The organism is Pseudonocardia alaniniphila (genome assembly GCF_022524485.1).
GTDB lineage: Bacteria > Actinomycetota > Actinomycetes > Mycobacteriales > Pseudonocardiaceae > Pseudonocardia > Pseudonocardia alaniniphila.
Genome location: NZ_JAKXMK010000026.1, coordinates 1 through 46,624, shown reverse-complemented (window position 1 = coordinate 46,624; position 46,624 = coordinate 1). Strand labels below are relative to the sequence as shown.

General features: G+C 72.3%; 43 protein-coding genes. 13 read left to right on the top strand and 30 right to left on the bottom strand.

Annotated elements, in window-relative coordinates:
• Positions 1–113 precede the first annotated feature (113 nt).
• The 5 genes from MMF94_RS28005 to mftF form a co-directional block, all read right to left on the bottom strand.
• A complete protein-coding gene (locus tag MMF94_RS28005) occupies positions 114–875 on the bottom strand; it encodes an SRPBCC family protein (RefSeq protein WP_241040207.1) in 762 nt (253 codons plus the stop codon).
• A gap of 104 nt (positions 876–979) precedes the next feature.
• On the bottom strand, positions 980–1,831 hold the full coding sequence (locus MMF94_RS28000) for an FAD binding domain-containing protein (protein WP_241040206.1): 852 nt from the start codon (positions 1,829–1,831) through the stop codon (positions 980–982).
• Positions 1,828–4,305 carry a xanthine dehydrogenase family protein molybdopterin-binding subunit gene (locus tag MMF94_RS27995; protein WP_241040205.1) on the bottom strand — a complete coding sequence of 826 codons (2,478 nt, stop codon included), beginning with the start codon at positions 4,303–4,305 and terminating at the stop codon, positions 1,828–1,830. The genes MMF94_RS28000 and MMF94_RS27995 overlap by 4 nt, the downstream gene beginning before the upstream one ends.
• A gap of 1 nt (position 4,306) precedes the next feature.
• Positions 4,307–4,825, bottom strand: coding sequence for a (2Fe-2S)-binding protein (locus MMF94_RS27990; RefSeq protein ID WP_241040204.1), 519 nt, complete (start codon positions 4,823–4,825; stop codon positions 4,307–4,309).
• Positions 4,826–5,098: 273 nt separating this feature from the next.
• The gene (gene mftF, locus MMF94_RS27985; RefSeq protein WP_241040203.1) at positions 5,099–6,622 is read right to left on the bottom strand and encodes a mycofactocin biosynthesis glycosyltransferase MftF; all 1,524 of its coding nucleotides are present in this window, start codon (positions 6,620–6,622) and stop codon (positions 5,099–5,101) included.
• 148 nt (positions 6,623–6,770) lie between these two features.
• On the opposite strand from mftF, the gene MMF94_RS27980 reads away from it, so the two are divergent.
• Complete coding sequence (locus tag MMF94_RS27980; RefSeq protein ID WP_241040202.1) at positions 6,771–7,916, top strand: alkaline phosphatase family protein; 1,146 nt, start codon at positions 6,771–6,773, stop codon at positions 7,914–7,916.
• A gap of 13 nt (positions 7,917–7,929) precedes the next feature.
• Here the strand turns inward: MMF94_RS27980 and mftE are convergent, their stop codons facing one another.
• Genes mftE through mftA form a run of 6 tightly spaced genes read right to left on the bottom strand, consistent with a single transcriptional unit; the run spans position 7,930 to position 14,203 of the window.
• Positions 7,930–8,631, bottom strand: coding sequence for a mycofactocin biosynthesis peptidyl-dipeptidase MftE (mftE, locus tag MMF94_RS27975; RefSeq protein WP_241040201.1), 702 nt, complete (start codon positions 8,629–8,631; stop codon positions 7,930–7,932).
• A complete protein-coding gene (locus tag MMF94_RS27970) occupies positions 8,628–10,559 on the bottom strand; it encodes a mycofactocin system FadH/OYE family oxidoreductase 2 (protein ID WP_241040200.1) in 1,932 nt (643 codons plus the stop codon). Before MMF94_RS27970 ends, mftE begins: the two co-directional genes overlap by 4 nt.
• Positions 10,559–12,541, bottom strand: a complete 1,983-nt coding sequence (locus tag MMF94_RS27965) for a mycofactocin system FadH/OYE family oxidoreductase 1 (protein ID WP_241040199.1) — start codon at positions 12,539–12,541, stop codon at positions 10,559–10,561. The genes MMF94_RS27970 and MMF94_RS27965 overlap by 1 nt, the downstream gene beginning before the upstream one ends.
• 16 nt (positions 12,542–12,557) lie before the next feature.
• On the bottom strand, positions 12,558–13,781 hold the full coding sequence (mftC, locus tag MMF94_RS27960; RefSeq protein ID WP_241040198.1) for a mycofactocin radical SAM maturase: 1,224 nt from the start codon (positions 13,779–13,781) through the stop codon (positions 12,558–12,560).
• A gap of 19 nt (positions 13,782–13,800) precedes the next feature.
• Positions 13,801–14,094 (bottom strand): mycofactocin biosynthesis chaperone MftB, encoded by a 294-nt coding sequence (mftB, locus tag MMF94_RS27955; protein ID WP_241040197.1) that lies wholly within the window; start codon positions 14,092–14,094, stop codon positions 13,801–13,803.
• Positions 14,095–14,101: 7 nt separating this feature from the next.
• Positions 14,102–14,203: a mycofactocin precursor MftA gene (gene mftA / locus MMF94_RS27950; RefSeq protein ID WP_241040196.1), complete on the bottom strand. Its 102-nt coding sequence runs from the start codon at positions 14,201–14,203 to the stop codon at positions 14,102–14,104.
• A 61-nt stretch (positions 14,204–14,264) separates the two neighbouring features.
• On the opposite strand from mftA, the gene MMF94_RS27945 reads away from it, so the two are divergent.
• Positions 14,265–15,440: a GNAT family N-acetyltransferase gene (locus MMF94_RS27945; RefSeq protein WP_241040195.1), complete on the top strand. Its 1,176-nt coding sequence runs from the start codon at positions 14,265–14,267 to the stop codon at positions 15,438–15,440.
• A gap of 12 nt (positions 15,441–15,452) precedes the next feature.
• On the opposite strand, the gene MMF94_RS27940 is transcribed toward MMF94_RS27945, so the two are convergent.
• Positions 15,453–16,958 carry a GMC family oxidoreductase gene (locus MMF94_RS27940; protein ID WP_241040194.1) on the bottom strand — a complete coding sequence of 502 codons (1,506 nt, stop codon included), beginning with the start codon at positions 16,956–16,958 and terminating at the stop codon, positions 15,453–15,455.
• Positions 16,959–17,088: 130 nt separating this feature from the next.
• A complete protein-coding gene (locus MMF94_RS27935) occupies positions 17,089–17,754 on the bottom strand; it encodes a helix-turn-helix domain-containing protein (protein WP_241040193.1) in 666 nt (221 codons plus the stop codon).
• Positions 17,755–17,932: 178 nt separating this feature from the next.
• Here MMF94_RS27935 and MMF94_RS27930 point away from each other — a divergent pair, with 178 nt between their 5' ends.
• Complete coding sequence (locus tag MMF94_RS27930; RefSeq protein WP_241040192.1) at positions 17,933–19,234, top strand: DUF4232 domain-containing protein; 1,302 nt, start codon at positions 17,933–17,935, stop codon at positions 19,232–19,234.
• A gap of 2 nt (positions 19,235–19,236) precedes the next feature.
• On the opposite strand, the gene MMF94_RS27925 is transcribed toward MMF94_RS27930, so the two are convergent.
• Both MMF94_RS27925 and MMF94_RS27920 read right to left on the bottom strand, forming a co-directional pair.
• Entirely contained in the window at positions 19,237–20,400 is a 1,164-nt protein-coding gene (locus tag MMF94_RS27925; protein ID WP_241040191.1) for a DUF418 domain-containing protein, read from the bottom strand.
• On the bottom strand, positions 20,387–20,986 hold the full coding sequence (locus tag MMF94_RS27920) for a hypothetical protein (protein WP_241040190.1): 600 nt from the start codon (positions 20,984–20,986) through the stop codon (positions 20,387–20,389). Before MMF94_RS27920 ends, MMF94_RS27925 begins: the two co-directional genes overlap by 14 nt.
• A gap of 121 nt (positions 20,987–21,107) precedes the next feature.
• Between MMF94_RS27920 and MMF94_RS27915 the strand changes: the two genes are divergently transcribed.
• Together MMF94_RS27915 and MMF94_RS27910 are read left to right on the top strand one after the other, a co-directional pair.
• Entirely contained in the window at positions 21,108–22,307 is a 1,200-nt protein-coding gene (locus tag MMF94_RS27915) for a sensor histidine kinase (RefSeq protein ID WP_241040189.1), read from the top strand.
• Positions 22,304–22,954 (top strand): response regulator transcription factor, encoded by a 651-nt coding sequence (locus MMF94_RS27910; protein ID WP_277398842.1) that lies wholly within the window; start codon positions 22,304–22,306, stop codon positions 22,952–22,954. Before MMF94_RS27915 ends, MMF94_RS27910 begins: the two co-directional genes overlap by 4 nt.
• Positions 22,955–22,958: 4 nt before the next feature.
• Here MMF94_RS27910 and MMF94_RS27905 read toward each other — a convergent pair whose 3' ends face one another.
• The 6 genes from MMF94_RS27905 to thiD all read right to left on the bottom strand — a co-directional run bounded on the left by MMF94_RS27905 (position 22,959) and on the right by thiD (position 30,573).
• Positions 22,959–24,008 carry a serine/threonine-protein kinase gene (locus MMF94_RS27905; protein WP_241040188.1) on the bottom strand — a complete coding sequence of 350 codons (1,050 nt, stop codon included), beginning with the start codon at positions 24,006–24,008 and terminating at the stop codon, positions 22,959–22,961.
• 63 nt (positions 24,009–24,071) lie between these two features.
• On the bottom strand, positions 24,072–24,887 hold the full coding sequence (locus MMF94_RS27900; protein ID WP_241040187.1) for an FAD binding domain-containing protein: 816 nt from the start codon (positions 24,885–24,887) through the stop codon (positions 24,072–24,074).
• On the bottom strand, positions 24,884–25,468 hold the full coding sequence (locus MMF94_RS27895; RefSeq protein ID WP_241040186.1) for a (2Fe-2S)-binding protein: 585 nt from the start codon (positions 25,466–25,468) through the stop codon (positions 24,884–24,886). Before MMF94_RS27895 ends, MMF94_RS27900 begins: the two co-directional genes overlap by 4 nt.
• The gene (locus MMF94_RS27890) at positions 25,465–27,756 is read right to left on the bottom strand and encodes a xanthine dehydrogenase family protein molybdopterin-binding subunit (protein WP_241040185.1); all 2,292 of its coding nucleotides are present in this window, start codon (positions 27,754–27,756) and stop codon (positions 25,465–25,467) included. The genes MMF94_RS27895 and MMF94_RS27890 overlap by 4 nt, the downstream gene beginning before the upstream one ends.
• 167 nt (positions 27,757–27,923) lie before the next feature.
• Positions 27,924–29,576, bottom strand: coding sequence for a phosphomethylpyrimidine synthase ThiC (thiC, locus tag MMF94_RS27885; RefSeq protein WP_241040184.1), 1,653 nt, complete (start codon positions 29,574–29,576; stop codon positions 27,924–27,926).
• A 139-nt stretch (positions 29,577–29,715) separates the two neighbouring features.
• A complete protein-coding gene (gene thiD, locus MMF94_RS27880) occupies positions 29,716–30,573 on the bottom strand; it encodes a bifunctional hydroxymethylpyrimidine kinase/phosphomethylpyrimidine kinase (RefSeq protein WP_241040183.1) in 858 nt (285 codons plus the stop codon).
• A gap of 172 nt (positions 30,574–30,745) precedes the next feature.
• Between thiD and MMF94_RS27875 the strand changes: the two genes are divergently transcribed.
• The 3 genes from MMF94_RS27875 (at position 30,746) to MMF94_RS27865 (ending at position 32,443) form a co-directional block, all read left to right on the top strand.
• Positions 30,746–31,186, top strand: coding sequence for a nitroreductase family deazaflavin-dependent oxidoreductase (locus MMF94_RS27875; protein ID WP_241040182.1), 441 nt, complete (start codon positions 30,746–30,748; stop codon positions 31,184–31,186).
• Between the two features lie 65 nt (positions 31,187–31,251).
• On the top strand, positions 31,252–31,851 hold the full coding sequence (locus MMF94_RS27870; RefSeq protein ID WP_241040181.1) for a class I SAM-dependent DNA methyltransferase: 600 nt from the start codon (positions 31,252–31,254) through the stop codon (positions 31,849–31,851).
• A gap of 22 nt (positions 31,852–31,873) precedes the next feature.
• Positions 31,874–32,443 (top strand): Uma2 family endonuclease, encoded by a 570-nt coding sequence (locus tag MMF94_RS27865; protein WP_241040180.1) that lies wholly within the window; start codon positions 31,874–31,876, stop codon positions 32,441–32,443.
• A 3-nt stretch (positions 32,444–32,446) separates the two neighbouring features.
• Here the strand turns inward: MMF94_RS27865 and MMF94_RS27860 are convergent, their stop codons facing one another.
• The 3 genes from MMF94_RS27860 to MMF94_RS43435 are packed head-to-tail and all read right to left on the bottom strand — an operon-like array spanning position 32,447 to position 35,543.
• Complete coding sequence (locus MMF94_RS27860; protein ID WP_241040179.1) at positions 32,447–34,627, bottom strand: FtsX-like permease family protein; 2,181 nt, start codon at positions 34,625–34,627, stop codon at positions 32,447–32,449.
• Complete coding sequence (locus MMF94_RS27855; RefSeq protein ID WP_241040210.1) at positions 34,627–35,409, bottom strand: ABC transporter ATP-binding protein; 783 nt, start codon at positions 35,407–35,409, stop codon at positions 34,627–34,629. The genes MMF94_RS27860 and MMF94_RS27855 overlap by 1 nt, the downstream gene beginning before the upstream one ends.
• Before the next feature lie 11 nt (positions 35,410–35,420).
• Entirely contained in the window at positions 35,421–35,543 is a 123-nt protein-coding gene (locus MMF94_RS43435; RefSeq protein WP_277398841.1) for a hypothetical protein, read from the bottom strand.
• A 118-nt stretch (positions 35,544–35,661) separates the two neighbouring features.
• On the opposite strand from MMF94_RS43435, the gene MMF94_RS27850 reads away from it, so the two are divergent.
• Entirely contained in the window at positions 35,662–36,840 is a 1,179-nt protein-coding gene (locus tag MMF94_RS27850; protein WP_241040178.1) for a sensor histidine kinase, read from the top strand.
• Positions 36,837–37,475, top strand: coding sequence for a response regulator (locus MMF94_RS27845; protein WP_241040177.1), 639 nt, complete (start codon positions 36,837–36,839; stop codon positions 37,473–37,475). The genes MMF94_RS27850 and MMF94_RS27845 overlap by 4 nt, the downstream gene beginning before the upstream one ends.
• 4 nt (positions 37,476–37,479) lie before the next feature.
• Here MMF94_RS27845 and MMF94_RS27840 read toward each other — a convergent pair whose 3' ends face one another.
• A complete protein-coding gene (locus MMF94_RS27840; RefSeq protein WP_241040176.1) occupies positions 37,480–38,391 on the bottom strand; it encodes a S1C family serine protease in 912 nt (303 codons plus the stop codon).
• Positions 38,392–38,453: 62 nt separating this feature from the next.
• A complete protein-coding gene (locus tag MMF94_RS27835) occupies positions 38,454–39,026 on the bottom strand; it encodes a peptide deformylase (RefSeq protein WP_241040175.1) in 573 nt (190 codons plus the stop codon).
• Between the two features lie 159 nt (positions 39,027–39,185).
• On the opposite strand from MMF94_RS27835, the gene MMF94_RS27830 reads away from it, so the two are divergent.
• Both MMF94_RS27830 and MMF94_RS27825 read left to right on the top strand, forming a co-directional pair.
• A complete protein-coding gene (locus tag MMF94_RS27830) occupies positions 39,186–39,491 on the top strand; it encodes a DUF3263 domain-containing protein (RefSeq protein WP_241040174.1) in 306 nt (101 codons plus the stop codon).
• Between the two features lie 54 nt (positions 39,492–39,545).
• On the top strand, positions 39,546–40,223 hold the full coding sequence (locus MMF94_RS27825) for a LytR C-terminal domain-containing protein (RefSeq protein WP_241040173.1): 678 nt from the start codon (positions 39,546–39,548) through the stop codon (positions 40,221–40,223).
• A 10-nt stretch (positions 40,224–40,233) separates the two neighbouring features.
• Here the strand turns inward: MMF94_RS27825 and MMF94_RS27820 are convergent, their stop codons facing one another.
• The 4 genes from MMF94_RS27820 to moeA all read right to left on the bottom strand — a co-directional run bounded on the left by MMF94_RS27820 (position 40,234) and on the right by moeA (position 46,024).
• A complete protein-coding gene (locus MMF94_RS27820; RefSeq protein ID WP_241040172.1) occupies positions 40,234–42,525 on the bottom strand; it encodes an AAA family ATPase in 2,292 nt (763 codons plus the stop codon).
• Between the two features lie 100 nt (positions 42,526–42,625).
• Complete coding sequence (locus MMF94_RS27815) at positions 42,626–43,615, bottom strand: CDP-alcohol phosphatidyltransferase family protein (RefSeq protein ID WP_241040171.1); 990 nt, start codon at positions 43,613–43,615, stop codon at positions 42,626–42,628.
• Positions 43,615–44,364 carry a phosphatidylserine decarboxylase gene (locus MMF94_RS27810; RefSeq protein WP_277398840.1) on the bottom strand — a complete coding sequence of 250 codons (750 nt, stop codon included), beginning with the start codon at positions 44,362–44,364 and terminating at the stop codon, positions 43,615–43,617. Before MMF94_RS27810 ends, MMF94_RS27815 begins: the two co-directional genes overlap by 1 nt.
• Before the next feature lie 397 nt (positions 44,365–44,761).
• The gene (gene moeA / locus MMF94_RS27805; protein ID WP_379660305.1) at positions 44,762–46,024 is read right to left on the bottom strand and encodes a molybdopterin molybdotransferase MoeA; all 1,263 of its coding nucleotides are present in this window, start codon (positions 46,022–46,024) and stop codon (positions 44,762–44,764) included.
• Between the two features lie 66 nt (positions 46,025–46,090).
• Between moeA and MMF94_RS27800 the strand changes: the two genes are divergently transcribed.
• Complete coding sequence (locus MMF94_RS27800) at positions 46,091–46,294, top strand: cold-shock protein (RefSeq protein WP_241040170.1); 204 nt, start codon at positions 46,091–46,093, stop codon at positions 46,292–46,294.
• Positions 46,295–46,624: the final 330 nt, after the last annotated feature.

Below are 46,624 nucleotides of genomic sequence, written 5' to 3'. Positions count from 1 at the left end.
TGGGACGACCGAGACGACGACGACCGGGGTGGCGACCGCTGACCGACCCCCGGCCTGACGCCCGAGGGCCACGTTCACGCCGTGGGGCGGAACGTGGCCCTCGGGCGGCTTCGTCAGCTGGAGCGGCTGCGCTTGATCAGGAAGATGATCAGCAGCAGCAGGAGGCCGCCCGCCACCGGTGCCAACCGCTTGAGCACCGGGGCACCCGCGGTGTCGAGCAGGTCGATCGCATCCACTTCGCTGCGCATCGACGGCGCCGCCACCCTCGGCACGCTCGCCGGCGCGGGAGTGCTGGGGGCGGACGCCAGAACCGGGCCCTTGGCGGCGGTGGCCGTGGCCGCGGCCGGCGCGCCGGACCCGTTGGTGCTGCCCCCGCCTGCGGCGGCCTCGGAGCCGGTGGACGACTGCGCTGCCGACCCCGTGGCCTGCTCGGGCGCGAGCTTGCTGGCGACGCAGGCCGAGAACTGGCCGATGATCTTGTCGGCGACGTCCGAGATGACACCCCGGCCGAACTGCGCGGGGCGACCCGTGATCGTCATGTCGGTGACCATCGTGACGGCCGTGCGGTCCGGTCCGTCGGCCGTCATCGTGCCGGTGACGGTGGCCTTCGCCGTGCCGTTGCCGCGCGAGTCACGACCGTTGGCCTCGATGACGACCTCGTGCTTGTCGTCGTCGCGCTTCACGTACGTGCCCTTGCCCTTGTACGTGAGCGAGATGGGCCCGAGCTTCACCTTCACGGTGCCGGTGAAGGAGTCACCCTCGTATTCCTGGAGAGTGGCGCCGGGGAAACACGGAGCCACGGTCTCCGGCGTGTTCAGCGCCTCCCATGCCTTCTCGATCGGCGCTTCGATCGTGAATTTGTTCTCCAACTGCATGAGCTATCTCCTCCTCGGACCCCTGGTCGATCGCCGAGGGGCGTAAAAGCCGTGGACGCCTGCCCCTGTGATCGGAGCAGGCGTCCACGGTTTAGCGACGAACGTCAGCCCGCGGCCGCCAGAACCGCGCGGCCGGTGAGCACCTTGGCCAGATGCTCACGGTAGTCCGCAGCCGCGTCCGCGTCACTCGGAGCGGCTGTGCCCTCCGTGACGTGCTCGGCTGCGGCGCGCACGGCGTCGGCGGTGGCCGGCTGCCCGACGAGCGCCTGCTCGACGCCCGTGGCACGGATCGGCGTGGTGCCCATGTTGGTCAGCCCGACTCGGGCCTCCGCAATGGATCCGCCGTCCACGCGAATGGCCGCCGCGATGGCGACCATCGACCAAGCCTGCGCGGTGCGGTTGAACTTCTCGTAGTGGCTTCCCCAGCCGGTGTACTTCGGGAAGCGGATCTCGGTGAGGATCTCGGTCTCACCGATCGCCGTGGTGAAGTAGTCGAGGAAGAACTCGCTCGCCGGCACGGTGCGCGTGCCCTCCGCTCCGGCGATCACCATCTCGGCGTCGAGCGCGAGCGCCACGGCACCCAGGTCACCTGCCGGGTCGGCGTGGGCCAGCGAGCCACCGATCGTGCCCCGGTGACGCACCTGGTTGTCCGCCACCGTCTCCGTGGCCTGGGCGAGCAGCGTGACGTGCTGCTTCACCAGGTCGTCCCGGATGACGTCGTAGTAGGACGTCATCGCACCGATCGCGATCCGGTCGCCGTCCTCGCGGACGCCTCGCAGCTCCGGGATGCCGCCCAGGTCGATGAGCACCGAGGGCGCGGCGAGCCGCAGCCGCAGCACCGGGATCAGGCTCTGGCCGCCCGCGAGGATCTTCGCGTCGTCCCCGCCGTCCCGCAGCGCCGTGATGGCGTCGGCTACCGACGACGGCTTGACGTAATCGAACTTGGACGGGATCACTGGACCTCTCCCTGCGGATTGTTCGGGTCGATCGAGCCCAGACCGGCACCCGGTGAGTGGGTGTCGACCGGGGTCTCCTGAGTGGAACGCCCCTTTGCGCCCTGGATGGCCCGCCACACGCGCTGCGACGTGCACGGCATCCCGATGTCGCTGACGCCGAGGGGGCGCAGCGCGTCGAGCACACCGTTGACGATCGCGGGCGTCGAGGCGATGGTGCCCGCCTCGCCGACGCCCTTGACGCCCAGCGGGTTCGACGTGGACGGCGTGCTCACCACGCGGGTGTCGAAGCTCGGCAGATCGGCCGCCGACGGAAGCGTGTAGTCGACGAACGTGCCGTTGACCAGCGTGCCCTCCTCGTCGTAGTTGGCCTCCTCGAACAGGGCCTGTGCGATGCCCTGGGCGAGACCGCCGTGCACCTGGCCTTCGACGATGAGCGGGTTGACCACGTTGCCGATGTCGTCCACGCAGACGTACTTGCGCAGGTTGACGTGCCCGGTCTCGGTGTCGACCTCGATGGCCGCCAGGTGCGTGCCGTGCGGGAACGAGAAGTTCTCCGGGTCGTACACGGCGTCGGAGTCGAGCGAGGGCTCCATGTCCTCCGGGTAGTCGTGCGCCGCGAACGCGGCGAACGCGATCTCCTGGATCGACTTGCCCTTGTCCGTGCCGCGCACGGTGAAGTTGCCGCTCGCGAACTCGATGTCGTCCTCGGACGCCTCGAGCAGATGCGCCGCGATCTTCTTGGCCTTCGCGATGACCTTGTCGGCGGCCTTCACGATCGCGATGCCACCGACCACCAGCGAGCGCGAGCCGTAGGTGTCGAGACCCTTGGGCGAGATCTGCGTGTCGCCGTGCAGGACCTCGACGTCCTCGAACGGCACGCCCAGCTGGTCGGCGACGATCTGGCTGAACGCCGTCTCGTGGCCCTGGCCGTGCGCCGAGGCGCCCGTGATCACCTCGACCTTGCCGGTGGCGAGCATCCGGATGCTGGCGGCCTCCCAACCGCCCGCGCCGTAGGACAGCGAACCCAGCACCCGCGAAGGGGCGAGACCACACATCTCGGTGAACGTCGAGATGCCGATCCCGAGCTGCACGGGGTCGCCCGAGCGCCGCCGCTCCTCCTGCTCACGACGCAGGCCTGCGTAGTCGAACAGCTCCATCGCCTGCTGCGTGGCCTGCTCGTAGTTGCCCGAGTCGTAGGTGAGCCCGCACACCGTGGTGAACGGGAACTCCTCGTGCTTGATCCAGTTCTGCTCGCGCAGCTCCAACGGGTCGCGGCCGAGCTCGACAGCGAGCTCGTCCATGATCCGCTCGATGGCGAACGTGGCCTCCGGCCGCCCGGCGCCCCGGTACGCGTCGGTCAGCGTCTTCGTGGTGAAGACGTTGGTGCACGTGAACTTGTAGGCCGGGATCTTGTAGATCGCGTTGAACATGAACGCGCCGAGGATCGGCACACCCGGGGTGACGAGCCCGAGGTAGGCACCCATGTCCGCCAGCAGCTTGACGTCCAGGCCGGTGACCGTGCCGTCCTTCTTGGCCGCGATCGTGATGTCCTGGATCTGGTCGCGGCCGTGGTGGGCGGCGAGCATCGACTCTGAGCGGCTCTCGGTCCACTTCACCGGCCGGTGGAGCTTCTGCGCGAGGACGACGACGAGCATCTCCTCGGGCAGCACGCCGATCTTGCCGCCGAAGCCGCCGCCCACATCGGGGGCGATGACCCGCAGCTTGCTCTCCGGCACACCCAGCGTGACCGTGGTCATCGTCCGGAGGATGTGCGGCACCTGCGTGGCGGCGTAGACGGTGAGCTGCTCGCCCGTCGGGTCGCACACGGCCGACCGCGGCTCCATGAACGCCGGGATCAGGCGCTGCTGGATGAACCGGCGGCGCACGACCACCTGGTCAGGGTCGGCCTCCGCGGCCGAGATCGCGTCGGCGACGCTCCCACCGGTGCCGGCCTCGCCCGAGTCGAACACCCAGGTGGCGTTCTCGTTCGTGCCCAGGCCGGGGTGGACGAGCGTGGCCCCCTCGGCGAGCGCGGCCTCCATGTCGAGCACGGGCTCGAGCGGCTCGTACTCGACATCGACGAGGTCGGCGGCGTCGCGGGCCTCTGCGGCACTGCGGGCGACGACGACGGCCACGCCCTCACCGGCAAAGTGCACGGTGCCGGTGGCGAGCACAGGTCGCTGAGGCGCCTTCATGTCCGGCGTGATCGGCCAGGCGCAGGGCAGGCCGACCTGCTCCACGCCCAGGTCCGCTGCCGTGTAGACACCCACGACACCCGGGGCCTGCTCGGCTGCGGTCTTGTCGACGCCCATGATCGTGGCGTGCGCCAGCGGCGAGCGGACGACTGAGATGTGCAGCGTGCCAGCCGGCGTGATCGCGTCGGTGTATCGGCTGCGGCCCGTGATGAGACGGGCGTCTTCCTTGCGGGTTCTGGCCTTTCCGAACTCGACGGTGGGTTCGGCGGTCGCGGTCATTTTAGTCGCCCCCTCCGGCCACGGACACCGGCGACTGCACGTCGGCCTGGACGCCCGGCTTCATCTTCTCGGCGGCGCTCTGCACCGCGCGGACGATGTTCTGGTATCCGGTGCAGCGGCAGAGGTTGCCCTCGATGCCCTCCCGGACCTCGCGCTCGTTGGGGTCGGGGTTGTCTCCGAGCAGGTCGATCGACTGCATGATCATGCCCGGAGTACAGAAGCCGCACTGCAGCGCGTGACACTCGTTGAAGGCCTCCTGCACGGGGTGCAGCTTGCCGTCACGCGCGATTCCTTCGATCGTCGTGACCTCGGCGCCGTCGGCCTGAACAGCCAGTACGGAGCAGGACTTCACGCTCTGCCCGTTCAGGTGGACGGTGCAGGCACCGCAGTTGCTGGTGTCGCAACCGACGAGCGTGCCGGTCTTGCCGAGGCGCTCCCTCAGGTAATGAACCAGTAATGTGCGGGGCTCGACGTCGTCGGCGTACTGGACGCCGTCGACGGTGACCCGGACCTGTGCCATGAGTCTTCTCCTCAACCGCGACCACGGTGTCGTATCGCGCCAGCATGTGTTCCGGAGGGCCGGCCGAGGTGGTCGCACCACCATCCGGGCCGCCACCCCGTTGTGGCGGCGAGCACATCACACCGCTGTTGATCCGACGGTGCAACCGATCCCCTTCGCACCGGTATACCTACCCCTGGGTGACCACGGGGCGAACTTCAGGGCACTCGTGCAACGCCACCGCGAAAGCGGAAAGAATCAGCACTCGGATCCGCAAGAGCGGATCCAAACAGGTCAGCCAATCACCCTTTCGGAGTAGCCCTGACGGACGGCCGCCTCCGGGGCACGTCGAATCGCCGACGCCCGGTCCGTTGCGATCCCGGTTCCGACCGGTCGCAGCGGTTCCACAGTGTGGTGGCGCAGTGCACCCCACCACAGACCCGAGCCGTAGGCGAGATCGTCGAGCCGGTGGGCAAGCAGGTGCCCGAGCAGACCCGGCCGGGCCTCGGGGTCGCGCTCGCGGTGGCGCCACCAGTCCACGACGCCCTCGGTCACCGCGACGGCCAGCACCGTGCGGCGCGCTCGGCGAGACAGCAGGCATGCCGCGAGCGACACCGGCCAGTAGTGGCGCGTCACGGCGTCGGCCGTCTGCGCGACAGCGCCCACCGCTCCCGCTGCCACGAGACGCGCCGCGGCCCGGCGGGGCCGGCGAACCGGCAGCTTCCGCGAGAGCCGCTCGGCAGCGACCGCGCTCACCACCACCGCTGCTGCCGCCGCCCGCGCGGTTCCGACCAGCGTCAACGCTCCGACAGCGGCCGACAACGGACTCAGCACCATCGGCGGCACCGAACCGCGGTGCCGCATCGCGAGGGGCGCGGCCCCGGTGCCGTAGTACGCCTTGCGCAGCCACCACGCGCCGAAGGTCGTCCGGTGATCGTGTGCGACGCGGGCGCTCGGCTCGTAGCGCAGCCGCCAGCCCGCCTCGTGCAGGCGCAGCACCAGGTCGACGTCCTCGGCCACCTGCATCCGCTCGTCGAATCCGGAGCCGACCGCGCTGCGACGCACGAGCATGGCTGCGCTCGGCACGTACGCCACCCGCGAGCGCGGCACGACCAGCGCAGGGTCGGGTCCGAGGTCCAACGAGGACCGCACGGCCTCGTACGCGGCCAGCAACCCGCCGATCGGCGGCAGCGGCTCGGCCGGGGGCAGCGCGACGATCCGCGGCGCAGCGAGGCCGACCGCGGGATCGGCGAAAGACGCGAGGAGCGGCTGCAGCCAGCCGGGCCGGGGCACCACATCCGAGTCGAGGAAGGCGACGAGCGGGGTCGTCGCGACCGCGAGGCCCGCGTTCCGCGCGGCAGCCGGGCCGCGGGCCGACGGATGCCGCAGGACGGTGGCGCCGCCCGCCTCGGCCACGGCCCGGACCGCGCCCTCGTCCGTCGATCCGTCGTCCACCACCACCAGGCCGCCCAGCCCGTCCGGAAGCGCGGCGAGCAGGCGCGCCAGTTCGGGCGCCCGGTCCCGCACGGGCACCACGACCGTCACCTCGGCCACGGCCGGCACGGCGGACGCCGGCTCGGCCACCGGGTGCGCGATCCCCGCGTCGAGCAGTCTGCGGACGAGAGCGCCCGACTCCTGGCCCGTCACCGTGCACCGCCCGTGCGCGAGCAGGCGCCTTCCGGCGTCGGAGAGGCGCAGCAGCCGGGGCGGTGCACCACCGATCAGCACCGCGCCGTCGTCGAGGGCGCGGACCCGGCGGTCGAGCGCCACCCCGAACCCGAGCGGTAGCGCACTCTCCGCCGGACCCGTGGCCGTCACGCAGGCCTCCGCCGGCCGGAAACTCCTGCCACGCCGACGTCGAGCACCCCGTCACCGTAGGGCTCTCCGGCCCGGAGCGACATCATCATCCGGAGAGCCATCTCACCGTTCGCGACACAGCGGCGGCCCTGGTGGCAGGCTGGCACCGATGAACGTCCCGGTCCTGCCCGACTACGGCCACCGTTCGCTCGCGGAGGTGCTTCCGGCCATCCTCTCGGCCCTCGGAGTGCCGGGTGGACCTCCGGCGCTGGCGTTCGAGCCGGTCCGAGCAGCGGCCCTGCTGCTCGTCGACGGCCTGGGCACCGAGTTGCTGCGCGAACACGCGGCCGACGCACCGTTCCTCGCGAGCCTGCCCGACTCGGGACCGCTCACCGTCGGTTTCCCGTCGAGCACGTCGATCAGCCTCACCTCGCTCGGCACGGGGCTGCCGCCGGGGGCCCACGGAATGGTCGGCATCTCCTTCCGCGCCGACGGCGGCGAACTGCTCGACACGCTCCGCTGGACGAGCCAAGGCGCGGACGGCGCGATCGACATGCGCGAACTGCTCCCACCGGAGCAGGTGCAGGCGGCTCCGACCGCGCTGGAGCGCGCGGCAGCCGCCGGCGTCGCCGTCACGGTCGTCTCGAAACAGGAGTTCGGCGGATCCGGACTCACCCGGGCAGCGTTGCGGGGCGGCGACTTCCGGGGCACCTACGCACTCGGCGACCTCGCCGCCGAGATCATCGCCGGGCTCACCGGAGCGGGCAGGCGGCTCTGCTATGGCTACCACGCCGACCTCGACCTCCTCGGGCACCTGCACGGGCCGGGCACGTTGGCATGGCGGCTGCAGCTCAGCGAGGTCGACCGGTTGGTCGCGCTGATCGCCGAGCACCTGCCGAGCGACGCCGCGCTCGTGGTGACCGGCGATCACGGCATGGTCGCCGTCGACCGGATCTTCGACGCCGACACCGACCCCGTACTGCAGGAGGGTGTGCTGCTGCTCGGCGGCGACGCGCGCTCGCGGCACGTCTACGTCCGGCCCGGGGCGCTGGAGGACGTGCTGGCCACCTGGCGCTCGGTGCTGGGGGACGACGCCTGGGTGGTGCCGGGCGACCAGGCCGTGGCGGAAGGCTGGTTCGGTCAGGTCGTGCCACAGCTGCGCGGCCGCATCGGTGACGTCGTCGCCGCGGCGCGGGGCACAGCGGCCGTGACCAGGTCGGTCGCCGAGCCGGTGATCTCCCGGCTGCCTGGCCAGCACGGCTCACTGTCGGTGGAGGAACAGCTCGTCCCGCTCCTGGTGGCCCGCGCCTCCTGACCCAGGAGCCCGCTCACGCCAGGCGCCCTCGGCGGTCGGGAGTCCAGCGGGAGAGGGCCTCCAGAAGCGACGTGCCCATCCCGGCGAGGAGACGCTCGCCCTCTTCCCGGGATGCGCCTGCCGGGTCGCCGAGCACCCCGTTCGGGCTGGCGGCTGCGATCCCGTCGCGGCGCAGGGTCGGGAGCAGCTTGGCAAGCGGCGCCGTGTTGCCTGCCTCCGCCAGGTCCTCCCGCACGAGCGTGGGCTCCAGCGCGAGCAGGATCGACGTCTCGGTGCGCCCGGCGTGCGCGTCCCCGCCTGGCACGCCGCAGCCGAACCACGCCATGTCTCGGCCCTCGTCCCGCAGGAGGAGAACGGCCTCGGACACGGTCGGGAAGTTGCCGCCGTGCCCGTTGACGAAGACCAGCCGCCGCACCCAGCGGCCTGCCGATCGGCCCAGCTCGACGAGCACCGCGTTCAGCGCCTCGTGCCCGATCGACAGCGTGCCCGGAAAGCCCTCGTGCTCGCCCGACGCGCCGTAGGCCACCGCGGGAGCGACCAGCAGCGACGGGTCGGCGTCCGCAGCCCGGTGGGCGACTGCGGTCGCTATCCGCGCGTCGGTGTCCAGCGGCAGGTGGGGACCGTGTTGCTCCAGCGATCCCACCGGCACGAGCACGGTGGGCTTCGCCTCCGGCGCCAGTTCGCTCCACGTGCGTTCACCGAGCCGGACGTTCACAGCGCGACCCCCACCCGGTGGCCGTCGAGGACGGCGGCGTGCACCCGGCGCGGAGCCACGCAGTCGCCGATCCGGTGCACGGGCACATCATGGCTGCGCAGCGCCGTCCAGAGCTCGTTCTCCGGCACCGGCGGCACGGCGCAGACCACCCAGTCGCACACCGTCTCGGAGACGGCGCCGACGGGATGGTGCAGCACGGTCAACCGGACGCCGGACGCGGCCGACGCGGCGCCGAGAACCGTCCTGTCGGTGGAGAGCGCGATGCCCGCCACGCGCGCCCGGCGGTGGAATCCGGGCATGTCGAGGGTGAGCCCGAGATCCTGCCCGACGACCATGCCGGGCGTCATGATCTCCACGACGCAGCCACGCGCGGCCAGCAACTCGGCCACCGACGTGCCGTGATGAAACCCCAGCTCGTCGTAGACCAGGACGGTGCCGGACGGCTCGGCGGCGCCGCGGAGGACGTCGCGGACGTCGACGACGCGGTCGAGCCCACGGGCCCACTCCGGAAGCGCCGGCCGGGCGCCGGTGGCGAGCACGACGACGTCGGGCTCGTGCTGCTTGATCGCGGCCAGGTCAACCTCTGTGCCGGTGCGCACATCGACTCCCATCTGCAGGCATTCGGTGAGCAGGTCCTGCACCGCCACTCCGAACTCCTGTCTGCCCGGTGCCGAGGCAGCTTCGGCCACCTGACCGCCGGTCCAGGGCAGGCGCTCGCACAGCACCACCCGGTGCCCGCGCCCGGCCGCCGTCGCCGCGGCTTGCAGACCCGCCGGCCCGCCACCGACCACGAGCACCCGCCGCTTCGGCCGCACAGGCGCCGAGAGGGGAACCCCCTCACGGCCCGCGCGCGGGTTGACCGCGCATCCGAGCCGCATGTTCAGCCCGACCCGCCCCGCGCACTCCTGGTTGCACCCCGTGCAGCTGCGGATCCGGCGGGATGCGCGGGCGCGGCCTGCGAAACCCGGGTCGGCGATCTGCCCGCGGACCACGCCGACGAGGTCGCACTCCCCGGCCCGGATCGCGCGTTCGGCCTGTGCCGGGTCGGTGAATCGGCCGACACCGATCACCGGCAGCGACACCGCCGCCCGGATCGCGGACGGGACGGCCTGCGCGTAGCCCGCCGGCACACCCATCGGAGGCTCGACCAGGTGCAGTGTCGCCGTCGCGACCCCCACCGAGGTGTTGACGTAGTCGATCACCCCGTCGTGATCGAGCAACCGGGCGGTCCCCACCGCATCGGCGACCGAGGTGCCACTGCGGATGCCCTCGTCACCGCAGAGACGGACCCCGAGCACCCGATCCGGGCCGATCACCTCGCGCACGGCGGCGGCGACCTCGCGGACGATCCGCACCCGGTTGACCAGCTGACCGCCGTACCGATCGGTGCGCAGGTTCGTGAGCGGCGAGAGGAACTGCCGCAGGATCGACGCCTGCGAGCACTGCAGCTCCACGCCGTCGTAGCCGCCGGCGACGCAGTGTCCGGCGGTGAGCGCGTACCCGGCGACCAGCTCCTGGATCTCCCCGGCGGTGACGGCCTTCGGAACCTCGCGGAACATCGGATCCGGCACGGGCGAGGGCGCCCATACGGGGAGCCGGGAGTACATGCCGCAGGACTGGGCGCCGTTGTGGTTCAGCTGCGCCAGCACCGGCACGCCGTGCGCGTGGACCGCCTCGGTGATCCCGCGGTGGGCCGCGATCGCATCGGGATCGGCACCGTCGATCAGCTTCTCGTAGGGCCGGTCAGCCGGGTGGACGGAGTGTTCCTCGGTGATGACCAGCCCGGCTCCACCGGCCGCCCGGGCCGCGTAGTAGGCGGCATGCCGGGCCGTCGGGCGTCCGTCGCGGGCGGCATTGGTGAGGTGCGCGCAGAAGACGATCCGGTTGCGCAGGGTCAGTGGCCCCAGTTGCAGTGACGAGAACAGCATCACGCGACCGCGTCGAACTCGGCCGCGGCCCGCCGCGCCTCGAGCACGGCCTCGTACACGGTGCGAGGGGCGATGCAGTCACCCACGCGGGGCAGATCGGGATGCGCAGCCCACAGGCCGTCCTCCGGGAGCCGGTGCCCGCAGTCGAGCACCACCGCGCAGTCGATCTCGCGGCGCTCCCCCGTCCAGACGTGCTCCAGCACCGCACGGCCACCGTGCACGCCGCGCAGCAGCGAGTACAGCTCGCGCACCACTCCGGCCCGCTGCAAGCGCGTGTTGGCGGGCACCAGATCACCGGTGCGGGAGAGCTGGACGCCCGCCACCGCATCCCGGGTGACGATCGCGACGCGGCGCCCCGCGGCAGCCACCTGCTCGGCGACGCCGACACCCGTCCAGTCGCCGATCGGGTCGTGCACGACGACGACGCCCGCAGGCAGGTCCAGCGCCGCCTCCGCGGATCCGGCGGCGAGCACACCGGCCTCGAAATCGGCGGCGGACAGCACGGGCACATCGCTCATGTAGGGACGCGGGCCGGGCCGCGAGCCGGTGGCGAGCAGGACGCCCGTCCCGGCACGCTCGGCGGCGTCGAGCTCCGGGACATCGGCCTCGACGCCGGTTTCCACCTCGACACCCAAGCGGATCAGCTCCCGCTCCCACCAGGGCACGAGCACACCCATCCGCTCCCGGCCGCCCACGGCCGCGGTGAGCAGCAGCGCCCCGCCGAGCCGGTCTGCTCGTTCCATCAGCCGCACCCGGTGCCCCCGCAGCGCCAGCACCCGCGCGGCCTCCATCCCGCCCGGCCCGCCCCCCACGACGAGCACGGATCGCCGTGCCCGGCCCGTACGGGTGCGCGAGTCGCCCGGCGGGTCCTCCGTCTCGTGGCCTGCCCGCGGCTCGGCCTCGTCGGAGACGATCGGGTTGCGCGGGTCACGCACGATGGAGTGCTGATTGGACAGAGTGCAGGGCCGGATGCGTTCTGGAGTCCCCGCGCGGACGTGCGTGACCAGGTCGGGTTCGGCGATCTGGCTTCGCGTCATCTCGACGAGATCGGCGATGCCCTCGTCGAGCGCCGCCTGCGCGAACGCGGGGTCGACGACGCTGCCCTGCAACACCACCGGCACCGCTGCGCCGAGTGCCGAGCGGACGGTGCCGCAAATCGACCGGTTGAACCCCGGCGGGACGTGCAGGTCGGGTCGGGTCGCGAAGACCGACATCCCCGAGCCGCGGACGACCACGAGATAGTCGATCGCCCCGGCCACCGCGAGCGCGGTCGCCACGCCCTGCTCCGGCGTGATCCCGGCCCACGGGGCCAGCTCGTCCGCACACAGCCGCAGGCCGAGAACGCGGTCGTCGGTTGCGTCGCGGTCGAGCCCGGACCGCACGGCGGCGAGCACCTCACGCAACAGCCGGGTGCGGTCCTCGCCGTAACCGTCCGCGCGCCGGTTGGTGAGCCCCGAGAGGAACTGGCGCAGGATCGAGTGCTGCCCCGCGTTGATCTCGACGCCATCCAGCCCCGCCTGCGCGGCCAGCACCGCTGCGGCGGAGAACCCGGAGACCAGCTCGTCGATCTCGGGCTGCTCCATCTCCATCGGCACCTCGCGGCTCGCCGCGTCGGCGACACCCGAGGGCCCCCAGAGCGCCTGCTGCCCGTACGCCGAGCTGCCCTGCCCACCGGCGTGCCCGAGCCCGGCGAGCACGAGGGCGCCGTGCGGGCGGCAGGCGTCCACCACAGCGGCCCATCCCGGGACGGCGTCGGCGGCGCGTGGCGCGCGCTCGTAGGGCCAGTCGGAGTCGTGCACGCTCGCCACCTCGGTGACGATCACACCGGTGCCGCCCGCGGCGCGCCGCGCGTAGTAGGCGACGTGCCGGTCGGAGATCTCGCGGTCGCGGGCGAGGTTGGTCTCGTGTGGACCGAACAGCACGCGGCTGGGTGCGGTCCGTCCCCTCAGGACGACCGGCCGGACGAGGCTCGCGCCGGACACCGAAGGGGACGGCTCCTCACGAGCCCGCGACCGGGATCCGCAGCCGCGAGTCGGACGCGTCACCCGCCATCCCGGCGAGCGGGCTCGTCTCGCACGCCTTGTCGGGCCGGCGCCCGATCGTGACCGGGACGGGGCGCCGCGAGTTCCGCGGGGCGGAGCGGGAGTGGTCCACGTCCGACCGCGGGATGGCGACGGCCTCGTCGCGCGCGGCGAGTGCCTGCTCACCGAAGCCGCGCACGCACTCCGGGTCGGGACCGTCGAGGGGCAGGCCGGTGAAGAACTTGGCCGCCATGCAGCCGCCCTGGCACGAGTCGTAGAAACCGCAGCTACGGCAGGCTCCGCCGGTCTGCGGCTGCCGCAGCTGCGCGAACAGCTCCGACTCCCGCCACACATGCTGGAACCCACCCGGCGAGCGGACGTTGCCCGCGAGGAAGTTCTCGTGGATCGCGAACGGGCACGCGTAGACGTCCCCGACCGGGTCGATCAGGCAGACGACGCGGCCCGCGCCGCAGAGGTTGAGCCCGGGCAGCGCCTCGCCATAGGCAGAGAGGTGGAAGAACGAGTCGCCGGTGAGCACGTTGTCGCCGTGCGCCAGTAGCCACTGGTAGAGCTGGTGCTGCTGCTCGGCGGTCGGGTGCAGCTCGTCCCACACGTCGGCCCCGCGTCCCGACGGGCGCAGCCGCGTGATCCGCAGCTGGGCGCCGAACTTGTCGGCGATGGCCGCGAAGTCGTCGAGCTGGTCGACGTTCTCGCGCGTCATCACGACGCTGATCTTCGGTTGGCCGAAGCCGGCCTCCGCCAGGTTCTCCAACGCCCGCATCGCGGTGGCGTACGAGCCGGGGCCGCGCACGTGGTCGTTGACGGCGGCCGTGGCACCGTCGAGGGAGATCTGGACGTCGACGTAGTCGGTGGCCGCGAGCTGCCGCGCCCGCTTCGCGTCGAGCTTGATCCCGTTGGTCGAGAACTTGACGCCGACGTCGTGGCCGACCGCGTAGTCGAGCAGCTCCCAGAAGTCCGGTCGCACGGTCGGCTCGCCGCCGCCGATGTTGACGTAGAAGACCTGCATCCGCTGCAGCTCGTCGATCACGCCCTTGGCCTCGGCGGTGGTGAGCTCCCGCGGATCCCGGCGCCCGGACGACGACAGGCAGTGCACACACGCCAGGTTGCAGGCGTACGTGAGCTCCCAGGTCAGGCAGATCGGCGAGTTCAGGCCGTACTGGAAATGATCGACCAGCTTCACTGCCACTCCATCCGTATCTCTAGGACCGCTCTTCGATGGTGCCGTTCGCCGCCAGCCCGGCCAGGGCCCGCAGGTACGCCGGGCGCTGCGTCTCCTCGACGGCCGCCGCGTCGATCGCGGCGTTGACGGAGTCGTGCTGCTCCAAGCCGGAGACGACGGCGACGAGCTGCGGGGTTTTCAGGAACGACAGCTTGCGGGTGCCGAAGTGGTAGACGAGCGCCCCGAAGGGTTCGGGGCGCACCGCCACCTGCGGGCTGCAGCGATAGGGCAGGTCCGGGTCGAACCCGGGGCCTGCCGTGTCGCTCGTGGACACCGGGTCGCTAGTAGACACCGCACATGCCGTCGATCGACACCTCTTCGACGAGGGTCTCCTCGACGACGGGCTCCTCGGTCACGGACTCGGACTGCTCGATGGGGGACATGGGTCATCTCCTGCCGACGACGGGGTGATCCGGCCCGCACGTTAATTGGCACCCGGTGCCAATGACAAGGCTCGCGTTCGTCGACGCCGGGATCAGGACCGCGACCGCCGTGGTCGCGACCGCCGGGCATGCTGCTTTCGTGTTCGTTCCCCTCCTGCATCTGGCCACGCCCGCCGAGTGGCGCACGGCGCTCACCGCCGGCGTCATCGCACCGCCCTCGCTCGACGAGGTGGGGTTCGTCCACCTGTCCACACCTGACCAGGTCGCACTGCCCGCCGGGCGGCTCTTCCCGGGCCGCACCGATCTGGTGCTGCTCGTGCTCGACCCGGACCGGATCGTCGTCCCCGTCCGCTTCGAACCGGGGCTCCCGACCGACCCTGCCTCGATGCGCTTCCCCCACGCCTACGGCCCGGTGCCGGCAGCTGCGGTGCTCGGCGTGCTGCCCTACCGCCCGCGTGCCGACGGCGGGTTCGACGCGCCCGTCCTCGGCACCGTCGACCCGGGTTGGCGCCACGCGGTGCTCGAGCCTTCGCTGCTGCGCCGGATCGCCACGGCGGAGGTGCCGGTGACGGGAGGGGTCGCGGTCCGCACGACGACCGTGCCGGGCTCTCCCGAACACAACCAGCTCCTGGTGAGCGGCCGCGCGGACGCCGCGCAGGTCACCGCCGACGCCGAGCGCGTCCTCGATGGCTGTGCCGAACAGTGGGTCCTGCTCACGGGGGCGCACCTGGCGGATACCGCCGCGGGGCTCGCCGCGGGTGGCTGGCAGGTGCAGGAGCTGTTGGGGATGGCAGCGCCCGCGGGTGGGGAGCCGGTCGCCCGCGTGGCACAGGTCGACGCCGCCGAGCTGCGGCCCCTGGCGGAGGCCGCCTGGCGGCGGGACCTGCCCGGGATGGATCCCGCCCTGATCGCCGAGGCCCTCGACGGCCGGCGTCTCGAGGAGGCCGTGCTCGACGTGCGCCACCTCGCCGTCGCTGCCGGTGGGCGGCTCGTCGCGTCGGCGGTCCTCAAGATCGACGGCGGAACCGCGCTGATCGATGCGATCTCGACCGAGCCGGACCACCGTCGCCAAGGGCACGGCGACGCGCTGCTGCGCACCGGGATGGCTCTCGCTGCGCAGGCGGGCTGCGACCTGGTCGTCCTGGACGTGGTCGCGGACGACTGGACCCGGACCTGGTACACGCGCCGCGGCTTCGTCGAGGTCACGCGCTCCTGGTCGGCTCGCCGCACGCCCTGACCGTGCCGCGGATCATTCCGCGATCAGGACGGCGGCGCGCTCCGCGATGGCACAGACCGTGGCATGGGTGTTGGCGGAGACGATCGACGGCATCACCGACGCGTCGGCCACGCGGAGCCCGTCGATGCCGTACACCTTGAGGTCCGGGTCGACGACCGCCCCGATCCGGCACGTCCCCACGCCGTGGAAGTACGGCAGGAGGTTCATCCGGAGGTAGTCGCAGGCGCCGTCGTCGTCGTGCACACCGGGGCCCGGAAGCACCTCCTCGCCGCGCCAGGGATCCAGCGCGGTCGCCGTGCCGATCTCCCGTGCGATCCGCAGGCCGGTGACCATCACCTGCAGGTCTCGCCGGTCGGTGTAGTAGCCCGGGTCCACGAGTGGGGCCGTGGCCGGGTCGGCCGAGGCGAGTTGCACCGATCCCCGGCTGCGGGGGTCCATCACCGAGAACGCGATCGAGTAGCCCACCTCGGCCCCGAGCATCGCCGGGTTGTGGTACGGGCTGGAGACGAACAGGATCTGCAGATCGAGGACGTCGGACGTGGCATCGCTGCGCACCAGACCGCAGGCCTCGCCGTGGTTGTGCCGACCCGGTGGCATCGACCGGCCCGCGCTGTAGACGACGCTCGACATCGGATGGTCGTGCAGGTTCGCCCCGACCCCGGGGAGATCCAGCACCACGTCGACGCCGACGTCGCGCAGGTGGGCCTGCGAGCCGATGCCCGACAGCAGAAGCAGCTGGGCGGACCCGACGACACCCGCCGTCAGCACCACCTCCTCCATACATGCGGCGGCGACCACGTCGGTGCCGACGGCGTACTCCACCCCCGTGCAGCGTCCACCGGCGACGGTCACGCGGAAGGCGTGCGCGCCGGTCACGACGTCGAGGTTGGGCCGCTGCATCACCGGCGCGAGGTAGGCGTCGGCGGCGCTCTGCCGGACCCCGTCGACGATGTTGAGGTCAGGAAGGCCGAACCCCTCGTACCGGCCTGCACTGACGTCGATCGCCGTCGGATGACCGCGCTCGGCCGCCCCGTCCAGGAGCGCGCCGATCACCGGATGCGACGGGCGTGCCGGAGCGACGCTCAGCGGGCCGCCGACGCCCCGCAGTGCCGAGTCTCGGCCCTCGGCGTTCTCGGTGCGCATGAAGTACGGGAGCAGGTCGGCGAACCCCCATCCCGTGGCACCGGCGCCTACCCACGCGTCGTAGCTCGAGGAATGCCCGCGCACGTAGGCCATGCCGTTGATCGCTGACGACCCGCCCAGCCCGCGCCCGCGCGGCCAGGGCAGCGCGCCCCCGGTGGCGGCGAGCTCGACGGTGTGGGTGCACCAGTCCATCGAGGAGCCCAGCAGGGTCGGCCACGCGGGGGGAACGGCCGCGCGCTCGAGCGGGACGCGGTCGCCGGCCTCCAGCAGCAGGACACGAGCGTTCTCGTTCTCCGACAGCCGGGCGGCGAGCACGCAGCCGGCGCTGCCGCCACCCACGACGATGAAATCGTGCACCGATGTTGCATGGACCATTGCGCCGAGTCCTCCGGTTGAATCGACGTTCGGTCGGCTTCTCCCGAGAAATCGGGCGCCGCGCATATTCAGCTTGCCGATCGACTGCGGAATGCAGCGGCGCTGTGCCACTGAGCGGAACGAGAAATCGTCACCAGCCATCGCTCGCCAGCCGGCCGGCTTCTGCGTTGATCGTTTCGGCTACCCGGTCCAATGTGTTCGCCAGCCGATCGATCCCGCTCCCGCGAGGAAGCGTGGCGCTCAGCAGGCCGGCGTCACCGGAGGCGAGCGGGAACACCGTGGCGAGGCATTCGTACTCCGGCACGACCGCTCCACGCTCGACGGCCGTACCACCCACGGTCAGGGCCAGGGCCGCGGCCGATGCCGGGTGCGCGGCCGCCCGCATCTGCCATTCCGGGGGAATGGCGGGATCCACCATCGAACCGCTGACCTGGTCCAGGGTCACCGGCCCCGCACCGTCCCCGACGAGGAGGAAGGTGGACGCGCCGGTGGACATCGCGATCCTCCGCAGGCGCGGGCGCGTCAGGTACCGCAACCCGGACAGCGAGCGTGAGCCCGGACCGGGCTGCCCGAGGGACCGGCCCATGGTCCATGCCCGGCCCACCCGCTCGACCGCACCTTCCGCCGCCATCTGCACCAGCAGCCGCTGAACGGTCGACTTGGGTAGGCCGGTGCGCCGGGCCAGCGTGCTCACACCGACCGGCCCGGTTTCCTCCCGCAACTCACGCAGGAGCGCGAAAACGCTGCGCACCACGCTGCGACCGGCGACGTCGTCCATTTCGGTATCGGGCGCCACATCGTCAAGCTACCGACCGTCCCGGCTGGTCGAGCGCAATGATCCTAACCATTCGAAGAAATGTCGTCCCGGCCGGAACGGACGAATGGAACGCATCCCGCGGAGATCACCCACCCCACGCCCCCTAGAGTGCCGCCGGGCGCGGCCTCGTCCCGCGCGGGACGAGGGGTGCCTTTCCGTGCTGGACATCGACGTCGCCACGACCGCATGGCGGCTCCGGATCGCACGGACGGTCACGGTCGCCGGGCTGCTGGTGATGCTGGTCGGCGCCGTGGTCGCGGCCCGGTACACCCCCTTCTGGTTCGACCCGGGCGAGTGCAGCCTCCACGACCGCTGCGTCACACCGAAGTCGACCGCGATGCTGCAGGCGATGTGGTGGGTGGTGGGCATCGGCATCGTGGTCGTTCTGGCCGGCCTCGCCCTCACCTGGCGCGCATTACCGGGGACCCCAGAGCCCACCACGGCCTATCCACTGCCGGTGTGGGGCCGGGCCGGGGCCGCCGCCCTCGTGGGCGTGACGTTCGGCGGGGTGCTCGGGTTCCTCGTGCTGGGCTCCATGTTCTTCGCCTTCCAGGCCTTCCCGGTTGCGCTCTGCGTCTTCTGGCTGCTCCAGGGGCACGCGCTGGCCTGGGTCCAACTCCGGACCGCACCACCCCGCCGGTCGGTGCGGGCCGACTGGACGATCGGGCTCTCGGTGAGCGCCGTGGCCATCACGGTGGGAGCGTTGCCGGCCGTCCCCCACCTCGCGCTGGCGCTGTTCGCGCTCGTGAACGCCGCGGTTCTCGTCGCCGCCGTCCTGCTGGATCAGGCCCTGCCGGCGCGGACCGGGCGCCTGAGCGAGTACGGCCCCGTACAGCGACGCGCCGGGACGGTGCTCGCCGCGCTCGCCGTCGCGGTCGTGGGATACGTGGTGTTCACGGCGGTGCCGCACCCGGAACCGGACACGACCCCGCTGCCCTCGCCGCCGCAGCTGCAGCCGGCAATCGCCCCCGAGAAACTGCCGACGACATCGAACGTTCCTATGCCGACGCCACCGGTCGAGGCCGATACCCCGTGCGCGCCCGACGATCTCACGTGGAGCACCACCGGGTGGGACGCGACCATGGGCTCCCGGGCCGTCACCGTCGTCGCGACGCACCACGGGCGCCGTCCCTGCTACCTCGACGGGTTCGCCGGTATCACCATCGCTCAGGGCGGCCGGCCGCTCCACCTCGTGGTCGAGCCGGCATCGATCGCGCGGCCGGGCCTACCGGTCGCCGCCCAGCGGGTCGGCGTCGCCCCCCGTGGCACGGCCGCGTTCACCGTGTTCTGGAAGGGGTACGGCGCCGCGGCGGACCATAAGACGCCGCAGACGCTCGACGTCGTGCTGCCGGGAGGGGCAAACCCGAGCGCCGTACCACTCGGTGATGGGCCGCCCCCGTTCGATGTCGTCGATGGGGCCACAGTCCACGTTGACGCCTGGCGCCCCGGCGTGCCCTGATCTCACCCGCTCCCGGCCCGCGCGGGCGTGCGTCCCAGTCCCTGCACGCGGTGCGCGAGCAGCTCCAGCGGCCCACGGTCGAACCGTCGCAGCCACAGCGATGCGCCCACCATCAGCACCGCGCACACCGTTGCCCACAAGCCGACCACCCACCACGGCGGCGCGTCGGCGAAACGGGCCGCGAGACCGAGGCCCCAGCCGTAGCAGAGGAACGCACCGAGCACGTTCTGTGCCACGTAGCAGGACAGCGCCGTCCGCCCGACGGCGGCGAGCCCCCGCCGGGCCGGGCCGGGCGCGCGCCGCGACCTCAGCACGACGGTGGTCACCAGAGCGAGGATGCCGAGCGCCACCACAGGCGGAAGCAGGTAGCGGTCGACCAGGAACCAGTCCGGGCTCCCGAACGCCGTGAGCGCGTTCAACGGGAGCGCCACACCGAACCCGACGACCATCAGACGGCGGCGGATCCGCATCCCCGCTGGGGTGTCGGTCAGCGCACCCGCACGCAGCAGCAACGCTCCGGTCAGGAACAGCACCGTGGCCGACGGGATGATCAGCGGGATCTCGATGCGGAACAGCGGGAAGAACTGCAGCCGGGCGGCCACCTGTGCAGGCCAGCTCGCGGTGGCCGAGGGGTCGGCCACGGGCGGCGGGCCAGGGGTGTCCGGTACCGCGAGCAGCAGCGCGGTGATCCCGAGCATCAGCGCGGCGAGCACAGTGCCGACGACCGCGATCCACGCCCGGAGCACCCGGTCACTGCGCCCGATCAGGTACGCCACCAGCAGCGCGGCCACCGCGTACCCCATGAGCACGTCGAACTCGAAGACGAGGACGTAATGCAGCACCCCTTCGACGAAGAGGATCAGCGCCCGCAGCGGGTACCGGCCCGGCCACGGCAGGCCGCGGCGCAGCGCGGCGCGGTACTGCAGCTCGATCCCGATGCCGAACAGCAGCGTCAGCAAGGCGAGGAACTTCCCATTGGACAGCAGCCGAAGGCCTGCCTCCACCGGGTCCTGCGCCAGCAGCCCGCCCGACAGCCAGACGGACGCGCCCCCCGGAACGGCGAAGAGCCACGCGTTGGAAGCGAACGTGCCGAGGATCGCGATCCCGCGCAGGATGTCCAGCACGGCGATGCGGCCACGAGCCGGAGCAGGCTCAGCCGTTGACATCGGTGGTCTCCGGGGCACGGGGCGGGGCGAGTGTGGTCCACAGTGGCCATCCGACGAACCAGATCAGCAGGCCCACCGTGATTCGGCTACCCCAACCCCACATCGGGTCGGCGGACCAGTCGAGCGGCTGGGGCACGCCCGTGCCGGCCACCGTCGCCGTCAGCAGCATCACGCCGAACGCGATCCCCCAGGCCAGGGCGGCCTTGCTCCACTCCCGCCACTCGTAGGCCACCTTCGCGGCGCCGTAGCGGGGTGGCCGCGGCGGCGTCGGCCCTGCGGCGAAGCGGTGCGCGAACCGGGCATCGGCCCAGCGGATCATCGAGTGTCCGAACGCGACGGTTCCCCCGAGGTAGACCGCGGCCAGCCCGTGTGTGAGGCCGGGTGGCGAGCCGCCCGCCACGTCGACGAGTGACGCCGACACCAGCACGACGTCGAGGACGGGCACGAGCAGCAGCAGAACGGTGCTGAGCCGGTGGGCCCGCAGCAGGTAGCGCGCGGCGAGGCCGGCGGCGAGCAGCACCCAGAAGCCCACCTCGCAGGCGCCGATGAGCAGCACCAGCGGGTTGTCCGACAGAAAATCCCCCATGGCGGGAAATGGTTCCCGCCGGGGACGCTCCGGTCGTCGGTCCTCGGACCGATCTCCCCGGCCACCGGCGTACGACCTTCGATTGACGCGCACGGTGAACCCGACGTGCTGAAATGTCCGCGTGCGGCTGTCGGGGCGGGAGCGAGCGCAGGACGCGCTCAGAGCCGTGGCCTACTTCGTGGTCGGCGGGCTCCTGCTGCTCGTCGTTCCCGAGGTCGCGGTGTCCGTGCAACCCGGACAGGCCGCGCCGCCACTGTGGACGGGGCTGGCTGTGCTCGCCGCGGCGTGCCTCGGTGAGACGCAACGGCGCGAGCGGCCGGTGCTCGGACTGGCCGTCGCCTGCGCCGCGGTGCTCACCGGCCTGTTGGGCTCGGGGAGCAGCCCCCTCGGGTCCGTACTGGTGGCAGGCGACATGATCTACTGCGCCGTCCTGTTCAGCACAAAACGCACGAGCCGGATGGTGGCGGGCGCCGCAGCGGTCGTGGCCGGCGGTCTCGGACTGGCCAGCCTCATCTCCGACGGTGGCCGCGCGGCCCTGCTCACCGTGCTCAATCTCGGCCTGGTGCTGGCGGTCCCCGTGCTGTGGGGCCACGAGGTGCGTCACCACCGCGAGCAGGCCGACACCGAGCGCGAACGTGCCGAACAGGCCCAGCGCGTCGCCGAACTGGACCGCGCTGCCGCCGTCACAGCGGAGCGGACGAGGATGGCCCGCGACCTGCACGACGTGATCGCGGGGCAGCTCTCGGCCATCGCGATCCAGTCGGAGGCGGCGCTCACGATGTCCGACGCGGATCCGGCGACCCTGCGCCGGGTGCTCACGTCGGTACGCCGGAACAGCGTCGCCTCACTCGCCGAGATGCGCACCATGATCGGCCTGCTGCGGGCCGACGACCCGGCAGAGACGGAGCCGCTCACGTCTCCGGCCGGCCTCGACCGGCTCGACGCCCTGCTCGACGCCGGACGGGCCAACGGGCTGCGCATCGACGTGGACGACCGCCGCTCGGCACCGGAGCAGATCCCGGCCGCCGTCGACCACACGGCGTACCGCATCGTGCAGGAGTCGCTGACGAACGCGGCCAAGCACGCACCGGGCAGCACCGTGCGGATGACCGTGGCGCACCACGACGGAGAACTGGTGATCGAGCTGCACAACGACCTCGTCGCCGACGCCCCACCGGCCGGCGGCACCGGTACCGGTCTGCTGGGACTCGGTGAACGCGCGAGCGCGGTGGGCGGCACGGTCGAGGCCGGCGCCCGCGGACGGACCTGGAGCGTGCGCGCGGCGCTGCCCACGCCGATCCCGGACGGCGTGCCGCGGTGACGGTGCGCGTGGTGGTGGCGGACGACCAGGCGGCGATCCGCACCGGGCTGATGATGATCCTCGACTCCGCACCGGACATCACCGTGGTCGGTGAAGCGGGCGACGGGCTCGCGGCCGTCGCGATGGCCCGGCAGACCGCGCCCGACGTGGTGCTGATGGACATCAGGATGCCGGGCATCGACGGTATCGAGGCGACCCGCCGCATCGTGGGCACACCGGACCGGGTGTGTGAGGTCCTCGTCCTCACGACCTTCGACCTCGACGAGTACGTCGACAGCGCTCTCGCCGCCGGGGCGGCCGGGTTCCTGCTCAAGTCCGTCGACGCGCCGTCGCTGCTCGCGGCCGTGCGCGCCGTCGCGAGGGGCGACGGGGTGCTCGCGCCGGAGGTCACCCGCCGGGTCATCGCGCGCCTCGCCCCACCGGCCCGCCGCCCGCAACCGCCTGCCGGCATCGGCGATCTCACGCCGCGGGAGACAGACGTGCTCACGTGCCTGGGGCGCGGCATGTCCAACGCCGAGATCGCGGCGGCGCTGGTGATCACGGAGGCGACGACGAAGACGCATGTGTCGCGGGTGCTGACGAAACTCGGCCTGCGCTCCCGCGTACAGGCAGCGATAGCAGCCCAGGACGCAGGTCTGGTGGGCTGAGGGGCTACCTCGTGACCCCGGACGGTGCGGGCGACTGCTCCGGTTCGGCCGCGGCAGGGACGTCCGAGGTCGACGTCGATGCCACGGTGAGCACCGCGACCGCTGCGGTGAGGATGCAGAGCACGAGCCTGGACACCAGGGGTCTGCGCTGCCACCAGCGGCCCGGCTGCTGCCGATGGCGCCCGTGCAACCGGCCCGACGGTGAACCGCGCGGCCGCAGGTAGGGGTCGGCGGCGAGCACAGCAGCGACCTGGGCGGCCGTCGGCCGCAGGCGTGGGTCGTCCCTCGTCATGGCAGCGAGGAGCTCACCGAATGCCGGGGGCAACCCGGCGGGCACCACCGGAGCGCGGTGCAGCCGTGCCGTCGCCGACTCCACGGCGAGACCGGGATACTCACGGCGCGCGGTCAGAGCCTCCAGCAACACGAGCCCGAGCGCGTAGACGTCCGCGGGTGGCCCGACATGTTCCCCGCGGACCTGTTCCGGTGCGAGATATGCAGCGGTGCCGACCACGCACCCGTTCGCGGTCGCCACGGTCGCGTCGACGGTGCGGGCGATGCCGAAGTCGGCGAGGCGCGGCCGGAGGCCGTCGAGCAGGACGTTGGCCGGCTTCACGTCGCGGTGGATGATCCCGCCGTCGTGCACGTGGGCCAACGCCTCGGCGAGCTGCCTGCCGAGCATCTGTACCGCGCCCGGCGCCAGCGGACCCCGGCTGATCCGCTGCGCCAGCGTCGGCCCCTCGACGAGGTCGGTGACGACGAACGGCCTGCCGTCCGCGGTGCCACCGTCGTGCAGCCCGACCAGGCCGGGATGGCGCAGCCGGGCCAGCAGCTTCATCTCCTGCCGCTGCTGGCGCCGGTCGTACGCGGAGGCTCCCGCGTGGAAGTGCTTGACCGCCACCTCGGCGCCGCTCATCAGGTCGCGGGCGCGATGCACCACGGCCGAGGACCCGATACCGAGCACTCGGCCGAGGGCATAGCGGCCGGCGATGAGTCGTCGACCGTCCGGGAAGGCTCCGTTGCGATCCCCGGGCGATGCGGACTCCTCGAGGCCCATTTCTCCCGGTTCCCCCGTTTCGCACATCCCATGCGCGAAACGGCGGATCGTCCCCTGGACGGATCAGCGGGCAGCAGCGGTGGTGAGCGCTCGGCGGGTGAGGACCCTGGCCAGGTGACGGCGGTACTCCGCGGTGGCAGCCAGGTCGCTCGACGGCTCTGTGCCTTCGGCGGCGAGTGCGGCGGCGTCCTCGATCGACGCCCCGTCCGCCAGAGCGGCCTCCGTGGCCGTGGCCCGCAGCGGGGTGGCGCCCATGTTGACCAGGCCGACGCGCCCGTCCACCGTGGCGACCCCGACGATCGCCCAGTCGTTGGCACGCCGGACGAACTTCTCGTAGCCCCACCCGGCGCTGCCCGTGCGGGGCACCCGGATCTCGACGATCAGCTCGCCCGGCTCCTTCACCGTGGAGAACACCCCGGTGTAGAAGTCGGTGGCCGGCACCTCACGCTCACCCTGGGGGCCGCGCAACACGATGGTGCCGCCGAGCGTGAGCACCGCCGCCGGCAGGTCGGACGCCGGGTCGGCGTGGGCCAGCGAACCGCCGAGCGTGCCGCGGTGGCGCACCTGCGGGTCACCGACGGTGCGGGCCACCGCCGCCAGCAGCGGCACCTCGGCCGCCAGCACCTCGGAGGACTCCACCGCGCGGTGCCGGGTGCCGGCACCGATCGCGACCTCGTCGCCCCGCACCTCGATGTAGCGCAGCTCGGGCAGCCGCCCGATGTCGATGACGACCTCGGGGGCGGCGAGCCGGAGCTTCATCACGGGCAGCAGCGAGTGGCCACCGGCCAGCACCGTGGCGTCCTCGCCGTGCTCCGCGAGCAGCGCCAGCGCGCCGTCGAGGGAGTCGGGGCGGGCGTAGTTGAAGGCGACGGGGATCATGCACCGCTCCCGGTGGAGAAGCCCGGTGCGGACTCGACGCCGCCGGCCGGGGACTGATCGGCGTCCGCCGCGACGGAGGTGGTCTGTGCGGCGTCGGGGTTCTGCCCGCTCGCGGCGAGCACCGCGCGCACGATGTTGTGGTAGCCCGTGCACCGGCAGAGGTTGCCCTCGAGGCCCTCGCGCACCTCACGCTCGGTGGGCTTCGGGTTCTCCTCCAGCAGGCTCACCGTCGCCATCACCATGCCGGGCGTGCAGAAGCCGCACTGCAGGCCGTGCTCGGCGCGGAACGCCGCGGGCACCGGGTGCAGCTCGGTGGAGTTCGCCGAGAGCCCCTCCATCGTGGTGACCGACTGCCCGTCGGCCTGCACCGCGAGCACGGTGCACGACTTGACCGACTCGCCGTCCACGAGCACGGTGCACGCGCCGCAGGAGGTGGTGTCGCACCCGATGTTGGTGGCTTTGAGCCCGACCACGTCACGCAGGTAGTGCGCGAGCAGCAGGCGCGGCTCGACGTCGGCCGTGGTCTCCGAGCCGTTGACGGTGATTCCGACCTTGACGGTCTGGTTCGTCGATGTGGTCACTGCGCTCCCCCGGAGCGGTCGTTGCGCGTGCCGCCTTCGCTGCGCGCGGCATTGATCGCCTCCCAGACCCGTAGCGGGCTGGTCGGCATGTCGATGTGGCGGACGCCCAGGTGTGACACGGCGTCGACCACCGCGCTCTGCACCGCGGGAGTGGCGCCGATGGTGCCGGCCTCACCGATGCCCTTCACCCCGAGCGGGTTGAGGGTGGTCGGCGTCTCCATGGCCAGCAGCGTGAAGCTGGGCAGCTCCGCCGCGGACGGGAACGCGTAGTCGGCGAAGGTGGCCGTGAGCGGGTTGCCGTCGTCGTCGTAGACGACCTCCTCCAGCAGCGCCTGGGAGATGCCCTGGGCGATGCCGCCATGGCGCTGGCCCTCGGCGAGCAGGGGGTTCACGACCGGCCCGGCGTCGTCGAGTGTGACGACCCGGTCCACCACGGCCTTGCCGGACTCGACGTCCACCTCCACGACGGCGACGTGCGCGCCGAACGGGAACGTGGGCGCCCCGCTGTCGAACACGCTGTCCACCTTCAGCTGCTCGCGCTCCGCGAGCTGCGCGAGCGAGACGCTGGTGTCCGTGCCCCGGACCGACACAGCGCCGTCGACGACCTCCAGGTCGTCGACGTTCGCCTCGAGCACGTCGGCGGCCCGCTGCTTCGCCAGCTCCACGAGCTCGCCTGCCGCCTGGTGGACGGCGACGCCGCCGGTCTGCAGGCTCCGGGAACCCATGGTGCCCGCGCCACGCGGGATGAGGTCGGTGTCGCCGTGCTTCACCGTGATCTTCTCGATCGGGATGCCCAGGCGGTCGCTCGTGAGCATCGCCCACGCGGTGGCGTGGCCCTGGCCGTGGGGCGAGGTGCCCGTCAGGACCGTGACCGTGCCGTCCGGGTGCACCTCGACGGAGGCGTCCTCGGCGAACGCGCCACCACCGGTGATCTCGACGTAGGCGGAGATCCCGATGCCGAGCTGGACGACGTCGCCACGCTCGCGGCGCCGCGCTTGCTCGGCTCGCAGCTCGGCATAGTTCGCCCCATCCAGGACGCGGTCGATCGCCTTCGCGTACTCGCCGCTGTCGTAGATCGCCCCGCCCTTGGTCTCGAACGGGAACTTGTCCGGCGCCACGACGTTGCGCTTGCGGACCTCGGCGGGGTCCATGCCGATCTCGGCGGCGAACAGGTCCATGGCCCGCTCGATCGCGGCCGTGGCCTCGGGACGACCGGCGCCCCGGTAGGCACCCGTCGACGTCGTGGTGGTCACGACCGTGCGCGCCCGGGACTCGACCTTGGGGATGTCGTAGACGCCCGGCGCCATCTGGCGGGTGAAGAAGGGAAGGAAGACGCCGAGGCGGGGGTAGCCACCTGCGTCGGCCAGCACGTCGAGGCGGTAGGCGAGCACGTCGCCGTCGCGGTTGCCACCGATCGTGATGGTCTGCAGCTGCGCGCGGCCCTGCAGCATCCCGGTGAGGTTCTCCGAGCGGGTCTCGTTCCAGCGCACGGGCCGCTGCAGCCGCCGCGCGAACCACGCCACCAGCGCGAACTCGGGGTCGGCCCCGATCTTCGCTCCGAAGCCACCACCCACGTCCGGGGCGATCAGGTGGATCAGCGCGGCGTCGACACCCAGCCAGCCGGCGATCTCGTCGCGGGCGGACTGCGGGTTCTGCGTGGACGCCCAGAGCGTGACGCGCCCGTCGTCGCCCCAGACGGCCGCGGCGGCGCGCGTCTCCAAGGGCGCGGCGGCGAGCCGCTGGTTGACGATGTCGCGCGTGACGACGACCTCGCAGCCGTCGAAGAAGTGCTCGTCGAACTCCTGGTCGTGCCCGAATCCGCCGGCGAGGTTGGTGCCCACCTCCTCGAAGAGCAGGACCTCGTCCTTCAGCGCCTCGCGGGGGTCGACCACCGCGGGAAGCGGGTCGTAGTCGACCTCCACCAGGTCGGCGGCATCCTGCCCCTGGTAGGAGTGCTCGGTGAGCACGGCGGCCACCGGCTCGCCGACGAACCGCACCTTGTCGGTGGCGAGCCACGGCCGGACCATGCCGGGGTTCGCGCCGGCGAACAGCAGCGCCGGAGCGAGGTCGATGTCGGCGCCGGTGAACACCCCGACGACACCGGGCGCCTCACGGGCGGCCTCGACATCGACGGCGGTGATCCGACCGTGCGCAAGTGGGGACCGCACGAACGTGAGGTGCAGCGCACCGTTCAGCCGTTCGTCGGTCAGGTCATCCGTATATGTGGCGCCCCGGGAAAGGAACACCGGATCCTCGGTGCGGACCACACGCGTGCCCATGATGCTCATCGCCTGCGAGCCTAGCTCCCGGAACACTTCTTCGTCTGACCGCGTGACAAGTTCTCCGGCACGTGCTTTTGGCGCTCGCACTGCCGGTGACCAGGGCTTTACACAGAAGCCACGTTCGCGTCGCGGTGCGCGGCGTGAACGTGGCTCCCGGCAATAAGGGGAGGTTCTCAGGCCTCCGACAGCGGCAGGTAGACGCGGCCCCCTGCGTCGGTGAACTCGTCCGCCTTCTCCGACATCCCCGCCTCGATCGCCTCCACGCTCGTCAGCCCGTGCTCCTCGGCGTACGCCCGGACGTCCTGCGTGATGCGCATCGAGCAGAACTTCGGCCCACACATGGAGCAGAAGTGCGCGGTCTTGGCCGGCTCGGCGGGCAACGTCTCGTCGTGGAAGGCGAGCGCCGTGTCTGGGTCGAGCGACAGGTGGAACTGGTCGAGCCAGCGGAACTCGAACCGCGCCGCCGACAGGGCGTCGTCCCGGGCCTGCGCGTGCGGGTGGCCCTTCGCGAGGTCCGCGGCGTGCGCCGCGATCTTGTACGTGATCACGCCGGTCTTGACGTCGTCACGGTCCGGGAGCCCGAGGTGTTCCTTCGGCGTGACGTAGCAGAGCATCGCGGTGCCGCGTGCAGCGATCGTGGCGGCGCCGATCGCGCTCGTGATGTGGTCGTAGCCCGGTGCGATGTCGGTGGCGAGCGGGCCGAGGGTGTAGAACGGCGCCTCGCTGCACCACAGCTCCTCCAACTGCACGTTCTCCGCGATCTTGTGCAGCGGGACGTGGCCGGGGCCCTCGATCATCACCTGCACGTCGCGGGCGCGGGCGATCGTCGTGAGCTCACCGAGGGTGCGCAGCTCGGCGAGCTGGGCCTCGTCGTTGGCGTCGGCGATCGAACCGGGCCGCAGCCCGTCACCCAGGGAGAACGTGACGTCGTAGGCGCGCAGGATGTCGCAGAGCTCTTCGAAGTGCGTGTAGAGGAACGACTCGCGATGGTGCGCGAGGCACCACGCGGCCATGATCGACCCGCCCCGGGAGACGATGCCCGTGACGCGCTTCGCGGTGAGCGGTACGTAGCGCAGCAGCACGCCCGCATGCACCGTCATGTAGTCGACGCCCTGTTCGCACTGCTCGATCACCGTGTCGCGGTAGACCTCCCAGGACAGCGCGGCCGGGTCGCCTTTCACCTTCTCCAAGGCCTGGTAGATCGGCACCGTGCCGATCGGCACCGGCGAGTTCCGCAGGATCCACTCGCGCGTCTCGTGGATGTTCGCGCCCGTGGACAGGTCCATGACGGTGTCGGCGCCCCACCGCGTGGCCCACACCATCTTCTCGACCTCCTCCTCTATCGAGGAGGACACGGCCGAGTTGCCGAGGTTCGCGTTGATCTTCACGAGAAACGACTTCCCGATGATCATCGGCTCGGACTCGGGGTGTCGCCGGTTCGCCGGGATCACGGCCCGGCCGCGCGCCACCTCGGAGCGCACCAGCTCGGCGGTCACACCCTCGCGGACGGCGATGAACCGCATCTCCGGGGTGATCACTCCGGCCCGTGCCCACGCCAGCTGCGTGGCCGCGCCGTCGACGGGCTCCCGCGCGGCGATCCACGGCGCGCGCAGAGCCGGGAGCCCCGCGCGGACGTCGATCTCCGCGTTCTCGTCCGTATAGGGCCCTGACGTGTCGTAGACATCGTGGTATTCGCCGGTGCTGAGCTCGATCCGGCGGACGGGGATCCGCAGGTCGTCGGGACCGTCCAGGTACACCTTGTGCGAGCCCCGGATGGGACCGGTGGTGACCTTCGGTGCGACGGTGCGGTCCTCGAGTGCCGTCATGGCATCGTCCTTCCTACGCCGGCATTACCCGGACAGGTTCTGCGGTCGGCGACGTCGATCAGTCGCCCTCTCAGCCCGTTTCCCCACGAGCTCCCGCGTGTCATCTCCAGTTGTGCTCACCGGCCGAGCGGCCGGGAGATCAGGGGGTGGGCTCCTCCCACCAGTGACGGATGGCCCAGAGCGGCGACACCGGGCCGTGGCCCGCGCCGAGCGGGTAGGAGTTGCGGACGGCCTCCACGATGTAGCGCTTGGCGAGCACGACGGCCTCCGGTACCGCCAGCCCGCGAGCGAGCCCGGACGTGATGGCGGCAGCCATGCTGTCGCCCCCGCCGTGGGTGTTGCCGGTGTCGAAGCGGGGGCCGGGCAGTTCGGTGAAGGTGTGGCCGTCGTAGAGGAGATCGACGCAGCCGTCGGCGTCCTCGCTCAGGTGCCCGCCCTTGACCAGCACATATCGCGGCCCGAGGCCGTGGAGCACCTTCGCCGCCTCGTACTGGGCGGTGCGGTCGTGCACGTCGATGTCGATCAGGAGCCGCACCTCGTCGAGGTTCGGGGTGATGACGGTGGCGCGGGGGAACAACAGCGTGCGGTAGGCGTCGAGAGCCTCGTCGGCCAGCAGTTGGTCGCCGTGCATCGACGCCGCGACGGGGTCGATCACGAACGGGATGGGGCCGCTGCCACCGATCCCGACCCGGTCGCAGGCCCCGACAATCGCCTCGATGATCGGACGGCTGGCGAGCATGCCGGTCTTCGCGGCGTCCAGCCCGATGTCGGTGGCCACCGACTCGATCTGGGCCGCCACCACCTCCGGCGGAATGGCGTGCACACCCGTGACGCCCACGGAGTTCTGCACCGTGACCGCTGTGACCGCCACGCATCCGTGCACCCCGCACGCCGCGAACGCGCGCAGGTCGGCCGGGATGCCGGCACCACCGCCCGAGTCGGTGCCCGCGATCGTGAGCACCCTCGGCGGCGTGACGCCCACCGTCGGCTCCCCCATGTCGCCTCCCTACGCCGGCATTACCCGGACAGGTTCCTTCGGTCGGCGGCGCCAGCCACCCTCTCAGCCCGCTTGCTGCGAGCTCCCGCGTTGTCCCGACCGTAACCTGAAGAGCCTCTGGTGCGCCAGAGATCACGGAATGGCCGGGGGGCCGACGCGGTTTGGAGCTGACATGCCTCTGAAGGGTGAGTTCGAGATCAGCCCGGTCGACTGGGTCCGGGACATGACCAACAAGATCATCGAGAACGGCACGACCGACGGACAGACGATCCAGGATCGGGCCGTCGTTCTCGTGACCGTCCGCGGCGCGAAGACCGGCAAGCTGCGCAAGGTGCCGCTGATGCGCGTGGAGAACAACGGGCAGTACGCGATCGTCGCGTCGCTCGGCGGGGCCCCGAAGAACCCCGTCTGGTACTACAACGTCAAGGGCGACCCGCACGTCGACCTGCAGGACGGCACAGTCACCAAGGACTACACGGCACGTGAGGTCTTCGGCGACGAGAAGGCCGAGTGGTGGGAGCGCTCCGTGGCCGCCTACCCGCCCTACGCGGACTACCAGAAGAAGACCGACCGGCAGATCCCCGTCTTCGTGCTCGACCCGATCACGGACTGAACCGCGGCGCCCCCGGCGTCACGGGCATTGGCGCCGGGGGCAGCGCCGAGGGATCCTCGACGACCATGGGTGCCGTCTTCGATCGGATCGGCGAGGCCTACGAACAGGCCTTCAGCGACCGGGAGGCGCAGCTCGGGCTTGGGCGCGACCTCATCTCCCGCCTGCCGCCTCAGGCCCGGGTGCTCGACCACGGGTGCGGCGCCGGTTTCCCCACCGCCCGGCAACTGGCCGCTGCCGGGCTCGCGGTTCTCGGCGTCGACGAGTCGGAGCGGATGCTGCGCCTCGCCAGGGAGCGGGTGCCGGTAGCCCGGTTCGAGCAGCGCGACCTGCGCGACCTCGACCCCGGCCTCGGCACGTTCGACGCCGTCACCTCGTTCTTCGCGCTGCTGATGCTGTCGCGCGCCGACATCTCCAGGGTGCTCACGGGCCTGGCCGCCCGCATACGTGAGGGCGGCCTGCTGGCTCTCGGGATGGTCGCAGGAGACTTCGACGCCGTCGAGATCGAGTTTCTCGGCGTGCCCATGGCGGTCAGCGCCTACCCCACTCCCGAACTGTCGGCAGTCGTCGCGGCTGCCGGCTTCGACGTGCTGCAGTGCGACGAGGTGCAGGTTCCGGGGGCGGGAAGCACCGAGACCCAGCAGTTCCTGCTGGCGCGGCGACGTTGACCGGCGTGCCAGACTCCGTCCCGTGACGATCCGGCCGGTGGCCCCGACCCACCTGCTGACCGTGGCCGAGGACCTCGAGATCGGAGAGATCGAGCCGGGCTACAGCGAGCTGGTGGAAGGCCGGCTGCTGATGACCCCGACCTCCGCGCCGGACCACAACCACGCGGAGCTGGAGATGGCGGTGCAACTCCGCAGCCAGCTACCGCCAGGACTCCAAGTCATCTTGGACATGGACGTCGATCTCGAGCTCGCGCCCACCGAGGCCCCCGGCACCGTCCGCAGGCCCGATCTGATCGTCGTGCCCCGGGAGGTACGCAAACGCGTGCGGGCCGAGGGCGGGATCATCCGGGCGTCCGAGGTGCTGGTCGTGATGGAGGTGCTGTCCCCTGGCTCACGGCGCACCGACCATGTCCACAAACGCGGCGAGTACGCGGACGCGGGGATCCCGCACTACTGGATCATCGACACCGCCGAACCGGTCTCCCTCCTCGCCTGTCACCTCGCGGGCGAGTTCGGATACGCCGACGCCGGCTCGGTGACCGGCACGTATTCGGCCACCGAGCCGTTCCCCGTCGAGATCGACCTCCTCTAGCGCTCACGCCTCCTGCAGGGCGCGGATCGGGGGCACCCGGCCCGCACGGACGGCCGGCACGGTCGCCGCCAGCGCCGCCACCACCACGACCCCCACGATGAGCACCGCCAGCGACGGGAACGGCAACGCGGGCGGCCCCTCGGCGAGGTTGAGAACCTCCGCGCCGAGTGCCCCGTAGACCGAGCCGATCACCGCTCCGATCACGGCAGCTCCCGCCCCGCTCAGCGCTGCCTCCCAGGCCACCATCGACCGGACGCCGCGCCGCGACAGCCCGACCGCACGCAGCAACCCCGTCTCCCGCGTCCGCTCGGTCACCGACAGCATCAGCGTGACGCCCACTCCCACCACGGCGACGAGCGCGGTCATCCCGACGAGCCCGAAGCCGATCAGCTGCGCCGTCCCGAGCACGGAGTCCAGCTCGGCCCGCGCGTCTCCCGCGTACTGCACCATCAGCCCCTGCGCACCGCCCACGCCCTGCTCGACGGCCGTGCGGGCCACGTCCTCGGACACGCCGGGCGCCGGGTTCACGAACACCGTGGGCCCGTCGGCACGGACGGCGAGCCGGGGATCGGCGGTCAGCCGGGCGGCCAGCGACGCGGCGCTCCCGGCGTCCGCGGCGCTGACCACGACATCGGCCGGGAACTGTGCGGCGAGGTTCCGCTCGGCCCCGGACCGCGTGGTCTGGATGCCGACCAGCAGCGCCGACGTCAGGCCGACGCTGAGCGCCAGCACCGAGATCGTCGCGGCGGTGCGCCGCGGCACCTGAGCGGCGTTGGCCACCGCGAGCCGGGCCGCGGCACCGCCGAGCGCGGCGAGCGGCCGGCCCGCCACGGCCACCAGGCCCCGAACCAGCACGGGACCCACGACGACGAGAGCGGCGAACGCGATCATCCCGGAGAACGCCATGACGACCAGGGCGAGCGAACCGTCGCCCGGCATGGCGAGTGCGACGCCCGCGAGCGCGCCGGCCGCTGCCGCAAGTACCGCGGCGACGACGATCCGGCGTCCGGCACGAGGGACACCGGCGTCCGCGGCGTCGGCCACGCCCAGCGCGGCCACGGGCGGGATCCGGGCCGCCGCCAGCGCGGGTGCCACGCCTGCCAGCACCGTCGCCAGTACGGCCACCAGGAGCACACCGGCGAGCCCCGGCCACCACACCACCAGGCCCGGAGCACCTTCCGCGCCGAACGCCCGCATCGCCGCGAGCAGCCCGTAGCCCGCGAGGAGCGCGACACCCAGACCCAGCACACCGGCCACCAGGCCCGTGACGACCGCCTCGACGAGCACCGCTCGCACCACCTGGCCGCGCCTGGCTCCCACGCACCGCAGCAGGGCCATCTGCGTGCGCCGCTGGGTGAGCACGATCCGGAAGGTCGACGCCACGACCACGGCTCCCGCGACGACGGCCAGGCCCGCGAACACCCCGACTCCCGCGAGCACGGCCGTCACCGAAGCCGACGTGTCCTCGACCTCGGCCGCGCGCTGCTCCGCGCCGGTCCGCACCGCGGCGGGCACGCCGAGGGCTGCCGCGACGCGGCCGGACAACGCCGCGGCGTCCGCCCCCGGAGCTGCAGCGACGTCCACCTGGTCGAGCGAGCCGCCGAGCCCCGCCACCATGTCGGGAGTGGCGACGAGGGTGTTGATCGCGCTGTCCGACAGCGGCACCACGCCGGTCACCGTCACGGTTCGCAGCGCCGCGTCGCCCGCGTCCACCGTGACCGTGCGCCCCGGCGCGAGGCCGGTGCGTGCGGCCGTGGTCTCGCCCACCGCGACCTCGTCCGGACCAGCGGGAAGCCTGCCCTGCAGGATCGGCCCGGGCAGCCGGGTGAGGGGACCGCCCATCGGATCCGACGCGAGGTGCCAGGTCGTGGCCGACCCGGCGCCGCTCACCGTCGGGTAGGTCGTCCAGAGGCCGACGGCGTCCGTGACCCCGTCCACCGCGGCCACCCGGGCCACGAGGTCCGCGCCACGGGCGTCCTCGGGCATGCGCTCTGGCAGCACGACGGCCGCGGTGGCTTCGGGTGTCTTCACCACGGTCGTCGTGAGATACCCGCGCAGCGTCTCGCCGAGCAGGAACGTGCCGGCGGCGAAGACGGTGGCGACCGTGATCGCGAGCCCGGTGAGCAGCAGCCGCCCCGGCCTGCGACGGGTCTCGGTGAGCAGCGTCGCCGCGACGGCGGCCATCACACACCCGCCCGGGGGCCGGAGAGCGCGGACAGTGCGGACAGGACGGACTCCGGGCGCGGGTCGGGGAGCCAGCCGGCGACGGTGCCGTCGCGCAGCAGGACCACCTCGTCGGCGAACGAGGCCGCCACGGGGTCGTGCGTCACCATGACGACCGTCTGGCCGAGTTCGCGTACAGAGGTGCGCAGCAGGTGCAGCAGCTCGTGGCCACTGGCGGTGTCCAGGTTGCCGGTCGGCTCGTCGGCGAAGACGACCTCGGGCCGGCCCAGCAGGGCCCTCGCCACCGCCACCCGTTGCTGCTGCCCGCCGGAGAGCTGGGTGGGGCGGTGCGTGAGGCGGTCGGCGATACCGAGCAGGCCGACGAGGTGGTCGCGCCACGCCCGGTCGGGACGACGGCCCGCGAGCCGCGCGGGCAGGTCGATGTTCTGTTCTGCGGTCAGCTGAGGCAGCAGGTTGAAGGCCTGGAACACGAACCCGATCCGGTCCCGGCGCAGGGCCGTCAGCTGGGCGTCGCTGCAGGTACCGAGGTCGGTGTCCCCGAGCAGGACGTGCCCGGACGTGGCGGTGTCCAGCCCGGCGAGCAGGTGCATCAGCGTGGACTTGCCAGAGCCGGACGGCCCCATGATCGCGGTGAAGCGCGCGGCGGGCACGGTCAGGTCCACGCCGTCCAGCGCGCGGACGGCGGCGTCGCCGCGGCCGTGCACCTTCACGAGACCGATCGCACGAGCTGCGGGCCGCAGGTGGCGGGCCGCGACCGGGGCGGGGCGGCCCGTGGCGGGCATCGACGGATGGGTCACCGCCGTCCCCCCGGGGTTCCGAGGCTCTCCAGCAGCGGCAGCGCCGCCATCAACGCGAGGACGAGGAGGCCTGCCGTCCACGCCGCGGTGCCGAGCACCGCTCCGATCAGGTCCGTCATGGTCGTCACGATCTCTGCGGACGGGTGCTGCGCACCTCGTCCGGAGGACGGAACCGGACGGAGCGGCCTCGTACTTCTGGCCGAGGGGACGGGCGCCCGCGCGCAATAGGCTCGCCTCATGATCCGCCTGCTCCGCTGGTGTCGGCGGAACATCGGGCTCATCGCCGAGGTCGCCGCCTACGCGCTGTGGCTCCTGCCCGATTCGGTCCTCGCCTACAACACCGGCAACGTCGTGACCATCATCGCGAGCCTGCTCATACCCGGGATCGTCCTGCTGCGTCGGCGTCCTGGTTCGGATCTGGTCACCGTCGCGGTGCTCGCCGTGGGTGCCTCGCTCGCGATCTCGGCCCTTGCCATGACCCCGGCGGTGGCCCTGCTGGGATTCGGGATCGGCCCCCAGTTCTACTTCTCCTTCACCGAGCTGCTCGCGCTCGCCGTCCTCGTCGTCGCCGTGCTGCGCCAGTGCGAGCTACGCCGGGCTCTCCTGCTCACCGCGGCCGCCGCGGTGGCGATCGTCGCGTCGCCGCTCACCCGCTTCGACGGCACCGATGCTCGTGCGCTCAGCCTGCCCTGCGCGCTCGGATGGGGCGGGGCCGTCGCCATCGGGCTGGTGCTGCGCGAGGTCGAGACGCGGCGGCGGGCCGCACTCGCGGACGTCCGGTCGGCGGAGCGGATGGAGCTCGCCCGGGAGCTGCACGACGTGGTGGCCCACCACGTCACGGGCATCGTCGTCGCGGCGCAGGCCGCCTCGGTCGTGGCCCGCCGCTCGCCCGACGATGTCGACCGGGCGCTCGCCGCGATCGAGGTGGCAGGCACGGACGCGCTGGCCGCGATGCGCCGGATGGTCGGGGTGCTACGCGGTCAGGACGCCGAGGCCACGCGCACACCGGGCGCCGAGCTGCGCGAGGTCCGCACCCTCGTCGACCGGTTCGACCCGGAGTCCCGGCTCGTCCGGCTCACCACCGCGCCAGGGCTGGAGCAAGCCGTGCTTCCGGCCGGGGTCGCCGCCACCGGGTACCGGGTGGTGCAGGAGGCTTTGACCAACGTCCGCAGACACGCTCCGGACGCGACTGCTGTGGAGGTGGACGTCCGGATGCGTGAGGAGGCTCTGCTGGTGTCGGTGCGCAACGACGGTGTGCCCGCTGCCGGGGTGGTGCCCCGCGCCGGCTCCAGCGGCTTCGGGCTGGCCGGCATGGCCGAGCGGGTCGGAGCGCTCGACGGGACGCTGACCGCGGGACCGACCGCCCCCGGCGTCTGGACGGTCTCGGCCCGGCTGCCGCTGCGGGGCGCCCGGTGATCCGAGTCGTGCTCGCCGACGACCAGGAGATGGTGCGCACCGGCTTCCGGCTGATCCTGTCCGCCGAGGACGGCGTCGAGGTGGTCGGCGAGGCCGGCACCGGCGTGGACGCCGTCGCGCGCACCCGCGCGCTGCGGCCGGACGTGGTGCTGATGGACATCCGCATGCCGGAGCTGGACGGGCTCGAGGCCACCCGCGCGCTGATGAGCGACCCCACGCCGCCGCGGATCGTCGTCGTCACGACGTTCGACCTCGATGAGTACGTGTACGGCGCCCTGCGTGCAGGCGCCTGTGGGTTCCTGCTCAAGGACGCCGGGCCGCGGCTGCTCGTGGAGGCGGTGCGGGCCGCAGCGGCGGGCGACGCGCTCGTGTCCCCGTCGGTCACCGTGCGGCTGCTCAAGCACCTGGCTGCCCGGCCGGCGGCCGGATCGGCGTTGCGCGATCCGCTGTCTCCCCGCGAGCTCGACGTCGTACGGGCCGTCGCCCGCGGCCGCACGAACGCCGAGATCGCGGCGGAGCTGTTCGTCTCCCTCTCCACGGTGAAGACGCACCTGACGAACGTGCAGAGCAAGCTGACGGCCCGCAACCGCGTGGAGATCGCCGCGTGGGCGTGGGAGCACGGCTACGTGGCCTGATCTCTCAGCGCAGCTCGGTGGGGACCGCGACGACGTCGACCATGGCTCCGTTGCGCAGCACGGTGACCGGGAGCGGCACCCCGATCGCGTCGCCGAAGAGCTGGCGCTGGATGCCCTGCGCGTCCTGGACCGGGCGACGACCGACGTCGAGCACCAGGTCACCGGCCCGCAGCCCGGCGTGTGCTGCCGGGCTGCCGCCGATCACCTCGACGAGCCGTAGACCGCTGCGGCGGCTGTACCGCTCGGCGACCGAGGCCGGCACGGGGGCAGGCGCGCCGACGACACCGAGGTAGGCGCGCCGCACGCGTCCGTCCGCGAGAAGGGTGGCGACGATCTGCCGGGTGGTCGCGTTGACCGGCACGGCCAGCCCGAGACCGACGCCCGCGACCGCCGTGTTGATCCCGACGACGCGCGCGTGGCTGTCGGCGAGCGCGCCACCGGAGTTGCCGGGGTTGAGCGCTGCGTCGGTCTGGATGACGTCCTCCACCACCCGCCCCGCGCTCCCGCTGCGGGTGGGCAGAGCCCGCCCGAGCGCGCTCACGACCCCGGCCGTGACGGAACCGGCCAGGCCGAGCGGGTTGCCGACGGCCACCACGAGCTGACCGACGACGAGCTGGTCGGCGTCGCCGAGCTGCACCGGCGGCGGCAGGTCACCCGGCTTCACGGCGCGGAGCACCGCGAGGTCGGAGAGCGGGTCGGTACCCACGACCGTCACGTCGGTCTGGGTCCCGTCGACGAAGTCGGCCCGGCCCCGCTGCGCGTCACCGACCACGTGAGCGTTGGTCACCAGCACGCCGTCGGCGTCGACGAGCACCGCCGAGCCGCTGCCCCGACCGGTGCGGATGGCCGCGACGCGCCCGGTGAGCTCGGCCGCCACCGCGCTGACCGTGCGGGAGTAGGAGTCCAGCTCGTCCACGGCGACCTCCTTCTGCTTACAGTTTTGCAGAAGAAGGAACGTAAGTCCGCCTTCTCGTGTTCCTACACGTCCTCGGCCTGCTGGGTGGCGGGATCCCACTCCAGGCCGGGCACGCCCCACCCCGTCTGCTTGAGCATCTTGCGGGCGGCACGCTGGTTGCGGCCCACGAGCCGGTCCAGGTAGATCACGCCGTCGAGGTGGTCGGTCTCGTGCTGCAGGCAGCGGGCCAGGAAGCCACGGCCCTCCACCTCGACCGGCGACCCGTCCAGGTCCACGCCGGTGACGCGCGCCCACTCCGCGCGGCCCGTCGGGAAGTGCTCGCCGGGCACGGAGAGGCAACCCTCCTCGTCGTCCTCCGGGTCGGGCATCGTCTCGGGCCGCTCCGACGTCTCCAGCACCGGGTTGACGACGACCCCGCGCACCCTCTCGCGCCGCTCCTCGTCAGGGCAGTCGTAGACGAACAGCCGCAGGTCGACCCCGATCTGGTTGGCCGCGAGGCCGACGCCCTCGGCCGCCGCCATCGTCTCGAACATGTCCTCGACGAGCGCCTTCAACCCGTCGTCGAAGACCTCGACGCGACGGGTCGGCGTGTGCAGGACGGGGTCACCGATGATGCGGATGGGTCGTACGGCCACGTTCGCCGACATTAGTCGGCGGCCCATCACTGATCGTCGGTCCACTCCACCGGGTGGTGCGTGCCTCCCCGGTTCTCGTCGGTCCATCGTGGTTGAATGGCCGCCGCGAATGACAGGCATGTGATTCGCAGTTCGCGAGGCCGGCCAGCAAGGAGCGTGATGGAGTCCGCCATCGGACCCAGCGGGGAGTCCTCGACCGGAAGCGCCCATCGGGAGCTGGACCGCAGGGAGCGCGAGATCCTCGCCTTCGAGGGCCAGTGGTGGAAGTACGCCGGTGCGAAGGAACAGGCTATCCGCGAGCTGTTCGACATGTCGGCCACCCGCTACTACCAGGTGCTCAACGCGCTGATCGACAAGCCGGAGGCACTCGCGGCCGACCCCCTGCTGGTGCGGAGGCTCCGTCGGCTGCGCACCAGCCGCCAGCGCACCCGCGCGGCGCGTCGGCTGGGCATGGAGCCGTGGTAGAGGCACCATGATCGCCCCGGCCTGATTGGAACTAACCCCCCACCGGAGGCATACGTGACCTCACCCGCTTCGTCAGGGGGCCCGTCTCCGCTGCGAATCGGCGGTCTCGCGCTGATTGGGATCGGGATCATCGCTGGCGTCGTCGGACTCGCCACCTACGCCACCGGCGGGGGCGGCTCCGGTAGCGACCAGCAGGCTGCCCCACCTCCCCTGTCCACACAGGTCAGCATCACCCCGGAGCCGAGCGCGCCGGCCGTGCCACAGGCCACCGCCACTCCAGCGGCCTCCGCTCCGGCCGCCCCGCCGCCGGCAGCCCCGGCCCCCACCAGCGTGGCCACCGTCCCGGTGCCGTCCTTCACCCCCACTCCCACGAGCGCACCCGGCGGTGATGCGTCGTCCTCCCAGGCCGGCGCAGGCTCGGGCGGCACGAGCAGAACCGGCGCCGTCCGCGCACCGGTGCGGGTCTACAACAACAGCACCATCACCGGGCTCGCCGCACGCGCCGCCGCCGACTTCCGCAACGCCGGCTGGCAGGTCGAAGAGGTCGGCAACTACCCGTCGGGGATCATCCCGACCAGCACCGTCTACTACCGGCCGGGCACGAGCGAGCAGCAGGCGGCACAGGCCCTCGCCGACCAGTTCTCACTCCGCGTCGAGCCGCGGTTCTCGGGCCTGGACGAGGCGAGCCCCGGGCTGATCGTCATCGCCACCAACGACTACCAGGGCCGCTGACGCACTTCCGTCAGGACTGGCGGCGCTCGGCGTAGGCCTCCAGGGCCGCCACCTGCTCGGGGTCGAGCGACGGCGGAACGGCGGCCCGGGCCGCGGCGATGTGCGCACCCGTCACCACGGCCGCGTCGAGCGACTCCCGCATCGCCGCGAGCGCGGCCTCGCGCAGCACGGCGGCGCAGTCGGCCGCCGAGTAGCCGTCGAGCTCCGCACCGAGGGCGTCGAGGTCGACGTCATCGGCCAGCGGGATGTTCCTCCCGGACGCGCGCAGGATCTCGGCGCGCGCGGCGGCGTCCGGCGGCGGGACGTACACCAGCCGCTCCAGCCGGCCCGGCCGCAGCAGCGCAGGGTCGATCAGCTCCGGCCGGTTCGTGGCGCCGACGACGATCACGTCGCGCAACGGTTCCGCCCCGTCCAGCTCGGTGAGCAGCGCGGCGACCACCCGGTCGGCCACCCCTGAGTCGGACGACTGGCCGCGCCGCGGCGCCAGCGCGTCGACCTCGTCGAGGAACACGAGTGCGGGCGCCGCGTCCGCCGCCTTGCGGAACAGCTCCCGCACCGCCCGCTCCGACTCGCCGACGTACTTGTCGAGCAGCTCCGCACCCTTCACAGCGAGCACGTTGAGCTGCCCGGTGCCGGCCAGCGCGCGCAGCAGGAACGTCTTCCCACCGCCGGGCGGCCCGTAGACGAGCACTCCACGGGGAGCGGCGACGCCGAGGCGGGCGAACGAGTCGGGGTACTGCAGCGGCCAGAGCACCGCCTCGGTGAGCGCCTGCTTGACCTCGACCATGTCGCCCACCTGGTCGAGCGTGATCCCGCCGGTCTGGAGGGTGTCCGACGACGACATGGAGATCGGCCGCACGGAGGCAACGGCGTCGAGCAGATCCTGCTGGCAGATGCGGGGCTCCCCGTCACCGGCGTGGCGCAGCGCAGCCTGCACGGCGGCCTCCCGGCGCGCCGCGACGAGGTCGGCGGCGACGAAGCCGGGGGTGCGCTCGGCGACCGCCTTCAGGTCCACGCCGTCGGCCAGCGGCACGGCGGACAGCAGCCGGCGCAGGAGCTCTGTGCGGGTGCGCAGGTCGGGGAGTGCCAGCCCGAGTTCCCGGTCGACGAGATCGGGGGCCCGCAGCCGCGGATCGACCGACTCCGGCGACGCCGTCGTGGCGACCAGTGCGAGCCCACGCGTGTCCACCGCCTCCCGCAGCGCGCCGAGGACGATCGTGGCGAGCGGGGGCGGGGAGGCAGCGGGGAGCAGGGCGTCGACGTCGGTGACCACCAGCACGGTCCGGGAGCCCGCCAGCGCCGCGGCCCGCGCCGAGCCGATCACGTCGTGCACCCGCTGCGATGCGGCGCCCGCCTCGAGCGCGGCCACACCCGGCGCCGCGAGCTCCACGCAGGACGCACCGACCGCGGCGGCCGTGCTGCGTGCCAGCGTCAGCTTGCCGACGCCCTCGGGGCCGGTGAGGAGCACCCCGAGCCGGGCGGAGCCACCGAGGCGCGTGAGCAGGTCGGGCCGATCGAGGGTCAGCTCCAGCCACTCGACGAGCCGGCGGGCCGCATCGGTGTTGCCGACCAGGTCCTCGACGGCGACCGCGGGCTCAGCGGCCTCCTGCTGGGTCACCGCAACGGGCTCCGGCGTGCGCCGTGCGCCTGCGGTGGCCGCGGCTCCCGACGGCCGCGATGCCGCCCTCTCCGCGCCCCGAGCGGCGGGGCCACCCGTCCCCTGGACCGGAACGCCGGTCGCCGGGCCGCCTTCCCAACCGACAACCGTGCTCGGCTGCACGGCCACCGCTCCCGCCGGTTCCACCGTGGCCACGGTGAGCAGCTCCGTTGTCCACGCGCTGCCCAGGGCCCCCGCGACGCGGCGGCGGGCCGTGCCGACGTCGAGGCCGGGCAGGGGCTCGACGTCCTGGGGCAGCAGCGAGACGGCGTCGCCGCCGGTGACGACCTTGCCCAGCAGGGCGAGCCGCACGACCTCGGGCGTCAGGGCAGCCCGGGCGAGGCGGGAGCCCGTGAGCAGCACCCGGCGGGCGGACTCGACCGCCGCCGGAGCCACCACGACCGGCGCACCGTCGGACAGCCCGGCGTTGGAGAGGGTGACGTCGTCCAGGGTCGCCTGACCGGCCGGCCCGTCGATCGGGGCCACGAGCGCCGTCGTCACGCGGGCTCCGGTGAGGGTCACGGCTTCCCACGAGCGCAGACCCAGCGCGTCGATGACCTCGGGGTGCAGCCGGACGACGCCGCGCCTTGCGTCCGTGGCGGACGCGGCGAGCCGGGCGACGAGAGTGATCGAGGGGGCGCTCACGAGCTGAACGCTAGCGCCCCCGCACCCCACGAAATCGTGGAGCCATAGTGCTGTCCTGGACGGTTCCTGGACAGCACTATGGCTCCGGAGTGTCGGCGCTTCAGCGGCGGCGGACTCTGCGGAGGCCCAGGCGCAGCCTGTTGCGCGGCACCTGGGCCGGGCCGGGTGCCCGGCCGTTCGGCGTCCGGCGCTGTATGGCCCCGGCAGGGTCGTCGCCGAAGCGGCGCACGGCACGGGCCATGGCGCTGGCGCGGCCCGCCACCCGGCGGCGCAGCGGCGAGCGCAGCCCGAGCCTGCGTGCGGAGCGCGCCGCCCGGGCGACCGCGCGGCGCTCCCGCACCGGCACGCCCCAGGCCTCGGGATGCCGGGTGAGCCACCGGTGCAGGTAGCCGCTGTAGGGGATCAACCCGAGGTACAGCACAGCGACGATCGCCAGCCCGAGGAACGGGGCCGTGATCAGCAACGCGGCGGCGATGCCGACCAGCACCAGCAGCGGAGCGATGTACTTCTGCGGCACCCGCACGGTCTTGAACGACAGTGTCGGCAGCCTGCTCACCATCAGCGCGGCCACGGCCATCGCCCACAGCCCCACGAGCAGCGGAGCCGACCACCACCCCGGCCCGAAGTGCAGGGTGAGATAGAGCGGAAGGCCCGCCGACAGCGCCGCCGCCGGGGCCGGCACGCCGACGAAGAACTCCTTGGTGAAGGGGTACTCGTCCTCGACGTCGATGAGGGTGTTGAACCGGGCCAGCCGCAGGGCCATGCAGACAGCGAAGACCAGCGCGACGATCCAGCCGAACCGGCTGCCCTCCAGCGCCCAGATGTAGAGCACCAGTGCCGGGGCGACGCCGAACGACACCAGGTCGGCCAACGAGTCGAGCTCGGCACCGATCCGGGTGCTGGCGTCGAGCAGCCGGGCCAGCCTGCCGTCGAGCGCGTCGCAGAGGGCGGCGGCGCCGACCGCGGCCGTGCACAGCTCGAACCGGCCGCTCAGCGCGAAGTACACCGCCGAGAGCCCGGCGCAGAGGGCGAGGACCGTGACGGCGTTCGGCAGCAGCCGGATGCCGGCGTTGTAGGCAGGGGCGGGCATCAGGACCCCCTGGTTGGGAGCTCGGCCAGCACGGTCTCGCCGCCGATCGTGCGCTGCCCGACGGCGACGGTGACCCGCGAGCCCGGGGGCAGGTAGACGTCGACGCGCGAGCCGAACCGGATGAGGCCGTAGGTCTCGCCCGCTGCCACCTCGGTGCCGGGACGGACGTCGCACACGATCCGGCGCGCGAGCAGCCCAGCGATCTGCACCACGCCGAGCCGGACGCCGGTGGTGGTCTCCAGCAGCAACGCGTTGCGCTCGTTGTCCTCGCTGGCCTTGTCGAGATCGGCGGACAGGAATCGGCCCGGCCGGTACTCGACGGCGAGCACGCGTCCGTCGGCCGGAATTCGCTGCACGTGCACGTCGAGCACGGACAGGAAGACGCTGACGCGGGGAGCCGCAATTCGTGGCAGGTCCAGCTCCGGCGGCGGCAGCACGTCGGAGACGGTGGCCACGGTGCCGTCGGCGGCCGAGAGCGCCACGCCGTCGAGCGGCGGCCGGACCCGGCGCGGATTACGGAAGAAGGCGGCGGTGGCGCCGGCGGCGATCGCGCCCGCGACGGCGCCTCGGCCGGTCACGGCGCGCACTAATGCTGCAGCGACGGCCACGCCCGCCACCAGCGGGCGGCCTCCGGGATGCATGGGGGGCACGGCGGCCCTGATCAGCCCGGCGACGTGCGGCAACGACAGTCCTGCAGGGGACGACGCAGAGGGGGAGGCCCCGGGAAGGGCCCCGGTTCGGTCGGGCATGGGGGCTGGTCGGCTCCTCCGGATGGTGACACGCGACGGTCGCTGCGGCGGCTACGGTACGCGAAGGCAGTTCGTCACCGTGTGCCACACTGCCGTCACCGGAGTGGGGTTCGGCGGAAAGCAAAGGGCCGGGGCCGTCATCCCCCGAGACGACGACCCCGGCCGTGGAACCGCTCGTCCGCTCCCCAGCGACGGGCGGTAGGTCTTTGCGAAGCGACCCCGGTCTCCCCGGGTCGTTCTCCAAGTATCCCCGAGTACCCAATCGATCGTCCAGATCACAGCCCCTTAAAGCCTGTGATGTGCACCGATCGGCCGAACACCCAATCAGTAAGACGTCGTGGCGCCGGAAATTGTTGCCTCTCTAGTGCGTGACCTACGTCACATTCTAAGCACTGGATCAGGGCTCGAGCAACCACAGCTCCACGGCGGCGCCCGCATCGAGTTCCGTCACGTCCTCCGGTACGACCACCAGACAGTCTGCCCTGGCCAAGGAGCCGAGCATGTGTGAGGCCGATGTCCCGACCTCCTGCACGGTGCCCTCGACCGCATCGAGAAGGCCTCGGCGGTACTGCCGGCGGCCCGCCGGAGACCGCCAGTGCTCACTCAGCGTGGCCGTCACGAGCGGCCGTTCGGGGTGCGGATGCCCGAACGAGGCACGCAGTGCGGGACGGACGAACACCTCGAACGACACTTGTGTGCTGACCGGGTTGCCCGGCAACGTCACCACGCAGACCCCACCCAGCTCGGCGACGCGGCCGGCACCCTGCGGCCCACCCGGCTGCATCGCCACCCTGCCGAACTCGACGCCCCGCTCCGCGAACGCGTCGCGCACCACCTCATAGGCTCCGGCGCTCACGCCGCCCGAGGTCAGAACCAGGTCGACCTGCCCGGCATCAAGCCGTTGCCGGAGTCGGTCGAGGAATTGTTCGACGTCGTCGGGCACGAACCGCAACAGCTCCGCCTGCCCACCCGCGTCCTCGACGGCGGCGGCCAGCATCGGCCCGTTCGATTCGTATATCTGTCCCTGTTGCAGTTCCGTGCCCGGGGCGACCAGTTCGGAACCGGTGGACAGCACGAGCACTTTGGGACGCCGGCGCACCGACACCGCGGCGCAGCCCACAGCGGCCGCCACCCCGATCTGCGCCGGGCCGAGCACCGTGCCGGCCCGAAGAACGACATCGCCCGCCCGCACGTCCTCGCCCGCATACCGGACGTACGCGCCCGGCTTCGGCATCGCCGTCAGACGCACCGTGCTGATACCGGCGTCGGTCTCCTCCACGGGCACCACGGCATCGGCACCGGCAGGAAGTGCCGCTCCCGTCATGATCCGGTGCGCCGTGCCGGGCTCGAGCGGCGGGACGTCGAGCCGCCCCGCCGGGATGTCGGCGCCCACCGGCAGTTCCACCGGTTCGCCGTCACCGTTGCCGATCAGTTCCGCGGCGCGCACCGCGTACCCGTCCATCGCGGAGTTGTCGAAGGAGGGCAGCGACACGGCGGCCACGACGTCGGACGCGAGCACCCGGCCCCTGGCCTGCGCAATCAGGACGTCCTCCGCCGGCATCGGCGGCAGCAGCGCGGCAACGGCCGCGCGGTGCTCTTCTACGGTCCTCCGGAAGCTCGCCACAGACGCATCCTGCCCGACCACTCCACCGATTCTCATGAGGGCGCAGGGCCCGGTTTTTGGGTAGCGTCGAGGCCATAGATCGGCGAGGAACATGGAGGTGCCGTGGCTCAGGGCACGGTCAAGTGGTTCAACGCGGAGAAGGGCTTCGGCTTCATCGCCACCGACGGTGGGCCGGACGTCTTCGTCCACTACAGCGCGATCCAGGCAGACGGTTTCCGGACGCTGGACGAGGGCGACCGCGTGGAGTTCGAGACGACGGCGGGTCGGGACGGGCGCAGCCAGGCCGACGCAGTACGTCGTATCTGAGGCGCGCCGCAAGCTCGGTGACGTCAGCGGGGGGATCGGTCGAACCGGTCCCCCCGACTCGTTTCGGCTCTTCCGATCACGTTCGGGCGACGTTGCACTCGACAGGTGCGAGTGCTAGAACCGGACTGGCACTCGGCACGGTAGAGTGCCAGATGTCGAGCGGGTGAGACCGGCGCAGGGTTGTCGGTCGTCCGTCGCGGGCGCCGGGCTCGACGCGAGACTTTCGTGTCATCCCAATCGGAGGACAACACCCCCATGGCGAAGATGATCGCTTTCGACGAGGAGGCGCGCCGCGGGCTCGAGCGCGGCATGAACACCCTCGCCGACGCT

Coding starts and splice junctions, on each gene's coding strand:
- MMF94_RS28005 (WP_241040207.1), bottom strand. CDS start 875: ATGCAGTTGGAGAACAAATTCACGATCGAAGCGCCGATCGAGAAGGCA.
- MMF94_RS27995 (WP_241040205.1), bottom strand. CDS start 4,305: ATGACCGCGACCGCCGAACCCACCGTCGAGTTCGGAAAGGCCAGAACC.
- MMF94_RS27990 (WP_241040204.1), bottom strand. CDS start 4,825: ATGGCACAGGTCCGGGTCACCGTCGACGGCGTCCAGTACGCCGACGAC.
- MMF94_RS27980 (WP_241040202.1), top strand. CDS start 6,771: ATGAACGTCCCGGTCCTGCCCGACTACGGCCACCGTTCGCTCGCGGAG.
- MMF94_RS27970 (WP_241040200.1), bottom strand. CDS start 10,559: ATGCTGTTCTCGTCACTGCAACTGGGGCCACTGACCCTGCGCAACCGG.
- mftA (WP_241040196.1), bottom strand. CDS start 14,203: ATGTCCCCCATCGAGCAGTCCGAGTCCGTGACCGAGGAGCCCGTCGTC.
- MMF94_RS27945 (WP_241040195.1), top strand. CDS start 14,265: ATGACAAGGCTCGCGTTCGTCGACGCCGGGATCAGGACCGCGACCGCC.
- MMF94_RS27940 (WP_241040194.1), bottom strand. CDS start 16,958: ATGGTCCATGCAACATCGGTGCACGATTTCATCGTCGTGGGTGGCGGC.
- MMF94_RS27925 (WP_241040191.1), bottom strand. CDS start 20,400: ATGTCAACGGCTGAGCCTGCTCCGGCTCGTGGCCGCATCGCCGTGCTG.
- MMF94_RS27920 (WP_241040190.1), bottom strand. CDS start 20,986: ATGGGGGATTTTCTGTCGGACAACCCGCTGGTGCTGCTCATCGGCGCC.
- MMF94_RS27905 (WP_241040188.1), bottom strand. CDS start 24,008: ATGGGCCTCGAGGAGTCCGCATCGCCCGGGGATCGCAACGGAGCCTTC.
- MMF94_RS27900 (WP_241040187.1), bottom strand. CDS start 24,887: ATGATCCCCGTCGCCTTCAACTACGCCCGCCCCGACTCCCTCGACGGC.
- MMF94_RS27890 (WP_241040185.1), bottom strand. CDS start 27,756: ATGAGCATCATGGGCACGCGTGTGGTCCGCACCGAGGATCCGGTGTTC.
- thiC (WP_241040184.1), bottom strand. CDS start 29,576: ATGACGGCACTCGAGGACCGCACCGTCGCACCGAAGGTCACCACCGGT.
- thiD (WP_241040183.1), bottom strand. CDS start 30,573: ATGGGGGAGCCGACGGTGGGCGTCACGCCGCCGAGGGTGCTCACGATC.
- MMF94_RS27875 (WP_241040182.1), top strand. CDS start 30,746: ATGCCTCTGAAGGGTGAGTTCGAGATCAGCCCGGTCGACTGGGTCCGG.
- MMF94_RS27870 (WP_241040181.1), top strand. CDS start 31,252: ATGGGTGCCGTCTTCGATCGGATCGGCGAGGCCTACGAACAGGCCTTC.
- MMF94_RS27860 (WP_241040179.1), bottom strand. CDS start 34,627: ATGGCCGCCGTCGCGGCGACGCTGCTCACCGAGACCCGTCGCAGGCCG.
- MMF94_RS27855 (WP_241040210.1), bottom strand. CDS start 35,409: ATGCCCGCCACGGGCCGCCCCGCCCCGGTCGCGGCCCGCCACCTGCGG.
- MMF94_RS43435 (WP_277398841.1), bottom strand. CDS start 35,543: ATGACGGACCTGATCGGAGCGGTGCTCGGCACCGCGGCGTGGACGGCA.
- MMF94_RS27850 (WP_241040178.1), top strand. CDS start 35,662: ATGATCCGCCTGCTCCGCTGGTGTCGGCGGAACATCGGGCTCATCGCC.
- MMF94_RS27830 (WP_241040174.1), top strand. CDS start 39,186: ATGGAGTCCGCCATCGGACCCAGCGGGGAGTCCTCGACCGGAAGCGCC.
- MMF94_RS27815 (WP_241040171.1), bottom strand. CDS start 43,615: ATGCCCGCCCCTGCCTACAACGCCGGCATCCGGCTGCTGCCGAACGCC.
- MMF94_RS27810 (WP_277398840.1), bottom strand. CDS start 44,364: ATGCCCGACCGAACCGGGGCCCTTCCCGGGGCCTCCCCCTCTGCGTCG.
- moeA (WP_379660305.1), bottom strand. CDS start 46,024: ATGAGAATCGGTGGAGTGGTCGGGCAGGATGCGTCTGTGGCGAGCTTC.